General features: G+C 68.9%; 55 protein-coding genes (1 of these 55 only partly in view). 26 read left to right on the forward strand and 29 right to left on the reverse strand.

The annotated features are described in order from the left end of the window. Nucleotides 1-198: 198 nt before the first annotated feature. The 3 genes from DL991_RS01585 to DL991_RS01595 form a co-directional block, all read right to left on the reverse strand. Nucleotides 199-1,236: a sigma-70 family RNA polymerase sigma factor gene (locus DL991_RS01585; protein WP_125780198.1), complete on the reverse strand. Its 1,038-nt coding sequence runs from the start codon at nt 1,234-1,236 to the stop codon at nt 199-201. Between the two features lie 247 nt (nt 1,237-1,483). Further along, nucleotides 1,484-1,918, reverse strand: a complete 435-nt coding sequence (gene dtd / locus DL991_RS01590; RefSeq protein WP_125780200.1) for a D-aminoacyl-tRNA deacylase — start codon at nt 1,916-1,918, stop codon at nt 1,484-1,486. After that, complete coding sequence (locus DL991_RS01595) at nt 1,918-3,411, reverse strand: methyltransferase (protein ID WP_125780202.1); 1,494 nt, start codon at nt 3,409-3,411, stop codon at nt 1,918-1,920. Before DL991_RS01595 ends, dtd begins: the two co-directional genes overlap by 1 nt. Nucleotides 3,412-3,438: 27 nt before the next feature. On the opposite strand from DL991_RS01595, the gene DL991_RS01600 reads away from it, so the two are divergent. Both DL991_RS01600 and DL991_RS01605 read left to right on the forward strand, forming a co-directional pair. Next, entirely contained in the window at nt 3,439-4,704 is a 1,266-nt protein-coding gene (locus DL991_RS01600) for an amidohydrolase (RefSeq protein WP_125780204.1), read from the forward strand. A 17-nt stretch (nt 4,705-4,721) separates the two neighbouring features. Then, nucleotides 4,722-5,075: a DUF3099 domain-containing protein gene (locus DL991_RS01605; RefSeq protein ID WP_125780206.1), complete on the forward strand. Its 354-nt coding sequence runs from the start codon at nt 4,722-4,724 to the stop codon at nt 5,073-5,075. Between the two features lie 80 nt (nt 5,076-5,155). On the opposite strand, the gene DL991_RS01610 is transcribed toward DL991_RS01605, so the two are convergent. Genes DL991_RS01610 through DL991_RS01630 form a run of 5 tightly spaced genes read right to left on the reverse strand, consistent with a single transcriptional unit; the run spans nt 5,156 to nt 8,912 of the window. After that, entirely contained in the window at nt 5,156-6,028 is an 873-nt protein-coding gene (locus DL991_RS01610; RefSeq protein ID WP_125780209.1) for a carbohydrate kinase family protein, read from the reverse strand. Continuing rightward, entirely contained in the window at nt 6,025-6,942 is a 918-nt protein-coding gene (locus DL991_RS01615; RefSeq protein WP_125780211.1) for a pseudouridine-5'-phosphate glycosidase, read from the reverse strand. Before DL991_RS01615 ends, DL991_RS01610 begins: the two co-directional genes overlap by 4 nt. Nucleotides 6,943-6,951: 9 nt before the next feature. Continuing rightward, a complete protein-coding gene (locus DL991_RS01620) occupies nt 6,952-7,596 on the reverse strand; it encodes a hypothetical protein (RefSeq protein ID WP_125780213.1) in 645 nt (214 codons plus the stop codon). After that, entirely contained in the window at nt 7,593-8,093 is a 501-nt protein-coding gene (locus DL991_RS01625) for a pyridoxamine 5'-phosphate oxidase family protein (RefSeq protein ID WP_125780215.1), read from the reverse strand. The genes DL991_RS01620 and DL991_RS01625 overlap by 4 nt, the downstream gene beginning before the upstream one ends. 12 nt (nt 8,094-8,105) lie before the next feature. Beyond that, nucleotides 8,106-8,912, reverse strand: coding sequence for a sporulation protein (locus DL991_RS01630; protein ID WP_125780217.1), 807 nt, complete (start codon nt 8,910-8,912; stop codon nt 8,106-8,108). A 58-nt stretch (nt 8,913-8,970) separates the two neighbouring features. On the opposite strand from DL991_RS01630, the gene DL991_RS01635 reads away from it, so the two are divergent. Then, on the forward strand, nt 8,971-9,213 hold the full coding sequence (locus DL991_RS01635) for a DUF3039 domain-containing protein (protein ID WP_199746296.1): 243 nt from the start codon (nt 8,971-8,973) through the stop codon (nt 9,211-9,213). Nucleotides 9,214-9,363: 150 nt separating this feature from the next. Beyond that, nucleotides 9,364-10,200 carry a hypothetical protein gene (locus DL991_RS01640; protein ID WP_125780220.1) on the forward strand — a complete coding sequence of 279 codons (837 nt, stop codon included), beginning with the start codon at nt 9,364-9,366 and terminating at the stop codon, nt 10,198-10,200. Nucleotides 10,201-10,347: 147 nt separating this feature from the next. Here the strand turns inward: DL991_RS01640 and DL991_RS01645 are convergent, their stop codons facing one another. Then, nucleotides 10,348-13,482: an efflux RND transporter permease subunit gene (locus DL991_RS01645; RefSeq protein ID WP_125780222.1), complete on the reverse strand. Its 3,135-nt coding sequence runs from the start codon at nt 13,480-13,482 to the stop codon at nt 10,348-10,350. Nucleotides 13,483-13,611: 129 nt separating this feature from the next. Then, a complete protein-coding gene (locus tag DL991_RS01650) occupies nt 13,612-14,715 on the reverse strand; it encodes a YihY/virulence factor BrkB family protein (RefSeq protein WP_125780224.1) in 1,104 nt (367 codons plus the stop codon). Nucleotides 14,716-14,979: 264 nt separating this feature from the next. Here DL991_RS01650 and DL991_RS01655 point away from each other — a divergent pair, with 264 nt between their 5' ends. From DL991_RS01655 to DL991_RS01675, 5 genes are all read left to right on the forward strand, one after another. Beyond that, complete coding sequence (locus DL991_RS01655) at nt 14,980-16,734, forward strand: DEAD/DEAH box helicase (RefSeq protein ID WP_125780226.1); 1,755 nt, start codon at nt 14,980-14,982, stop codon at nt 16,732-16,734. Between the two features lie 543 nt (nt 16,735-17,277). After that, nucleotides 17,278-18,411: a sugar ABC transporter substrate-binding protein gene (locus DL991_RS01660; protein ID WP_125780228.1), complete on the forward strand. Its 1,134-nt coding sequence runs from the start codon at nt 17,278-17,280 to the stop codon at nt 18,409-18,411. An 89-nt stretch (nt 18,412-18,500) separates the two neighbouring features. Next, nucleotides 18,501-19,274 carry an ATP-binding cassette domain-containing protein gene (locus DL991_RS01665; RefSeq protein ID WP_125780230.1) on the forward strand — a complete coding sequence of 258 codons (774 nt, stop codon included), beginning with the start codon at nt 18,501-18,503 and terminating at the stop codon, nt 19,272-19,274. A gap of 23 nt (nt 19,275-19,297) precedes the next feature. Next, on the forward strand, nt 19,298-20,758 hold the full coding sequence (locus DL991_RS01670) for a sugar ABC transporter permease (protein WP_125780232.1): 1,461 nt from the start codon (nt 19,298-19,300) through the stop codon (nt 20,756-20,758). Nucleotides 20,759-20,769: 11 nt separating this feature from the next. Continuing rightward, nucleotides 20,770-21,951, forward strand: coding sequence for an ROK family transcriptional regulator (locus DL991_RS01675; RefSeq protein WP_125780234.1), 1,182 nt, complete (start codon nt 20,770-20,772; stop codon nt 21,949-21,951). Between the two features lie 82 nt (nt 21,952-22,033). Here the strand turns inward: DL991_RS01675 and DL991_RS01680 are convergent, their stop codons facing one another. From DL991_RS01680 to DL991_RS43185, 3 genes are all read right to left on the reverse strand, one after another. Next, nucleotides 22,034-22,639 (reverse strand): TetR/AcrR family transcriptional regulator, encoded by a 606-nt coding sequence (locus DL991_RS01680; protein WP_125780236.1) that lies wholly within the window; start codon nt 22,637-22,639, stop codon nt 22,034-22,036. Continuing rightward, nucleotides 22,620-23,483 carry an alpha/beta fold hydrolase gene (locus tag DL991_RS01685; RefSeq protein WP_125780238.1) on the reverse strand — a complete coding sequence of 288 codons (864 nt, stop codon included), beginning with the start codon at nt 23,481-23,483 and terminating at the stop codon, nt 22,620-22,622. Before DL991_RS01685 ends, DL991_RS01680 begins: the two co-directional genes overlap by 20 nt. Nucleotides 23,484-23,635: 152 nt before the next feature. Next, a complete protein-coding gene (locus DL991_RS43185; protein WP_016332937.1) occupies nt 23,636-23,815 on the reverse strand; it encodes a hypothetical protein in 180 nt (59 codons plus the stop codon). Nucleotides 23,816-24,154: 339 nt separating this feature from the next. Between DL991_RS43185 and DL991_RS01695 the strand changes: the two genes are divergently transcribed. Genes DL991_RS01695 through DL991_RS01705 form a run of 3 tightly spaced genes read left to right on the forward strand, consistent with a single transcriptional unit; the run spans nt 24,155 to nt 26,080 of the window. Then, nucleotides 24,155-24,949: a DMT family transporter gene (locus DL991_RS01695; protein ID WP_125780240.1), complete on the forward strand. Its 795-nt coding sequence runs from the start codon at nt 24,155-24,157 to the stop codon at nt 24,947-24,949. Between the two features lie 46 nt (nt 24,950-24,995). After that, nucleotides 24,996-25,412: a GNAT family N-acetyltransferase gene (locus tag DL991_RS01700; RefSeq protein WP_125780242.1), complete on the forward strand. Its 417-nt coding sequence runs from the start codon at nt 24,996-24,998 to the stop codon at nt 25,410-25,412. After that, entirely contained in the window at nt 25,412-26,080 is a 669-nt protein-coding gene (locus tag DL991_RS01705; protein WP_125780417.1) for a hypothetical protein, read from the forward strand. Before DL991_RS01700 ends, DL991_RS01705 begins: the two co-directional genes overlap by 1 nt. Here DL991_RS01705 and DL991_RS01710 read toward each other — a convergent pair. The 3 genes from DL991_RS01710 to DL991_RS01720 all read right to left on the reverse strand — a co-directional run bounded on the left by DL991_RS01710 (nt 26,055) and on the right by DL991_RS01720 (nt 29,390). Then, nucleotides 26,055-27,494 carry an APC family permease gene (locus tag DL991_RS01710; RefSeq protein WP_125780415.1) on the reverse strand — a complete coding sequence of 480 codons (1,440 nt, stop codon included), beginning with the start codon at nt 27,492-27,494 and terminating at the stop codon, nt 26,055-26,057. The two genes, DL991_RS01705 and DL991_RS01710, sit on opposite strands and share 26 nt — an antisense overlap. 67 nt (nt 27,495-27,561) lie before the next feature. Then, nucleotides 27,562-28,215 carry a response regulator transcription factor gene (locus tag DL991_RS01715; RefSeq protein ID WP_125780244.1) on the reverse strand — a complete coding sequence of 218 codons (654 nt, stop codon included), beginning with the start codon at nt 28,213-28,215 and terminating at the stop codon, nt 27,562-27,564. Then, complete coding sequence (locus tag DL991_RS01720) at nt 28,212-29,390, reverse strand: sensor histidine kinase (RefSeq protein ID WP_125780246.1); 1,179 nt, start codon at nt 29,388-29,390, stop codon at nt 28,212-28,214. The genes DL991_RS01715 and DL991_RS01720 overlap by 4 nt, the downstream gene beginning before the upstream one ends. 110 nt (nt 29,391-29,500) lie before the next feature. Here DL991_RS01720 and DL991_RS01725 point away from each other — a divergent pair, with 110 nt between their 5' ends. From DL991_RS01725 to DL991_RS01740, 4 genes are read left to right on the forward strand one after another with little or no spacing between them, the layout of a single operon-like run. Beyond that, the gene (locus tag DL991_RS01725; RefSeq protein ID WP_125780248.1) at nt 29,501-30,091 is read left to right on the forward strand and encodes a hypothetical protein; all 591 of its coding nucleotides are present in this window, start codon (nt 29,501-29,503) and stop codon (nt 30,089-30,091) included. Further along, nucleotides 30,088-30,294, forward strand: a complete 207-nt coding sequence (locus tag DL991_RS01730; RefSeq protein ID WP_125780250.1) for a hypothetical protein — start codon at nt 30,088-30,090, stop codon at nt 30,292-30,294. Before DL991_RS01725 ends, DL991_RS01730 begins: the two co-directional genes overlap by 4 nt. 17 nt (nt 30,295-30,311) lie before the next feature. After that, complete coding sequence (locus DL991_RS01735) at nt 30,312-30,689, forward strand: hypothetical protein (RefSeq protein WP_125780252.1); 378 nt, start codon at nt 30,312-30,314, stop codon at nt 30,687-30,689. A 48-nt stretch (nt 30,690-30,737) separates the two neighbouring features. Further along, nucleotides 30,738-31,937 carry a hypothetical protein gene (locus tag DL991_RS01740; protein WP_233598636.1) on the forward strand — a complete coding sequence of 400 codons (1,200 nt, stop codon included), beginning with the start codon at nt 30,738-30,740 and terminating at the stop codon, nt 31,935-31,937. A gap of 49 nt (nt 31,938-31,986) precedes the next feature. Here the strand turns inward: DL991_RS01740 and DL991_RS01745 are convergent, their stop codons facing one another. The 3 genes from DL991_RS01745 to ppgK form a co-directional block, all read right to left on the reverse strand. Then, complete coding sequence (locus tag DL991_RS01745) at nt 31,987-32,508, reverse strand: pyridoxamine 5'-phosphate oxidase family protein (protein ID WP_125780255.1); 522 nt, start codon at nt 32,506-32,508, stop codon at nt 31,987-31,989. A gap of 91 nt (nt 32,509-32,599) precedes the next feature. Beyond that, nucleotides 32,600-34,000: an RNA polymerase sigma factor gene (locus DL991_RS01750; RefSeq protein WP_125780257.1), complete on the reverse strand. Its 1,401-nt coding sequence runs from the start codon at nt 33,998-34,000 to the stop codon at nt 32,600-32,602. 246 nt (nt 34,001-34,246) lie between these two features. Further along, nucleotides 34,247-35,008 (reverse strand): polyphosphate--glucose phosphotransferase, encoded by a 762-nt coding sequence (gene ppgK, locus DL991_RS01755; protein ID WP_199746348.1) that lies wholly within the window; start codon nt 35,006-35,008, stop codon nt 34,247-34,249. A gap of 67 nt (nt 35,009-35,075) precedes the next feature. Here ppgK and DL991_RS01760 point away from each other — a divergent pair, with 67 nt between their 5' ends. Further along, nucleotides 35,076-35,894, forward strand: coding sequence for an inositol monophosphatase family protein (locus DL991_RS01760; protein WP_125780259.1), 819 nt, complete (start codon nt 35,076-35,078; stop codon nt 35,892-35,894). An 81-nt stretch (nt 35,895-35,975) separates the two neighbouring features. Here DL991_RS01760 and cei read toward each other — a convergent pair whose 3' ends face one another. Further along, complete coding sequence (gene cei / locus DL991_RS01765; protein ID WP_125780261.1) at nt 35,976-36,659, reverse strand: envelope integrity protein Cei; 684 nt, start codon at nt 36,657-36,659, stop codon at nt 35,976-35,978. A 454-nt stretch (nt 36,660-37,113) separates the two neighbouring features. Between cei and DL991_RS01770 the strand changes: the two genes are divergently transcribed. Then, a complete protein-coding gene (locus DL991_RS01770) occupies nt 37,114-37,422 on the forward strand; it encodes a DUF4193 domain-containing protein (protein WP_005164528.1) in 309 nt (102 codons plus the stop codon). 105 nt (nt 37,423-37,527) lie between these two features. Here the strand turns inward: DL991_RS01770 and DL991_RS01775 are convergent, their stop codons facing one another. Next, the gene (locus tag DL991_RS01775) at nt 37,528-38,028 is read right to left on the reverse strand and encodes a DUF3093 domain-containing protein (RefSeq protein WP_199746297.1); all 501 of its coding nucleotides are present in this window, start codon (nt 38,026-38,028) and stop codon (nt 37,528-37,530) included. Between the two features lie 24 nt (nt 38,029-38,052). On the opposite strand from DL991_RS01775, the gene dut reads away from it, so the two are divergent. Both dut and DL991_RS01785 read left to right on the forward strand, forming a co-directional pair. Beyond that, nucleotides 38,053-38,535 carry a dUTP diphosphatase gene (gene dut, locus DL991_RS01780; protein WP_007033571.1) on the forward strand — a complete coding sequence of 161 codons (483 nt, stop codon included), beginning with the start codon at nt 38,053-38,055 and terminating at the stop codon, nt 38,533-38,535. After that, on the forward strand, nt 38,535-39,185 hold the full coding sequence (locus tag DL991_RS01785; RefSeq protein ID WP_125780263.1) for a DUF3710 domain-containing protein: 651 nt from the start codon (nt 38,535-38,537) through the stop codon (nt 39,183-39,185). Before dut ends, DL991_RS01785 begins: the two co-directional genes overlap by 1 nt. Nucleotides 39,186-39,426: 241 nt before the next feature. Here DL991_RS01785 and DL991_RS01790 read toward each other — a convergent pair whose 3' ends face one another. Continuing rightward, a complete protein-coding gene (locus DL991_RS01790) occupies nt 39,427-40,143 on the reverse strand; it encodes an alpha/beta hydrolase (RefSeq protein ID WP_233598637.1) in 717 nt (238 codons plus the stop codon). Nucleotides 40,144-40,246: 103 nt separating this feature from the next. Between DL991_RS01790 and DL991_RS01795 the strand changes: the two genes are divergently transcribed. Both DL991_RS01795 and DL991_RS01800 read left to right on the forward strand, forming a co-directional pair. Then, nucleotides 40,247-40,627, forward strand: coding sequence for an OB-fold nucleic acid binding domain-containing protein (locus DL991_RS01795; protein WP_034316985.1), 381 nt, complete (start codon nt 40,247-40,249; stop codon nt 40,625-40,627). Between the two features lie 9 nt (nt 40,628-40,636). Beyond that, nucleotides 40,637-41,365: a DUF3159 domain-containing protein gene (locus tag DL991_RS01800; RefSeq protein WP_125780265.1), complete on the forward strand. Its 729-nt coding sequence runs from the start codon at nt 40,637-40,639 to the stop codon at nt 41,363-41,365. 101 nt (nt 41,366-41,466) lie between these two features. Here DL991_RS01800 and DL991_RS01805 read toward each other — a convergent pair whose 3' ends face one another. Then, complete coding sequence (locus tag DL991_RS01805) at nt 41,467-42,123, reverse strand: TrkA family potassium uptake protein (protein WP_125780267.1); 657 nt, start codon at nt 42,121-42,123, stop codon at nt 41,467-41,469. Next, nucleotides 42,123-42,788 (reverse strand): TrkA family potassium uptake protein, encoded by a 666-nt coding sequence (locus DL991_RS01810; RefSeq protein ID WP_125780269.1) that lies wholly within the window; start codon nt 42,786-42,788, stop codon nt 42,123-42,125. The genes DL991_RS01805 and DL991_RS01810 overlap by 1 nt, the downstream gene beginning before the upstream one ends. Before the next feature lie 153 nt (nt 42,789-42,941). Between DL991_RS01810 and DL991_RS01815 the strand changes: the two genes are divergently transcribed. The 3 genes from DL991_RS01815 to DL991_RS01825 all read left to right on the forward strand — a co-directional run bounded on the left by DL991_RS01815 (nt 42,942) and on the right by DL991_RS01825 (nt 46,736). Next, entirely contained in the window at nt 42,942-44,975 is a 2,034-nt protein-coding gene (locus DL991_RS01815) for an APC family permease (RefSeq protein WP_199753783.1), read from the forward strand. Next, nucleotides 44,972-46,177 carry a class I SAM-dependent RNA methyltransferase gene (locus DL991_RS01820; RefSeq protein ID WP_125780273.1) on the forward strand — a complete coding sequence of 402 codons (1,206 nt, stop codon included), beginning with the start codon at nt 44,972-44,974 and terminating at the stop codon, nt 46,175-46,177. Before DL991_RS01815 ends, DL991_RS01820 begins: the two co-directional genes overlap by 4 nt. Before the next feature lie 202 nt (nt 46,178-46,379). Then, complete coding sequence (locus tag DL991_RS01825; protein WP_125780275.1) at nt 46,380-46,736, forward strand: hypothetical protein; 357 nt, start codon at nt 46,380-46,382, stop codon at nt 46,734-46,736. Nucleotides 46,737-46,997: 261 nt separating this feature from the next. On the opposite strand, the gene DL991_RS01830 is transcribed toward DL991_RS01825, so the two are convergent. From DL991_RS01830 to DL991_RS01840, 3 genes are read right to left on the reverse strand one after another with little or no spacing between them, the layout of a single operon-like run. Then, nucleotides 46,998-48,551, reverse strand: coding sequence for a GMC family oxidoreductase (locus tag DL991_RS01830; protein WP_125780277.1), 1,554 nt, complete (start codon nt 48,549-48,551; stop codon nt 46,998-47,000). Next, nucleotides 48,548-50,059 carry an APC family permease gene (locus DL991_RS01835; RefSeq protein ID WP_125780279.1) on the reverse strand — a complete coding sequence of 504 codons (1,512 nt, stop codon included), beginning with the start codon at nt 50,057-50,059 and terminating at the stop codon, nt 48,548-48,550. The genes DL991_RS01830 and DL991_RS01835 overlap by 4 nt, the downstream gene beginning before the upstream one ends. A 17-nt stretch (nt 50,060-50,076) precedes the next feature. After that, the gene (locus tag DL991_RS01840; RefSeq protein WP_125780281.1) at nt 50,077-51,561 is read right to left on the reverse strand and encodes an aldehyde dehydrogenase family protein; all 1,485 of its coding nucleotides are present in this window, start codon (nt 51,559-51,561) and stop codon (nt 50,077-50,079) included. A gap of 217 nt (nt 51,562-51,778) precedes the next feature. Here DL991_RS01840 and dxs point away from each other — a divergent pair, with 217 nt between their 5' ends. Continuing rightward, entirely contained in the window at nt 51,779-53,683 is a 1,905-nt protein-coding gene (gene dxs / locus DL991_RS01845) for a 1-deoxy-D-xylulose-5-phosphate synthase (RefSeq protein ID WP_125780283.1), read from the forward strand. A 247-nt stretch (nt 53,684-53,930) separates the two neighbouring features. On the opposite strand, the gene DL991_RS01850 is transcribed toward dxs, so the two are convergent. Both DL991_RS01850 and DL991_RS01855 read right to left on the reverse strand, forming a co-directional pair. Further along, nucleotides 53,931-55,385, reverse strand: a complete 1,455-nt coding sequence (locus tag DL991_RS01850) for a cytosine permease (RefSeq protein ID WP_125780285.1) — start codon at nt 55,383-55,385, stop codon at nt 53,931-53,933. Between the two features lie 81 nt (nt 55,386-55,466). Continuing rightward, nucleotides 55,467-56,248: the 3' portion of an aminobutyraldehyde dehydrogenase gene (locus DL991_RS01855; protein WP_125780287.1), read on the reverse strand. Its footprint extends 625 nt past the window's final position; only the last 782 of its 1,407 coding nucleotides appear in the window; the start codon falls outside the window, past its right edge — the gene reads right to left on this strand; its stop codon occupies nt 55,467-55,469.

The following is a 56,248-nucleotide window of genomic DNA, read 5'->3' on the forward strand; positions in this document are numbered from 1 at the left end:
CAATTTGTCGCCGGGCCCCACAAAGTGGTTCGGGAGGCCGGGTCCACCCCGACGGACCCGACCTCCCGGGGAAAGCGATCCGGGCGCGAACACCCGACCGCGAAGACTTATTACCTGCTCGACGGTCTCGTGACGCAGGTCATAAGTCAACGCTGCCGAATGGGTGTTGCTTTTCCGCGCCGAAAAGGTGTTCTGGCGTTACGAAGCGTAGGCGCGCAGGCGGTCCGCCCGCTCACCCTGACGCAGCTTCGACATGACCTCTCGCTCGATCTGCCGAACGCGCTCACGGGAGAGCCCGAAGTGCTTACCGATCTGGTCGAGCGTGCGCGGCTGGCCGTCGTCGAGGCCGTAGCGCAGGCGGATCACCTGGGACTCGCGGTCGTCCAGCGTCGCGAGCACGCGGCGCAGGTCGTCCTGGAGCAGACCGGAGATCACGGCGCTCTCGGCGTCGGTCGCCTCGGAGTCCTCGATGAAGTCACCGAGCGGGGCGTCCTCCTCGGTGCCGACCGGCATGTCGAGGCTCACCGGGTCACGCGAGTGGTCGAGCAGGTCGGAGATCTTGTGCGCCGGGATGCCCGACTCGGCGGCCAGTTCCTCGTGCGTCGCGTCGCGCCCGAGCTGCTGATGCAGGTCACGCTTGATGCGGGCCAGCTTGTTCACCTGTTCCACCAGGTGGACAGGCAGCCGGATGGTGCGTCCCTGGTCGGCCATCCCCCTGGTGATGGCCTGGCGGATCCACCAGGTGGCGTAGGTCGAGAACTTGAACCCCTTGGAGTAGTCGAACTTCTCCACCGCGCGGATCAGACCCAGGTTCCCCTCCTGGATCAGGTCGAGCAGCGGCATCCCCCGGCCGGTGTACCGCTTCGCGAGCGAGACCACGAGGCGGAGGTTGGCCTCCAGCAGGTGGTTCTTCGCGACGTGGCCGTCACGCACGAGAGCGGACATCTCGGAGCGCCGCTTCGGCGTGAGGCTCTCGGCCGTGTCCAGCATGTGCTGGGCGAACACTCCGGCCTCGATGCGCTTCGCCAGCTCGACCTCGTCGGCGGCGGACAGCAGCGCCGTCTTGCCGATTCCGTTGAGGTACACGCGGACGAGGTCCGCGGCCGGGCTCTGGGCGTCGAGGTCTGCTGCTGCGTCGGTGAACGCCCCCGCGATCACCGGCTCCTCGGTGGATTGCGCCGGGATACGGCGCTCGCGAATCCCGCGCGCTTCGCGTTCGAGAGTCTGGACTGACATTCTGCCTCCCCGGTCACGGGCTGAACGTGCTGCGATATGTCCGCCGGATCCGCCTCGGCGTAGCAGGCCCTGTGGAAAACCCGCTACTCCTCGTCGGCCCAGCTTGGCTGGACACTTTGCTCAACGCCGGGAAGTCCGAAAACGTTCCCGGCCGCTACAGAGGAGACGGGCGGCTGACCTGGGGCGTTGCTCCACCAACCCTGAGCTTTTCCTGAGAATGCCCGTGCCGGGGAGAAACAAACATGGTCTAGACCTCTATGAGGAGCGTGAACGGACCGTCGTTCACGCTCCGGACCGCCATCATGGCCCCGAACCGGCCGGTTTCGACCCGGGCGCCGCGTTCGCGCAGGGCGTCGACGACGGCCGTCACGAGCGGTTCCGCGACCTCGGGCCGGGCGGCCGCCGTCCAGGAAGGACGGCGGCCTTTGCGGGTGTCGCCGTAGAGCGTGAACTGGCTTACGACGAGCAGGGGAGCGCCGGTGGTGGCGCAGGATCCCTCTTCGCGAAGTATGCGAGCTTCGTGCAGTTTGCGGGCCATCGTCGCCACCTTGGTCACGGCCGATATTTCATCGTCGACGTGGATTCCCAGCAGCACCAGCAAACCCGGCTCGTCGATGGCGCCGGTCACCTCGTCGCCGACGGTCACGCTCGCTTCCGTGACCCTCGCCACCACCGCCCGCATCAGGCGGGGAGGAGCATGCCGTGGCGGACCAGTTCACGGACGACGGGAAGCGCGGCTTCGGCCAGTTCCTCCGGTTCGAGTCCCTGTGCGGCCGCCAGCAGCACGATCAGGTCTTCCAACGGCAATGCGCCCTGGCAGCCGGCGAGCAGCCTCGTCGCCAGTTCGTCGACTTCGTGCGACCAGCCGGGGCCGTCGGTGCGGTGCAGCCGCTGGACGGTCGTGGCCCAGCCCTCCTCGCCCGGCTCGGCGACACTCTCCAGAAGGACGCTTTCCGGGACGCGGAATCGGACATCGAGGAGCGAGTCGCCGTTGGTGCGCAGCCATTCCACCCGATCCAGCCAGTTCGCCGCCTCCGCGCCCAGCGGGTCGTCGTAGGCCTGGCGCAGGTCCTCGCACACGATCGTCGGTGTCGCGCCGTCCGCCCGGCGAAGGGTGACGAAGCCGAAACCGATGCCTTGGACGTCGTTCTCGGCGAACCAGTCGAGCCAGGCGCCGGATTTCGCACGGCCTTCGGGGGACCGGGGATCGATTCCCGCGTCGCGCAACCAGGTGCCGACGTACAGGCCCGGATCCGCGATGTCCCGCTGGACGAACCACGCGTCGGTCTCGGCGGGCAGCCAGCGGGTCACCCGATCGCCCCAGTCCTCGCCCTTCACGTGCAGCCACGACGCCAGGAGCTGGCCGGTGCCGCCGTCGTTGAGGAACCCGGGCAGCTGCCGCACCACGAGCGCGCTGGCGTCGTCACCGGCGAGACCGGAATCGCGATAGGTGTAGTCGACCCGCGGCGGGCCGACCACGAACGGCGGATTGCAGACGATCTGGTCGAACCGGCGCCGCGCGACCGGCGCGAACCATTCGCCGCGCACGAGTTCGACGTCCAGTTCGTTGAGCCGGAAGGTGGCCGCGGCGAGGGCCAGCGCGCGCGCCGAGACGTCGGTCGCGGTGACCTTCTTCGCGTGACGGGTGGCGTGCAGCGCCTGGACGCCGTTGCCCGTGCCGACGTCGAGCAGGCTGCCGACCTCGCGTCGGCTGGTGGCCCGGATCAGGCTGAGGGACGCGTGTCCGACGCCGAGCACGTGATCCTCGGGCACGGTCTGGCCGAGGACGTCGGCGTCGAGATCCGAAACGACCCACCAGGAGCCTTCGTCGTCGCCGTGCGGGCGCACGTCGAGGCCGGCCCGGTAGCCGTCCGCGACGGGCATGAGCAGCGTCGCGGCGACCGCGTCATCGAGGGACAGCGGCGCGAAAGCGGCCTCGACGTCCTTCTCCGGCTCGGTCGAACCCAGCAGGAACAGCCGGATCAGCGTGCCGAGCTCACCCGCGTCACGGGTCGCGCGGTAGGCGAGTTCCGGTTCACCGCGGCCGAGGGCGGCGTGCGCGGAGCCGAGGGCGCCGACCACACCGTCGGTGTCGTACCCCGTCCGGCGGAAGGCGTCCCGCAGCCTCGCGCAGACGTCGTCGGACAGGTCGGGGAGGGCGCCTCGTGTGCTCACGGTGGGTAATACTGCCAGGATTGGGTCGTGAGCCTCGAACGTGTCCTGGCACCGCTGCAGGCGGCGCTGCCCGGATTGGAAGACCTGTACATCGACCTCCACCGGCATCCGGAGCTGTCGTTCGCCGAAACCCGCACCGCCGCCGAACTGGCGCGACGCCTGGAGGCCGACGGTTACGAGGTGCACACCGGCATCGGGCGCACCGGCGTCCTGGGGGTGCTGCGCAACGGCCCCGGCCCGAAGGTGATGCTGCGCGCCGACATCGACGCCCTGCCGGTCGAGGAGAAGACCGGCCTGCCGTACGCGAGCACCGCGCGCGGGATCGACGCCGACGGCCGCGAAGTCCCGGTGATGCACGCCTGCGGCCACGACATGCACGCCACCTGGCTCTCCGGGGCCGCCTCGCTGCTGGCGTCCGGCCGCGAACACTGGTCCGGCACGCTGATGGTCGTGTTCCAGCCGGGGGAGGAGGCCGGGGACGGCGCCGTCGGCATGGTCCGCGACGGGGTCTTCGGGCCCGCCGGCGAACCCGACGTCGTACTCGGCCAGCACGTGGTGCCCGGCCCGGCGGGCTGGGTGCTGACCAGGCCGGGCGTGATCATGGCGGCCACGGACGCGCTCCGCATCACGTTGCACGGCCGGGGCGGGCACGGTTCGCGACCGGAGACCACGGTGGATCCCGCCGTGCTCGCCGCGTCCGTGGTGCTGAAGCTGCAAACCATCGTTTCGCGGGAGATCTCGGCGACCGAGTCGGCGGTGGTGACCGTCGGCTCGCTGCACGTCGGCACCGCGCACAACATCATCGCCGACCACGCCGTCCTCGAGGTCAACATCCGGTCGTTCGACCAGGCCGTGCGGGAGAAGGTCGTCGCGGCGGTCGAACGGATCGTCCAGGGCGAGGCGGCCACCGCGGGCGCGCCGAAAGCGCCGGAGATCGAGCGGATCGGCGCGTTCCCGGTCACCGAGAACGACGACGCGGCCACCGAGGGACTCACCGCCGCGTTCCGTGGCCACTTCGGCGAGGGCCGGGTGATGCCCGCGCCGCTGGTCACCGGCAGTGAGGACTTCAGCGAGTTCGGCCGCGCCGCCGGGGTACCGTCGGTGTTCTGGCTGGTCGGCGGCCTGGACGAGGAGAAGGTGATCGCCGCGATGACCGCCGGTCGCTTCGAACAGGACATCCCGTCGAACCACTCGCCGCTCTTCGCGCCGATCCCGCACCCGACGCTTTCGGCCGGCGTCGAGACACTCGTGGTCGCCGCTCTGCATCGGCTCACCCACCCGGGTGTCGGATGAGCCCGGCGAGTGGGAGCATGGAAGCCGGAGGTGGTGCTGTGAACGCGCCCGCCCACGGTCCCGAACCGAGGGAACCCGCTCCGGTGCTGATCACCGAAGCCGCCCCGTCCTACGAAGACCAGCTCGCCAAGCGGAAGCGGAAGTACATCATCATGATGTCGTTCCGCATCCCCTGCCTGATCCTCGCCGGGATCTTCTACGAGACCTGGTGGCTCGCGCTGGCCCTCATCGCGATCTCGATCCCGCTGCCCTGGATCGCCGTCCTCGTGGCCAACGACCGGCCGCCGCGCAAGAGCGAGAAGGTCAACCGGTACGAAGCCGAACCGACGCGCCTCGAGAGCGGCGGTCATCGGGTCATCGACGGCGGCTGACGCGGTTCGCGCGTGCTATGAAAGGTCCTTTTCTTGCAAAATTTGCAAGGAAAGGACCTTTCATAGCGTTTGACGGGCGGCTACGGCTGCGGCCCGACCTTCGCCACCGCCCGGGCACCCAGCCGGGTCCCCGCCCGAAGGACCTCCACGGTGGACTCGCCGCGCAGCCACGCCGCCAGCACGCCGGCGTCGAAGGCGTCCCCGGCGCCGGTCGAGTCGACGCACTCCGCGGGCTGCGCGGGCACCGAGGTGATGACGCCGCTCGCGTCCACCCAGCTGGCGCCGTCGAGACCGGCGGTGACCACGACCTCACCGACGTAGTCCAGCAGTTCCTTCGCCGCCTCGGGATCACTCGACCCGGTCAACGCGACCAGTTCGCTGGTGTTCGGCATCAGCAGGTCTACGCCGCGCACGTCGTCGAGGAAGGCCGCCGGGTCGGTGATCAGCGTCGCCGCCTGCGGGTCGACCGACGTCGTCAGCCCGGCCTTCTTCGCCGCCGCCAGCGAGGCGAGCGCCGCGGGCCGTGAAGACGGGTACAGCAGGACGTAGCCCGAGAGGTGCAGGTGGCTCGCGCCGCTGAGCGCCGCCTCCGTGATGTCGGAAGGGCTGAATCGCGCGTTCGCGCCGCGGTCGGCGAGCATGCTCCGCTCACCGGCGCCGTCGACGAGCACCACGACGCAGAACGTCGGTTCTTCGGGGTCGACGGCGAACTCGCAGCGGACACCGGCGGCTTCCAGTTCGCCCTTCACCATGCGGCCGCCGGAATCGTCGCCGATCCGCGCGACCAGCGTGGTCTCCGCGTCCTCGGCTCGCAGCCATAGCGCGGTGTTCGCGCCCGCGCCGCCGCTGGTGAAGTGGACCTTCGCGCGGATGTCGCCACCGTGCGGGATCGGACCTTCGTGCCGCGCGACGACGTCGAGGCCGACGTCTCCGACGACGACGATGCCGCTCATGCCGCGTTCCCGGCGAGCGCGACGGCCACCTCGGTGGCCAGTTCCGCGTTGGAGAGCACCAGTGCCTCGTTCGCGTCGAGGCTCACCCCGTCGCTCGCGGTGTGGAAGTGCTCCAGCAGGACCGGTGTGACGTCCTTGCCGTGCACGCCTCGCGACTTCAGCAGCTCCAGCCCTTCGGCGAGCAGCCGGTCGTGCAGCTCTTTGTCCATTTCGGACGCTTCGGGGATCGGATTCGCCAGCAGAACACCGGAATTCGCGTGCGCGCGATGCGCGGCGATGACCGAGGCGGCCTGCGCGGCGTCGTCGACCCGCCACGGCACCTCGTGGCCGGAGGAGCGGAGGTAGAACGCGGGGAACTCGCCGGTGCGGTAACCGAGCACGGGTACCGAATTGGTCTCCAGCACTTCGAGTGTCGCGGCGATGTCGAGCACCGACTTCACCCCGGAGCAGACGACCGTGGTCGGCACCTTCGCGAGCACGCCCAGATCTGCCGAGACGTCCCAGCTCTGCGCCGCGCCCTGGTGCACGCCGCCGAGCCCGCCGGTGGCGAACATGCCGATCCCGGCCGCGGCGGCCAGCGCCGCGGTGCTCGCGACCGTCGTCGCCCCGGACCGGCCGAGGCCGACGGCCGGGCCGATGTCGCGCAGCGACAGCTTGTCCAGGTCCGCGCCGGGCGCGCAGACGCGTTCCAGCTGCTCACCCGAGAGACCGATCAGGGGGACGCCGTCGAGGACGGCGATGGTCGCGGGGACGGCGCCGCCGTCGCGCACGACCTTCTCCAGCCGCCGGGCGACGTCGAGGTTGCGGCCGGGCGGGAGGCCGTGGGAGAGGATGGTGCTCTCCAGTGCGACGACGGGATCACCGGCGGCGAGGGCGGAGGCGACCTCTTCGTGAAGGGACAGTTGCGGAGTCACGAACGAACATCATCGGTGATGTGGGTCCGCGTCACGCCATCGGGTCAGTTCGTTCGCGAGGTTCTCCCGCGCCTTGCTCTCCCAGCGTGCCCGCGCGATGTCGCTGCGGTACAGCCTCGGCCGGGCCAGCAGGTTTTCCAGCACGGCCGAGCGGCCCGTCCGCCACTCCTCGTCGGAGTAGATCGAATACTCCGCCCGGACACCGTTCGCGTACTCCTCGTAGCGCTCCGGCGTGGCGCCGAGGATCGCGAGGTCGGCGTCGAGGAGCGCGGTGGCGAGGAGGTCGTCGTCCGGGGCGGAGTGGTGGATCGTGCCGAGGACCAGTTCCCCGGCGCGCTCGACGTCGGCCTGGGGGACGCCGGCGTTGGTGAGTTCGGCACGCGTCCAGGCCGCGCTCGCCCGTTCGTCCTCGCCGGGGCGGGCGTCGTAGACGACGTCGTGCGTCCAGGCGGCGATGGCGACGAGTGCTCGCTCGCGGGAACCCAGGCCGAAGGCGACGGCGAGGTCCCCGCTGTCCCGGGCGACGGCCTTGACGTGCCGGAGATCGTGGTAGCGGCGATGCGGTTCGGCGTAGCGGGTTTCGAGGTCGTTCCACGCGACGGCGGCGATCAGGTGATCGCCGCCGAGCCTGGTGACGGCGGTGGCCCAGATCATGCCGGGAACACCCAGCGAGTCGGGGATCCCGAGAAGTCCTTTTCCAGCATGCCGAACACCTTCCGTGGCCGGACCCGGATCGACGCGTTCGAAGCGGGGTCGAGCATGTCCATTCCGTACGTGGTCTTGTACTTGCCGTTCACGGCGTCGAGAAACGTCCGCAGCGCGCCGAGGTCGGTGACGATCTCGGCGGGGCCTTCGAGCACCACGGGTTCGTAAGGATCGTCGGTCGACACCGAGACCGCGGAACCGGCGGCGACGTTGCGCGCCTTGGCCGAGCGCAGCGAAGACGAGAACCACAGCGCGTCACCCGTCCAGGCCGCCCACACCGGCATGAGGTGCGGACGGCCGCCGGGGGTGACCGTCGCCACCCAGTAGTCGTGCGAGTCCCGCAGCCGGGTCTCCGCCCAGGACCAGGGCAGCAGACCGGTGCCGTCCCCGGCCGGAGCCGTCCCGTAACCCGGCATGTGGGGCCTGGTCGCCGACGGTTCCGTCATCGCGCCTCCACCTCAGTCGAAGATCCCGCGTGCTTTGGCCACCTCGTGGAGCCAGCCCTCGAGCTGCGGCTCCCACTTGACCCGCTCCAACGCGGCGTGGTCGACCTTGAACAGGCCGAGGAACTCCTGGCCGCGTCCGCCGAACCCGCCGCTCTTGGACACCCGGACCCGTTTGGTCACCTCCAGCACGACCTGCGTCTCCGAGGGCGAGGACAGGAAGGTCACGGCCACGGAGGTGAAGACGGGCGCGAACCGCGGTGAAGGGGTGAAGCGGATCTCCTGGAAGAACGGGAGCTGCTGGATCGCGCCGTTGATCCGGCCGCGTTCCAGCACGGCCTCGCGGAAGACGAAGCCGATCCGGCTGAAGGCGTCCAAGATCCGTTTCTGCGCGGGCAGCGGCTCGATCGCGGCGCCGTCGACGTCGACCGGGTCGGTGACGGAGTTCGCGATGTCGAGGCTGGTCTGGAGGCCGACGGCCATCCCGTTCAGCGGTTTGCCGAAGATGCTGGAGATCGGCGTCTCCCAGGGCAGGGCCACCTCGAACGGGAGGCGGATCTGCTGACCGGGCGCGATCCGCTCGTTGCCCGCCAGCTGCTGGACGCCGAACTCGAGGTCCTCGACGCCGGGGCGGCGTTCGTCCGGCAGTGTGACCCTGGCGAGCAGCTTCACCGAGAGACCGTTGATCTCTTGATCGACTTCGCCGCCGAGCAGCAGGACCTCGCCGCGCAACGGGCGGCCGGGGGAGACCGTGCGGTCGAGCAGCCGGGCGTCGATCTTCGCCCCACCGGAACCGAACGTCGCGAGCACCTTCTGGAACATGGGCGAGATCCTGCCAGGTCGCCGGTGTGCGCAGGAGGATTTGGGGCATTATGGAGGGGTGAGTACACAGACCCTTCCGAAGCCGGATACCCGTCCCGAGGGCACCGACAGCACCGACGACGACGCGCCGAAGATGTTCCACTACGTGCGCAAGAACAAGATCGCCGAAAGCGCGGTCATGGGCACGCACGTGGTGGCGCTGTGCGGCGAGGTCTTCCCGGTGACGAAGTCGGCGAAGCCCGGTTCGCCGGTCTGCCCGGACTGCAAGAAGATCTACGACGGTCTCAAGCCGGGCGACTGACCGGCTGCCGGTGACACCGCGTCCGGTGTCTTCCGCGTGCCGTGTCCGAAACCGGACAAAATCTGAAAATCCTTCACATGGTGGCTGCCCGTCCCGGTTTTCGCTGGTAATTCATTACCGCCAGCGAAAACCCGCCGGGACGGAGCCTTCATGCGTAGAACCGGGATCGTGCTCGCCATCGCCGCGTTGGTCGCGGTGTTCTCACCCGCCGCCGCCCAAGCCGTCACAGGCTGGACCACGGTCGGCTCGGACAACGCCCGGCCGCTCGACGAGGGCCAGGGCCTGGCCACCATCGAACGGCCGTCCGGGACCATCTACCGCTACACCGGGATCGCGACGGTTCCGGTGAACCTGTCGTCGCAGGGCTGGAACCACGTCGGTGATCCGGGCTCCGCGCAGGGCTGGTACGTCGAGCCGTACCAGCGCGACGACAGGGGCGCGAAGCTCTTCCGCGTCGAGTCGCCCAACGGGACGTGGGCGAACTACACGCACACGCTGGAGTCGTGGGAAGCGAACAACAACTCGTTCGCCGCCGTGACCCCCGACGCCCGCTGGATGGTGGCCGGTGAGTGGGGCACGATGGACCGGCTCCTCGTGCACCCGATGCCCGGCGTCGCGCACACGAATCCGTCGGCGAACCTGCCGTACGCGTCCGCGATCCGGCTCGACAAGCCGGTGCGGGACATCCAGGGCTGCGACTTCGTCACCGCGACCCGGCTGCTGTGCGCGTCCGACGATCCCGAGGGCTCGCTCTTCGGGACCACGAAGCCGCTGCTGCAGGTGGATCTTTCCGGCGCGCTGTCCGGTTCGGACGTGACCGGGCGGGTGACCTCGCTGGGGCAGCTGCCCCTGAAGAGCACGTGCAGCGGGAATTTCGAAACCGAGGGCATCGACGTCGCCGCCGACGGAACCCTGCGGGTCATCATGCTGTCGCCGTCGTGGTGCGTGGCGTTCGACAGCAAGACTTGGCGGTTCCGGAAGGCGTGATCAGACGCGGAACTCGCGTGATTGCAGGCGTAACTCACGTGATTGAAGGCGTAACTGGTCCAATCACGCGAGTTACGGCTCCAATCACGCGAGTGGAAGGCACGCCGGGCGCCCACCCGGCCCCGGCGTGCCTTCCGTCCCCCAGGTCTACGCGGTCGGCTCGGGTGTCAGCGTCTCGGTGGCCGGGGCCGAAGACCGCCGGGTGTTTTTCTTGGCGCGGCGCTTCTCTTTCCGGGTCTCGACCATCGTGTAGAGCGTCGGCACCAGGATCAGCGTCAGCAGGGTCGAGCTGACCAGGCCGCCGATGACCACGATCGCCAGTGGCTGGCCGATGAACCCGCCCTGGCCGGTCAGCCCGAGCGCCATCGGGACCAGCGCGAAGATGGTCGCCGCCGCGGTCATCAGGATCGGCCGCAGCCGTCGCCTGCCGCCTTCGACGACGGCGTCGGCGACGCTCATCCCCGAAGCCCGGTACTGGTTGATCAGGTCGATCAGCACGATCGCGTTGGTCACCACGATGCCGACGAGCATCAGCATCCCGATCAGCGCGGGCAGGCCCAGCGCGGTTCCGGTGGCCAGCAGCAGCCCGATCGCGCCGGTCGCCGCGAACGGGATCGACACCAGCAGGATCAGCGGCTGGAGCAGGCTGCGGAACGTCGCCACCATGATCAGGTACACGATCGCGATCGCGGCCAGCAGTGCGAGGAACAGGTTCCCGAAGGCCTCCTGCTGGTCCTCGCTGACGCCGCCGAGCTTGTACGCCGCGCCGCCGGTGAAGGTCAGCCCGTCCAACTTGGACTGGATGGCCTTCGTGGTGGCGGCCAGGTCCGCGCCGGTGTTCTTGGCGGTGACCGTGGTGCTCAGCTCGCCGGAGGTGCGGTGCACCGCCGCCGGTCCGTCCACTGTGGACACGTTGGCGACCGAGTCCAGCCGGACGACGCCGGCCGCGCTCGGGATCGGCAGCGCCTTGACCGCGTCGACCGACACCGGGGCCGTGCCCGCGCGCAGCACGATGTCCGTGCGCTGACCGTCCACCGGCAACTGGGTCACCGTGCGGCCGGCGATGGCCTGGTTCGCGATCTGGCCGATCGTGGTCGCCGAAAGCCCGCTCGCGGCGGCCTTGGCGGCGTCGACCTCGACCTGCACCCGGGGCGAACCCTGTGCGAGGTCACTGGTCACCTCGGTCAGGTCCGGCACTCCGGACAGGGCCTGGCGGACCTGCTCGGCGGCGGGCTTCAGCGCCGCCTCGTCCGGTGCGGTGACGGTGATCGAGACCTGGTCCGAGTTGAACCCGCCCGCTTCCGCGCCGATCTTGACCTCGCCGAGCTCCGGCTTGTCGAGCTTGCCCCGCAACCGCTCCGAGAGCGCGTCGAGGTCGGTGTCCTTGGCGACGGTGACCTGGATGTTGGTCGCCGTCCCGCCGCCGCCGAAGAAGCCGCCCCCGCCGATGCTCACCTGGTAGGTCTCGACGGCGGGTTCGGCGGCGAGCGCCTGCTCCACCGCGCCGGCCGCCTTCTCCTTGGCCTCGGAACTGGTGCCGGGCGGCAGCTTCTGCGAAAGGCTCAGCGTCGTCGAGCCGGACTGGTCGAGGAAGTTGGTGTTCAGCTGCGACGCCAGCCCGACCGTGCCACCGAAGATGATCAGCGCCAGCAGCACCACGGTGACGCGGCGCCGGGTGGCGAACCGGATCACCGGAACGTACCCGCGCTGCAGCAGCCCGCGGCGTTCCTTGTCCTCGGCGGCCTGACGCGTGAGCTCGGCTTCGCGCTCGTTCGCGGGGGTCTTCGGCGGCTTGAGGAACCAGTACGCCAGCACCGGCACGATCGTCAGCGAGACCAGCAGCGACGCGAGCAGCGCCACGGTGACCGTGATCGCGAACGGAGAGAACAGTTCGCCGACGAACCCGCCAACGAAGGCGATCGGCAGGAACACCGCGACCGTGGTGAGGGTGGACGAGGTCACCGCGCCCGCCACCTCGCGCACGCCGTCGAGGACCGCGCGTTCCTTCTCCTCGCCGTACGCCAGATGTCGTTTGATGTTCTCCAGCACCACGATCGAGTCGTCGACCACCCGCCCGATGGCGATGGTGAGCGCGCCGAGGGTGAGCAGGTTCAGCGACAGATCGCCGGTCCACAGCGCCAGCAGCGCCACGACCACCGAAAGCGGGATCGACACCGCCGTCACGAGCGTGGACCGCAGCGACAGCAGGAACAGCAGGATCACCACGACCGCGAACGCCAGCCCCAGCAGGCCTTCGGTGGTCAGTCCACTGATCGCGTCCTTGACCGGGGTGCCCTGGTCGAACACGACGCTCATCTCGGCGCCGATCTTCTTCGACAGTTCGGGCAGCTTGTCCCGCACCGATTCCGAGATCGCGACCGCGTTCCCGTTCTCCACCATGGTGATCGAGAGGCCGAGGCTCGGCTTGCCGTTGGTGCGGGTGATCGACGTCGGCGGCGCGAATCCGGCCTGGATGTCGGCGACGTCACCGAGCTTCACCGGCTTGGCGCCCTGCGCGCCGGGGCGCGATGACGGCGTCGCCGCCGGTGTCAGATAAAGGTTCTTGATCGTGTCCACTGTGGTCGGTCCGCCGCCGACCTGGACGGTGAGCGTCTTGTCGCCTTCGGTCAGCGTCCCGGCCGGGACGGCGGCACCGGCGGTCTGCAGCGTGGTGGCGATCGACGACGGGTCGACACCCGCGGCGGCCAGCTTCGCGTAGTCCAGTGCGATGGTGACCCGCGGCTGCCGGGCGCCGGTCACGTCGACCTCGCGGACGCCGTCGATCTTGCGCAGTTCCGGCGCGACCTCCCCGGTCAGCGCGGGCGCGAGCGCCTGCGGGTCGCCGGTGGTCCCGGCGGCGAGCAGCACGACCGGGAGATCGTCGGTGGACCCGGCCGACACCGACGGCTCGCTGTTCTGCGGCAGCCGTGTCTTGAGCCCGTCGACGACACGCTGGATCTGCCCGACGGCCGCGTCGATGTCCGTGCCGAACTCGAACTGCGCGGTGATCCGCGACAGTCCCTCCGACGACGTCGAGCTCAGCTCTTCGAGCCCCTTCAAACCCTGCAGGCCGCCTTCGAGCGGCTCGGTGACCTGACGGTCGACCGCGTCCGGCGACGCGCCCGCGTACGGCGTGATGACCTGCGCCTGCGGGAACTGCAGTGACGGGAACAGCTGCTGCTTCAGCTGCGGCAGGGCGAAGGCGCCGAAGCCGATCACCACCAGGGCGAGCAGCCCGATGAGACTTCGGTTGCGCAGGCTCAGTCTGGCCAGCGTGGACATGGCGGTATCCCCCAGGAATAGCTCGGACGGGCGGGTTACCGCGAGCTTTTCATGGCGGGGGGTGGACTGGATTCACACCACGGGTGGAACCGGAGTACGACTTCGGGAGGAGGTTTACCCCGACCGCGCTCAACTTCGCCGTTCTGTCACCTGATCGGCTTCGCTCTGCGTTTCTGCGTTCACGGATCGTTCCGGTTCGCTCTCGTCGTTCTGGCGGGGACGGCGCAGCGGGACGGTCGTCCGTTCCCACAGTTTGCGGCCCTCTTCGGCGCGGATCCGTTCGCTGGCGCGTTCCATTTCCAGCCGCCGCCATTTCCGGCGCTGGCGTTTCGTCGCCTTGGCGGGCCACAGTTCCTGGATCGCGCTGTTGAAGTACGCGCCGAAGACGACCGCGAGCCCGATGAAGAACATCAGCAACAGGAACGCGATCGGCGCGGCGAGCGCGCCGTAGGTGTAGCCGGTCTTGGTGATCCAGTTCAGGTAGATCCGCAGGCCCACACTGGAGAGCAGGAACACGATCATGGCGAGCATCGCGCCCGGCAGGCCGCGATGCCACGGCAGCCGTCGCGGCAGTGCGAGCTTGTAGAGCGTGGTGAGCGCCAGCACGATCATGCCCCCGAGGACCGGGTAGTACAGCGTGCCGACCCAGTAGGACACCGTGTCGCGCCAGTCGGTGGGGAAGAACTGGGGGAGCAGGTCCGGCCCGATCGCCAGCAGCGGCAGCCCGACCACCAGGATCACCAGCCCGGCCAGGTACAGCAGGAGCGCGAAGATCCGCTGCCACACGTCGTTGCGGACGCCGTACTGGTCGTGCGCCACGGTGATCGCGTCGACGAACGACGACATCGCCGACGAACCAGCCCAGAGCGAGATCAGGAAACCGACCGAGACGATCTCGCCCTTGCCGACGAACAGGATGCTGTTGACCGTCGGCTCGATGATGTCTTGGACGGCGTTGTCGCTGAAGATCGTCTTGCTGAAGGTGATGATCCGGTCGTGGACGGCGGTCACGACCTCCTGGCCGAACCAGTCGCCGACGAAACCGAGGCAACCGAGAAGACCCAGCAGCAACGGCGGCAGTGACAGCGTCTGCCAGAACGCGGCTTCGGCGGCCTCGGAGAAGATGTTGCCGTCCCACGCCTTGCTGAGCGTGCGGCTGAGCAGGCGCAACGGACCCCTGCGGCCCTTCGCGACCTCGGCGGCCGTATCCGGACGGCCGTTCTCCTCGCTCATGCAGCTCCTCCGCCGGCGCCGAGCGCCCTTGACGGTGTCCAGCATGGTCCATGCTGCGGCATTCGGCTCGTCACCCCTGGGTTTTCGGGTGAGTAACCCGACAACGGGGGTGGCGCTTCCGGCGTTCCATGGGCGCGGCAGGTAGTCTCTTCGGAGTGCCCTCACGTCAGGCGCCGGCGTCGCAGCCGGATACCCAAGTGGGGGTTTTCGCTTGTGACAGGGCGGATGACCAGGTGTTTTCGGGTGTGGGAGGAGGGGGCCGGCATGGCGGAAACGGTTGAACGCGATCGGGGCGAGCTGGGCGCGCCTCCCGCGGCGAAGGACAGCACCGCCCGGCCGCTGCGTGCCTGGCAGCGGCGAGCGCTGACGAAGTACCTGACGAAGAAACCGAAGGACTTCCTGGCCGTCGCGACGCCGGGCGCGGGGAAGACGGTGTTCGGTCTCCGGATCGCGGCCGAGCTGCTGAGCGACCGGACCGTCGAGAAGATCACCATCGTCGCCCCGACGGAGCACCTGAAGCACCAGTGGGCGGCCTCGGCCGCGGCCGCGGGGATCGCGATCGACTCGAACTTCCGCAACGGCACCGGCGTCACCTCGCGGGACTACCAAGGTGTCGCGGTGACCTACGCGCAGGTCGCGGCGCATCCGACGCTGCACCGCGTGCGCACCGAGAACCGCAAGACCCTGGTCATCCTCGACGAGATCCACCACGGCGGTGACGCGAAGTCCTGGGGCGACGCGGTCCGAGAGGCGTTCACGCCCGCCGTCCGCCGTCTGGCGCTGACCGGGACGCCGTTCCGCAGCGACGACTCGCAGATCCCGTTCGTCACCTACGAGCCCGACGGCTCGGGTTTCCAGCGCAGCAAGGCCGACCATTCCTACGGCTACGCCGACGCGCTCGCCGACGGCGTCGTCCGGCCGGTCGTCTTCCTTGCCTACTCGGGTGAGGCCTCCTGGCGCACGAGCGCGGGGGAGGAGTTCACCGCGCGGCTCGGCGAGCCGCTGACGGCCGAGCAGAACGCGCGGGCCTGGCGCACGGCGCTCGACCCGGCTGGCGAGTGGATCCCGTCGGTGCTGCAGGCCGCGGACACACGTCTCGCGCAGCTTCGCGCCAACGGCATCCCGGACGCGGGCGGTCTGGTGATCGCCACCGACCAGGATTCGGCGCGCGCCTACGCCAAGATCCTGGAGCGCCTCTCCGGCCAGACCCCGACGGTCGTCCTCTCCGACGACCCCAAGGCGTCCGGGCGGATCAAGGAGTTCTCCGATTCGACCGACCGCTGGCTGGTCGCTGTCCGGATGGTGTCCGAGGGCGTCGACGTCCCGCGTCTCGCCGTCGGCGTCTACGCCACCAGCGCGTCGACCCCGCTGTTCTTCGCGCAGGCGATCGGCCGGTACGTGCGTTCCCGCAAACCCGGCGAGACGGCTTCGGTCTTCCTGCCGAGTGTGCCGGTGCTGCTGGAACTGGCCAGCGAGCTGGAAGCCCAGCGCGACCACGTCCTCGGCAAGCCGCACCGCGAGAAGGAGGGCTGGGAGGACGAACTCCTGGCCCAGGCCAACCGCACCGAGGACGAGCCGGGCGAGGAGGAGAAGGCGTTCACCTCGCTGGGCGCCTCCGCCGAGCTCGACCAGGTCATCTACGACGGCAACTCCTTCGGCACCGCGGTGTTCTCCGGTTCCGACGAGGAGCAGGAGTACCTCGGCCTGCCGGGACTGCTGGAGCCGGACCAGGTCCGCGCCCTGCTGCGGAAGCGGCAGGAGGAGCAGCTCTCCGACGAGAAACGGCGCAAGCCGAAGGCCGAGGAAGCCGCCCCGGTCGCACGGCCGCAGTCGGTCAGCGAGCGGCTCGGCAGCCTCCGCAAGGAGCTGAACGCGCTGGTGGGCGTGCACCACCACCGGACAAAGAAGCCGCACGGCGCGATCCACAACGAACTGCGCCGCGTCTGCGGTGGACCGCCGACCGCGATGGCTTCGGTCGAACAGCTCGAAGAGCGGATCGTCACCCTGCGTTCCTGGTGACCGCTCCCCACCCCGTGCAATGAAGGGGCCTTTCCTAGCAAAATTTGCTATGAAAGGCCCCTTCATTGCATTGGGCACGCGGAAGCGGCGTCGTGAGAGTCCGAGGTACCACTGCCTGCTCGGACGACACACGTGATCCAACGGACGACACACGTGCTTGGACGGCCGACTCGCGTGAGTGGGCGGCCGACTCGCGTGTCGGCCATCCAGTCACGCGAGTCGGCCGTTGGATCACGCGAGTCGGCCGTCCAAGCACGCGAGACCCCCGGCTCGGTCCAGCGAAGGCGCCGGTCAGCGCGCCGCTGCCGCTGCTGCCGTCACGGTGAGTGAGTGGTGGCGGTCACACCGTCAGCGAACCCGGACTTCGTACGGCTTGCTACGGCCACGTTGCCAAACCGTGTCCATTTGATGAGGCTTAATCGATTCAGCCGTCTTCCCCGGGACACATTCGGCGGCATATGTTGTCGCCCACAACATATGCGCGATGGTGCGACCGGTCCTCCAGGATCGCCGCCCGCGAGCAAGATCGGAGAAGGAACGAGGATGCGCAGCAGAACCCTTACCCTCCTCGCCGCGACGGTGGGCGCCGGCCTGGTGCTTTCCGCCTGCGGCGCCAACAGCGCCGACTCGGGCAGCGGCAACTCCTCGCAGTCCGCGCCCGCCCCCGGCGGTGCCGCCGCGGGCGGCAAGGTCGGCGTCATCCTGCCGGAGACCGCCACCTCCGCGCGCTGGGAGTCCTTCGACAAGCCGTTCCTGACCAAGGCGCTCAAGGACGCGGGCTTCGACGCCGACGTCCAGAACGCCCAGGGTGACGTCCAGAAGTTCACCACGCTGGCCGACGGCATGATCGCGCAGAACGTCAAGGTCCTGATCATCGCCGCCATCAACGGCGAGGTCGGCTCGGCGGTCGCCCGCAAGGCGCAGGCCGCGGGTATCCCGACGATCGACTACGACCGCCTGAACCTCGGCGGCAGCTCCGACTACTACGTCTCGTTCGACAACGAGAAGGTCGGCCAGCTGCAGGGCCAGGGACTCGCCGACGCGCTGAAGGACAAGAAGGGCGCCGAGGTCGTCATGATCGAGGGTGCCCCGACCGACAACAACGCGACGCTGTTCGCCAACGGCCAGAAGTCCGTGCTGCAGCCGAAGTTCGCCGCCGGCGACCTGAAGCTCGTGCGGGAACAGGCCATCGACAACTGGGACAACCAGAAGGGCGGCCAGACCTTCGAGCAGATCCTGACCGACAACAAGGGCAGGGTCGACGGCGTCGTCGCCGCGAACGACGGTCTCGCCGGCGCGGTCATCACCGTGCTGAAGAAGAACGGCCTCAACGGCAAGGTCCCGGTCACCGGCCAGGACGCCACCGCGGACGGCCTCATGGCGATCCTGCGCGGCGACCAGTACATGACCGTGTTCAAGCCGATCAAGGAAGAGGCCGAAGCCGCGGCGAAGCTCGCCGTGCTGCTGGCCAAGGGTGACAAGGCGGGCGCCGACGCGCTGGCCACCGGCAAGGCGAAGGACCCGAAGGGCAACCGGGAGGTCAAGTCCGTGCTCCTCGAGCCGAAGATGACCACCAAGGACGGTGTCAAGGAGGTCGTGACGCAGGGCTACGTCAAGGCGGCCGAGATCTGCGGCGGCGACCTGGCCGCGGCGTGCACGCAGCTCGGTATCTCCTGACCCGTTAAATCCAGACAACCGGGCCGGGGCGCTTCTCGCCAGACAAGCGCCCCGGCCCGGTCTCCAGCCGGGAGAATTCGAGAACCCCCATGAGCGAACCCAGCCTCGAACTGAAGCAGCTGAACAAGAGCTTCGGGCCGGTCCACGTCCTCCACGACGTGGACTTCAACGTGCGGGCAGGCGAGGTCACCGCGCTGGTCGGCGACAACGGTGCCGGAAAGTCCACTTTGGTCAAGTCGATCGCCGGGATCCACGGCTACGACTCGGGCACGGTGAAGTTCCAGGGCGAACCGGTGAACATCCACGGCCCGCGTGACGCCGCGGATCTGGGAATCGAGGTCGTCTACCAGGACCTCGCCCTCGCCGAGAACCTCGACATCGTGCAGAACATGTTCCTCGGCCGGGAACGCGGCAGCAAATGGCTGCTCGACGAGGCCAGCATGGAGAAGGCCGCCCGCGAGACGCTCGCCTCGCTTTCGGTCCGCACCGTGAAGTCCGTCCGCACGCCCGTTTCGGCCCTCTCGGGTGGGCAGCGGCAGACCGTCGCGATCGCCAAATCCGTGCTGTGGGACTCGAAGGTGGTGCTGCTCGACGAGCCGACCGCCGCGCTCGGTGTCGCGCAGACCCGTCAGGTGCTCGACCTCGTCCGCCGCCTCGCGGAGCAGGGCCTGGGTGTGGTGCTGATCAGCCACAACATGGCCGACGTCTTCGAGGTCGCCGACCGTATCGCGGTGCTCTACCTCGGCCGTCTCGTCGCCGAGGTGCACACCAAGGACGTCACCCACGGCCAGGTCGTGGAACTGATCACCGCCGGCCGATCCGGCGACCTCGGCCTTGCCCGCCCCGAAGCCGTCGTCCTCTAGAACCAGGCGAGAAAGAACCGGAAATGACTGAGACACCCGCAAAGCCCGCCTCGCCGGAGGGGGGCAAGCCGTCGGCCGCCGCGCTCAACCCGTCGGCGGCCATCACGGATTTCGGCATCGACACGACATCGATGTCAACGCGCGAGGCGGTCGGTGACTACTTCTCCCGGCTCAAGGCGGGGCAGCTGGGTTCCCTCCCGGCGCTGCTCGGCCTGCTCGTGCTGGTGATCGTGTTCGCCTCGCTGTCGGACACCTTCCTGACGATGAACAACATCGCGAACCTGATGGCACAGGGCGCCGGCAAGGCGATCATCGCGATGGGCATCGTGTTCGTCCTGCTGCTCGGTGAGATCGACCTGTCCGCGGGCACCGCGTCCGGCGTCACCGCCGCCGTCCTCGCGATGCATTACGTGCGTAACGGCAACCTGTTGGGCGGCATGGGGAACGGCGTGTTCATCGCGTTCCTCGTGGTGCTCGCGATCGCCGCGCTGCTCGGCGTGATCCTGCGGATCTGGGCGGGTGTCGGATTCGCCGTGCTCGCCATCGCGCTGGTGCTGTCGGGAGCCGCGGCCAACCCGTGGATCGAGATGGTGCTCGCGATCAGCGTCGGTGGCGCGATCGGTGTCCTCACCGGGTTCCTCGTCTCGAAGATCGGGATGCCCTCGTTCGTCGTGACGCTGGCGCTCTTCCTTGCCTGGCAAGGTGTCATCCTCCAGTTCATCGGTGAGGGCGGCACGCTCGGCATCAGCACCTCGGACGTGTTGTTCAAGGTCGCCAACGGCAACCTGTCCACGATGGGCAGCTGGATCCTCTTCCTGGTCGCGGCCGGTGGTTTCGCCGCGGTGTCACTGGGCCAGCACTTCTCCCGGCTCAAACGCGGCCTGGTCACCCAGCCGACGCCGATGGTGCTGTTCAAGGTCGGCGCGATCGGCGTGGTCGCCGCGATCGCGACCTATCTGCTGACGCTGAACCGCGCGCCGAACCCGAACATCGTCATCTCCGGCGTCCCGTACGTCGTGCCGATCGTGCTCGGCCTGCTGGTGCTCGGCACCTACGTGCTCAACCGCACGCAGTACGGCCGCCACATCTACGCCGTCGGCGGCAACCGCGAGGCGGCCCGCCGCGCCGGTATCAACGTCGAGAAGATCCGCGCTTCGGTGTTCGTCATCTGCTCGGCGGTGGCGGCGATCGGCGCGATCGTCTACTCGTCGAAGGTCGGTTCGGTCGACCCGCAGGCTGGTGGCCTCAACACGCTGCTGTTCGCGGTCGGTGCCGCCGTCATCGGTGGTACGTCGCTGTTCGGCGGCAAGGGCCGGGTCGTCGACGCGGTGATCGGTGGTCTCGTGCTGGCGGTCGTGGAGAACGCGCTGGGCCTGCTGAAGCAGTCGGCGGCGGTGGTCAACATCGTCACCGGTTTGGTGCTGCTTCTCGCGGCCACGGTGGACGCGCTGTCCCGGCGCCGCGCGGCTGCGTCGCCGCGCTGAGTCCGCATGGAATGATGAAGCCCGTGACCAGCACACCCGTTGCACGACCAGACGAGGTGCGCAGGCACAACCGCACGACCTTGCTCCGGTTGCTGCACGTCAGCGGCCCGAGCACCAGGGCGACCCTGGCCACCGAGCTGGGGCTCAACCGCAGCACCATCAAGACCCTTGTCGACGGCCTCGCGGAAGCGGGGGTCGTCGAGGAGCGGGTCCCGAGGCCGGGACGAGGGGCGGGCCGCCCCTCGCTCCTGGTCCTGCCGCAGCCGCACGCGGCGGTGGTGCTCGCGGTCGACCTCCAGGTGGAACACGTCGCGATCGCGCTGGTCGGGTTCGGTGGCCAGATCCTCGGGCGCAACAGCTGGAACCTCCACGGCCGGATGCGGGAGGCAGGCGAGGTGATCACGCATGTGATCGAGTCGACCGCCGTGCTGGCAGGCGACCTCGGTGTGCAGCCGATCGCCGCGGGGGTGTCCGTGCCCGGCGTCGTCCGCCGGATGGACGGGTACGTCCACGAGGCGCCCAACCTGCGCTGGACCGACGTGGCGCTCGGGGAACGGCTGGGCGGTGTGCTGCGTATCCCGATCCTGGTCGGCAACGACGCCGAACTGGGTGCCATCGCCGAACACCTGCGCGGCGCCGCGCGGGGCTCGTCCGACGCCGTGTACGTCTCCGCCGACGTCGGTGTCGGGGGAGGGATCATCGCGGACGGTTCGTCGCTGCGCGGCGGCGCCGGGTACGTCGGCGAGATCGGGCATATGGCGATCCGGCCGGGCGGCCGTCCCTGCTACTGCGGGTCCAGCGGCTGCTGGGAGACCGAGGTCGGCGAGGCGGCGCTGTGCCGCGCGCTCGACCTGCCGGAGGACACCCCGCGTGGGGCGATCATGTTCGAACTCCGCGAATTGGGCCGAGACCCGCACGCGGCCGAGGAGCGGCTCTCGGAGTTCGCGGAATGGCTGACGCTCGGCCTGGTGAACGTGGTCAACCTGCTCGGCCCGCAGCTGGTCGTGCTGGGTGACCTGCTCACCGTGCTGCCCGAGTCGGTGGTGCGGTCGGTGGCGGCCGAGGTCCGGCGGCGGAGCCTGGTCAGCCGGGCCGTGGGCGGGACGCAGATCGTGAGCTCGGCGCTCGGTGCCGACGTGAAGCTCCTGGGTGCGGCCGAAGCGGCCTTCGAGATGATCCTGGACACCGTTTAGGCCTTGCGCGAATGCCAGGAAAGGACCGTTCCTTGCGAAATTTGCCAGGAACGGTCCTTTCCTGGCACCTGGTGACCGAGGATCAGCCGGGCTGCTTCACGAGGCCGGACAGCAGGGCCACCAGGGCGGCCAGGGCTTTCTCCTTCGCCGCTTCGGGGTCTTCGGCGTGCGCGATCATCAGTGCCGCCTCCGCGCAGGCGCTCAGCGCGAGTTGCGCCAGCTCCGGGATCGGCGCCTCGATCAGCAGGCCGTCCGCGGCGGCGGCTTCCAGGATCTCCGTGATCAGGCCCAGGCCGTACCGATTCTCCAGCTCGCGCCACTCCTGCCAGCCGAGGACGGAGACGGCGTCCGTGAGCGCGATCCGCACCACCTCGGGCCGCAGGCACAGGTCCAGGAACCGGCTCAGCACTCCGAGCGCCCCCGACCAGGGATCCTCCGTCGCCCGCAGGACGGTCTGGAGTTCCTCGGTGATCTCCGTTTCGATCTGCTCGATCACGGCGCGGAACAGGCCCTGTTTGTCCCCGAAGTGGTGGTACAGCGCGCCGCGGGTGACGCCTGCCGCGCGGACGATCTCGTCGGCGGGCACGGCGGCGTAACCCGGTTCGGCGAACAACGTCCGCGCCGCCGTGATCAGCGCGGTCCGCGTCGATCGCGATCGTTCGGTCTGGCTACGTCGTGGCGTGGGCACGCAGGAATTTCACCATCACGGCGCTCAGCCGCTCCGGCTGGTCCTCCGGCACGAAGGCGTAGGAGTCCTCGATCGTCTTCAATTCGGCGTTCGGCAGGACCCCGGCGAGCTTCTCGCCCAGCCACAGCGGGAAGTGCCGGTCTTCGGGCGCCCAGGCCAGCAGGACGGGTTTCCCGAAGGCGGGCAGCCGCTCGGCGGCGGTCAGCGTGTACCGGTTGTCGACCCCGGCGAGGAATCGCGCGAGGTCTTCGCGGATCGCCCGGTCACGGCGGCTGGGCAGCAGGTAGGCGTCGAGGATATGGCCGGGGACCGGGTGTTTGGCCAGCCAGAGGAAGTCCGTCGTCTTCAGCAGCCATCGCCAGCGCAACGCCTGGATCATCGCCGGGACGCCGCCGGGCAGGCGCGCCAGCGTGCTCAGCCCCTTGAACATCGGCGGCAGGAAGCGCTCGAAGGAATCCGACGGGGTCAGCACGACCCTGCCCACCCGTTCCGGGCTCGTGGTCATGAGCAGCTGGGTGAGCGCGCCGCCCGTGTCGTTCGCGACCACGGTGGCGTCGGTCAGGTCGAGCACTTCGAGGAATCGCGCGATGAGCGCGGCGACCCCGGGCGGGCTCAGGTCCGCTTGGGGGACCGGGATGTCGTGCGAGCCCAGCGGCCAGTCCGGGGTCAGGCAGCGGAAGCCGGCGTCGGCGACCGCGGGGGCCACCTTCCGCCAGAGCAGCCCGTTGGTGAGCAGGCCGTGCACGAAGACCACGGGAGGGCCTTCGCCGCGGTCGCGGTAGCGGATGCGGGCGCTGCCGAGGTCGGCCTCGTGCACCTCGCCGAGGAGGTCGCTGGTCGTCATGGCACTAACATACATGCTGTCTGTATGTTTTTGGAAGCCGCACGATGGCCGCGGCCGCTCCTGAACCGCGCCCAGGACCCCTGAGACAAAACAGGGCGGCCGGCGCGCTCCATGAGGAGCGGCCGGCCGCCGGGTGGTCGTGTACTGGTGGGCTACCGCTGAATGTCCGCGGACATTTCCTTGAGCTTCGTTTCGTGTGCGCGGGCGTGGTGACCACAGAAGAGCAACTCGCCACCGGTGCTGAGAATGGCCCGAACCTGGGCTGCAGCTCCACACCGGTCGCATCGGTCGGCAGCGGTCAGTTCGGGGCGGGTGAGCGTCGGTGAAGTCATTGGAGTCTCCCTCCGTCCCGGCACCGGTGGCCCGGTGCCATCGATCCAGCTACGACCACTTCGGCACTGATGCCGGCAACGTTCGTTCCCGGCCCCGCCGTGTTCGTGCTTCCACTCTTCCAGACGTTTGGCGACCCGCAAGTGTTCCCGTGCGGGTGTCTCATTTGTCACTGGTAATTACCTCGTATGCCGTAGCGTAATCACGCAACGTAGGAGAAGACTCCCCGTGGAACCGTCTTTTCCCACGTCAGGCACCATGCGAGCGTGGGTATCGCAGTCGTCCGGAACCGTCTTCCGAGCGCGCCGGCGCCGGTCTTGTTCGTTCTCAGCGGAATTTCCATGTACGCCGGTGCGGCCGTCGCCGTAGGTCTCTTTTCGGTCGCCTCACCCGCGGGGGTGGCCTGGCTCCGTTGTCTCGGGGCGGCGGTGGTCCTCCTGGCGTGGCGCAGGCCACCCCGCTCGGCGTGGACCGGGCGCACGTTCTTGCTCGCGGGTGCTTTCGGCATCGTCACCGCAGGGATGAACGTGCTCTTCTACGAGGCGATCGCGCGGTTGCCGCTCGGCACCGCGGTCGCCCTCGAGTTCACCGGACCCGTGGTGGTGGCGGCGTTCGGTTCGCGCACCCGCCGGGACGTCTTCGCGCTGCTGCTGGTGGCGGCCGGGGTGATCGCCATCGCGGACGTCCGGCTCGAAGGCAGCCTGCTCGGAGTGCTGTTCGCGCTGGCCGCGGCGGCGGCCTGGGCGGGGTACATCCTGCTCGGGAAGCGGGTCGCCGTCGGCGGGAACGGGATCGACGGGCTGGCCGTCGGGTTCGCCGTCGGCACCGTGGTGCTGTCGCCGCTGGCGTTCGGCACCGGCGAGGTGTGGGCTTCGCCACGTCTGCTGCTGTTGGGTATCGGGGTGGGCGTGCTCTCGACCGTCGTGCCGTACGCGCTCGACCAAGTGGTCCTCCGCAAGGCAGGGCGGGCGCGGTTCGCGCTGCTGCTGGCGTTGCTGCCGGTCACGGCGGGGCTGATCGGCTTCCTGTGGCTCCGGCAGGTCCCGACCCTGCCCGAGGCGATCGGCACGCTGGCCGTCGTCGCCGGGGTCGCGCTGCGTTCGCCGGGGAAACGCGATGGCCCGGCGCCTTCCTGAGCGGGATACTGACCAGTCTGTGGCGCTTCGAGCACCAGGAGGACACGTGGCCGAGATCCGGCGGGCAGGTACCGTCGAAGAGGTGGTCGCCGCCCAGCACCTGTTCGACGGCCCGGCGCAACGGGCGGCGTCCGAGAAGTTCCTCGCGGCCGAGGAGAACCATCTCCTGATCGCCTACGAGGACGGCGTACCCGCGGGGATGATCACCGGCACCGAGGTGACGCATCCGGACAAGGGCACCGAGATGTTCCTCAACGAACTCGACGTCAGCCCGGACTACCAGCGGCGCGGGATCGGCCGTGACCTGGTCGACGCGCTGGCCGGGATCGCGCGGGAACGCGGCTGCCGCGGGATGTGGGTCGGGGTCGAAAGGGACAACGAGGCCGCGCTGGCGACCTACGCCTCGGCCGGGGCGTCGAACGACGGACCGTTCATCATGCGGTCGTGGACGTTCGACGACTGATGTCCTCCGGAATCGACGGCGACCGGACGGGGCTGTCCGGCCGCCGCTGGCTGCCCGGCGGCGAGCATCTCGTCGCCGTCGCGCGGGCCGAACTCCCGCAGAAGGACGGGCTCGCCGGGCCGTTCACCGCGCTGGCCGCCCTGCGCGCGGCGGGTTTCGACGTCGCGGGCCAGGACGAGGTCGCGGCGCTGGCGGGTACCACGCCGGAGGGTCTGTCGCGGGCGATCGGGACGCTGTCGGGCGGACGGCTCGCCGCGGTGTCCGCCACCGGGAACTGGGCGCCGCAATCGGTGTTCATGCTGCTGGCCGCGTTGTGGCGGCTGCCGAGGGTCGCGTTGATCGCGGAGGTCGACCCGGCCGAATTCGGTGCGCACGACACGCCGGTGCGAGCACTGCTCGACTACCTCGACACGGGTATCCCGCCGCTGTGGTCGTCCCGCTGGCGTCCGCCCGCCGGGCATTTCGTGCTGGCGACCGGGATGCGGATCGGCGCCGAAGGAACCTTGGTGTCCATCATGGACGGTTATCCGTCCTTGGGGGACAACGGATTGCACGACCAGCCGGTGGAATGGGTGGCCGCGGCGCTGAAGCGGATGCTGATCGTGGTGGACGACGCCGACGCCGAGGCCGCCGTCTCCGCGATCACGACGGCAGGTCTGTGGAGCTGACTTCGTCCTTCGCGAAGCGCGAATGCCCGCGCCCGTAGAAGACGTAGATCAGCAGGCCGAGCAACAGCCACGCGGCGAACCGCAGCCAGGTCATCACGTCCAGGTTCAGCATCAGATAGAAGCACGCCAGCGCGGCCGCGATGGGCAGGTAGGGCGAGAACGGCACGGTGAACGGGCGCTCCAGATCCGGACGGCGCTTGCGTAGCACCGGGACCGCCACCGCGACGATGATCATCGCCGACAGCGCGCCGATGCTGACCATGTCGGCGAGTTCGGAGATCGGCACGAAGGCGGCCAGCGCCGCGATCAGCACGGCACCGGCGACGGTCATCCGGTGCGGGGTGCCCCAGCGCGGATGCACCGTGCCGAACTTCTTCGGCAGCAGGCCGTCGCGGCCCATCGCGAACCCGATCCGGCCGATCGTCACCAGCTCCACCATCATCACCGATGTCAGCCCGGTGACCGCGCCGAGCGAGATCAGCGCGCCCACCCAGTGCTGCCCGACCCGGTCGAAGGCGTCGGCGAGCGGGGCGCCCGTGTCGATCTCGGCGAACGGCACCATCCCGGTCAGGACCAGTGAGACACCGATGTAGAGCAGCGCGCAGACCCCGAGCGCGCCGAGGATGCCGACCCGCAGATCGCGTTTCGGGTTCACGGTCTCCTCGCCCAGGTTGGCGAGCGCCTCGAAACCGGTGTAGGCGAAGAAGACGACAGCGGCGGCCGTCACCATTCCGGCGATTCCGTAGACGGACTGTTCGAGCCCGAGCGCGGCTTGCACGATCGGCTGATGCAGGGTGCTCGCCGTCTCCGTCGGTGCCTGCGCGGGCGGGATGAACGGCGTCAGGTTCTCGCCGCGGATGTAGAACACGCCGACCGCGAGGATCAGCACGCACACCGCGACCTTGACCAGCACGAGCAGATTCGTCACCCGCGCCGATTCCTTGATCCCGAGGACGGCGATCACGGTCAGCACGGCGATGATCGCGACAGCGCCGATGTTCACCTTCGCGTCTTCGCCGAACCAGTCGGGGGAGAGCCCCATCAGATTCGCGAGATAGCCGGACCACCCGCGTGACACGACGGCCGCGCCGAGGGCGAATTCCAGCAGCAGATCCCAGCCGATGATCCAGGCGAAAGTCTCGCCGAGGGTGGCGAAAGCGTAGGTGTAGGCGCTGCCCGCCGTCGGCACGCTGGAGGCGAGCTCGGCGTAACAGAGGGCGGCCATCCCGGCCACGACGGCGCCGAGCACGAACGAGAGCGTGACCGACGGGCCAGCGTGGGATTTCGCTTCGACCCCGGCGAGGGTGAAGATCCCGGTCCCGATGATGATGCCGACCCCGAAGCCGACCAGATCCCGCCCGTGCAGACGGCGTTTCAGCTCACCGGAATCCTGCCGTTTCAGGACCTCGTCCACGTCCAGAGTTCGCCGCATGAGAGGTCACGCTAGAAGAACACCGGCCACCTCGCAGATCGGTGCGGGTTCACCTCTCCAGCACGACGCCGTTCTCCTGCGCGAGGATCGCCGCCTGCACCCGCGACCGGAGGTCCAGCTTCGTCAGCACCCGCGAAACGTGTGTCTTCACCGTGGTCTCGCCGATGTGCAGCCGCGTGCCGATCTGCGCGTTCGACAGGCCGCCGCCCAGGCACGCCAGCACTTCACGCTCGCGTTCGGTCAGGTCTCCGAGCCCGGCGGGGACGAGGGAAGGCTCGCGCGTCCCCGCGGCGAAGGCGGCGATGAGCTTCCGCGTGACCTGCGGGGCGAGCACCCCTTCGCCCGCCGCGACCAGCTTCACCGCTTCGATCAGCCTCGCCGCCTCCACCGACTTCAGCAGGAACCCGGCCGCGCCCGCCCGCAGCGCGGCGTGGACGTACTCGTCGAGATCGAAGGTGGTCAGCACGAGGACTTCGCACAGGCCCTCCGCGGTCAGTTCCCGCGTGGCCGCGATGCCGTCGACGCCGGGCATGCGGACGTCCATCAGCACGACGTCCGGCTTCAGCGCCTTCGCCTGGCGGACGGCGGTGGCGCCGTCCGCGGCCTCGCCGACCACCTCGATACCCTCGGCGTTCCCGAGGATCATCATCAACCCGGCACGGATCGCGCCGTGGTCGTCGGCGACCAGGACTTTGACGGTCAAGACCCCTCCAGAGGCAGTTCGGCGCGGACCAGCCAGCCGCCGCCGGACGGCCCGGCGGCGAGGGTGCCGCCCACCGCGGCGGCGCGTTCCCGCATGTTCAGCAGACCGAGTCCGGTCCCGCCGTCGTCGAGGCGGCCCGGCTGAAGATCGTTGCGCACCTCGACGGTGAGTATGCCGCCGCGCGAGCGGATGTCGAGGACCGCGCGTCCGCCGGGGGCGTGTTTCACCGCGTTGGTCAGCGCTTCCTGCGCGATCCGGTACGCGGTCAGATCGACCGCGGCGGGCAGCGGGGACGACGGGTCCGGCACGGAACCGAGCTCGACCTCCAGCCCGCTCGCCCGCGCCGATTCGACCAGTTTGGACAGTTCGGCCAGCCGCGCGGGCGCCGTCGGCTCGATCTCGGTGTCCGCGCGCAGCAGCCCGATCATCGCGCGCATCTCGTCCAGCGCGCTCACACTGTTCTCCCGCACCGATTCCAGCACCTTCCTGGACAGCTTCGGGTCGGCGGTGGCCATCGACAACGCGGCCTCGGACTGGATCGCGATCGCCGAAAGATGCCCGGCGATGACGTCGTGCAGATCCCGCGCCATCTTCGAACGTTCCCCGGCGACGGCGGCCCTCCGGTCCAGTTCGCCGATCGTGGCCAGCTGGACCGCGTTCGCCCGTTCGTTCTCGGCGATGTCCCGCTGCTGCCGCACGTTCGCCGCCCACCACACCGGGGTGACGAGGAACGGCAGGAACGCGAACGCCACCAGGATCGCCGTCCGCCACTGCGAGGAGAGGACGAGCGCCAGGCAGATCACCGCGAGCGTCCCGATCGCGGCGATGCCGATCATCACCCTGCTCATCCGCCGCGAGCCGTAGAGCGTCGTCGCGTAGAGGAAGTCGGTGAAGACGACGAGGATCGGCAACGAGGGGCTGATCGCCACGTCGACGGCGACCACGACCAGCGCGCCGAGCAGCGCCCACGGGACCTTGCGGCGCAGCATCTCCAGCGCGCACAACGCGGTCAGCTCGGTCAGCCGGATCCACAGCGGCGTCGAGTCCGGGCCGTTGAGCAGCACCTGCGTGCCGCTGAGGTAGACCAGGACGCCGATGAGCCAGGTGCCGAGCGCGATGACGAGGTCCTGCTTCCACAGCGGAAGGTGATTCAGGCGCGGGACCAACGTGGGCACCACTCCATCCCAGCACACCGGGGCGGGCGGCGGGGTCCTACGAACTGATGACGATGATCTCCTGCCCTTCACCGACGCGCCGGACCGCTGTCGGGGGCGAAGCTCGGAGGGTGAACAAGATCTGGGACTTTTTCGCGGAGAATCCGATGGCGGCGGTGATAGCCGCGGGGGAGATCGGTTTCTGGGTCGCCATCGGAGCCGGCCTGCTGGCCCGTTACCTGCTCCGGCTCAAACGGACGAGCACCGTGCTGCTGGCCCTCACCCCGGTGATCGACATCGTGGTGCTGGTCGCGACGGTGCTCGACCTCCAAGGCGGCGGCAAGGCGAACTTCGTGCACGGCCTCGCCGCGGTGTATCTCGGCTTCAGCGTGGTGTTCGGGCCGTCGATGATCCGGTGGGCCGACGTGCGGTTCGCGCACCGGTTCGCGGGCGGGCCGCCCCCGCCGCCCAAGCCGAGGGGACGGGAGAAGGCCCGCGTCGAATGGCGTGAATGGGGCAAATGCGTACTGGCGTGCGGGATCGCCGCCGCCGTGCTGCTGGGGCTGATCTTCCTGGTGGGCGATGGCGAACAGGTCGCGCCGTTGTGGGGCTGGTTGCCGCGGCTGGGGGTCGCGACAGCCATCTGGTTCGCCACCGGGCCGCTGTGGCAGGAGCTTTCACCCAAGAACGACGACCGCGTTTCGGAAGGGACACGACGATGATCGAACTACTGGGGATCCTCCTGCTGGTGCAGGGCGGGGGAGGGCTGATCAACCGGCTGCTGGGCAGTACGAATCCGAGCTGGTTCGTCCAGCTCCACCTGCTTCCGCCGGGGATGCACGTGGTGGCGAGCGCGCTGATGGTGGCCGCCGGAGTGGGGTTGCTGTTCGCCGAGCGCGCCCGCAAGCAACGCCGACGCTCGTAGCGGGATTACCATGGGGCATGGCCACCGGGCCTGTCGCGCTGTACACCGTTGTCGCCGTGGCGCCGTCGGTTCTCTTCTGGTGCGCGCTGAAAGTGCCGGCCGTGGTGCGCCGGTGGCGGCGGCGCCGGGAACCGGAGGCGCCGGCCGGGCCGCCCATCGAGCAGCTCGCCGCCGATCTCCGCCGGGTGCACCGGCTGCTGGCGGAACTTCCGTCCGGCGCTTCCGCCGTCCGCCGGTACGGCACCAGACAGGCGTACGACGCGCTGCTCGTCCAGGCCTGCCGGGAGGTCGAGGTCGACCACCGGCTGGACGAGCTGCCGGAGGGCTTCGACCGCGCGATCGAACGGTTGCGCGTCGAGGAATCCCTGGCCGAGCGCGGGCTTTCGGTGTACTGACGCGGGTTTTGTATCGAATGTATACGCGTGGCCGGGAGGCTCGCGGACATGAAGAGGCTGGGACTTCTCGCTTCACTGCTGCTGGTGTTCGCGCTCATCCCCGGGGTCGCCTCCGCCGCGGCCGCCTTCCCGAAGATGGACGCGGCCACGGTCGACGGCTTCCGCTGGACGTCCGGTTCGTCCTTCGACACCTACGGCACCCGGATCGCCGCGCTGGAGAAACACCTCCCGCCGCGCGGTCTGCCGGAGATCCTGTCGTCGGCCAACCGGAAGGCGCGCCCGCTGTGCCATGGCACCTATCTCGCGGCGGCGCTGAAACCGGCGGGATTCTGCTGGGAGGACGCCAATGACGACAAGACCAACGACTGGATCCCGCAGGGGCTGACCGGTTCCGGGGACGCCGACGCGGCGACCGGGAAGGTCGGCGGGAAACGGGTCGTGGCGGCCTCCTGGCACACCCCCGGCGACACCATGGTCCGGCTGTCCTTTGTGGACGCCACCGGACTCGGCTACCGGCACGTGCTGCTCGTGGAACCGACGTCCAACGACAACTTCGCCGTCGTGCAGGGGCACGGGCACGGGATGACCTGGATCGGGAACCGGCTGTTCGTCGCGACCACCGGGGGAGTGGTGCGGGTCTTCGACACGACGCGCTTCTGGAAGGTCGACGACAGCTCCGGCGTCGTCGGGAAGGGCCCGGACGGCAAGTACCATGCGGCTTTCTACGACTACGCGATGCCGCAGATCGGCGCCTATTGGTATCCCGGCGGGGGGACCTGCACCAACGCCCCCGGGACGCGGCCGTGTCTCGCGACGATGTCCTTCGACCACAGCGACGGCTCGATCGTGACCTCGGAGCACATTCCGAAGGCCGCGGGCGGCCGGGTGCTGCGGTGGCCGTTCGACCGCGCGACCGGCCTGCCCAAGGTGTCGGCCGACGGGACCGTGCACGCGAAGGAAGGGTTCGTGTCGCCGGTGTGGGGCATGCAGGGAGCGGTGGCGCGCAACGGATATTTCGTGATGACCGGTGTCTGCCCCGAGTACGCCGGGGTGGCGGGCGACCATCCGTCGTGCCTGCACGGCGGGGTCGGCGGGACCTCGACGTCGCGGCTGAGCGGCAGGGCGCCGGTGAACTCCCAGAACCTGTCGTACTGGCCGGCGACGGGGGAGCTGTGGCTGATGAACGAGCAGCTCCGGGAGCGGGTGACGGTGCACGTGCCGTGGACGACCCTGACCGGCAGGCCCTGACACGGCACGCGAAAGTCCCTCAAGGAGGCCTTCACGGACCGGTTCGCGGTCAAGGGGCGAAGTCCCAGCGCGTGGCGCCGTGCGGTTCGGCGCCGGCCACGCCGATGGCGCGGCGCAGGGTGAGGCGGTACAGGTACCAGGGCGGCGGTCCCGCGCTGGGCGCGCTGAAGGGAGCCGTGAGCGCGTCGCCCTCCACCGACGCGGGCCAGCCGCCCGTCCGGTAGACCGCCGCCACCCGCCCCAGCGTCGCCGGGTCGGTGATCCGGTGCGCCTCACCCTCCATCGTGAGGTCGATTCCCCGCAGGCGCACCGAAACCGCGCACGCCGGGTTCGCGGCGAGGTTGCGGGACCGGCGGGTGCCCGGCCCGCCTTTGAAGTACAGGGCGTCGTCCACCCAGACGGCACCGACACCCGCCGAATGCGGGCGTCCGTCGGGGCGCACGGTCGTCACGAAGAAGGTCAGGTCGGCGGTGGGCGTGTCCTCGGCGAGGATTCCGCGCGGACGGCTCCACGGCAGCTCCGCGGAGCCGTAGCGGTCGAGGTTCTGGGTCGAAATCGGATTCGTCGTCATACCCACGCGTCGAACGGGCGAGCCGCGATTCGACACCGGACGCGAAAAACCCCGCCACCGAACGGTGACGGGGTCTTCCGCGAGCCTGGGATCAGTCCAGGTAGTCGCGCAGCACCTGCGAACGCGACGGGTGACGCAGCTTCGACATCGTCTTCGACTCGATCTGCCGGATGCGCTCACGGGTCACCCCGTACACCTGGCCGATTTCGTCGAGCGTGCGCGGCTGGCCGTCGGTGAGGCCGAACCGCAGCCGCACCACGCCCGCCTCACGTTCGGACAGCGTCTGCAGCACCGACTGGAGCTGGTCCTGCAACAGCGTGAACGACACCGCGTCGACCGCGACGACGGCCTCGGAGTCCTCGATGAAGTCACCGAGCTGCGAGTCGCCCTCGTCGCCGATGGTCTGGTCGAGCGAGATCGGCTCGCGGGCGTACTGCTGGATCTCGAGGACCTTCTCCGGGGAGATGTCCATTTCCTTCGCGAGCTCTTCGGGGGTGGGCTCGCGACCGAGGTCCTGCAGGAGTTCACGCTGTATGCGGCCGAGCTTGTTGATGACCTCGACCATGTGCACCGGGATACGGATGGTGCGGGCCTGGTCGGCCATCGCGCGGGTGATCGCCTGACGGATCCACCAGGTGGCGTACGTGGAGAACTTGTAGCCCTTGGTGTAGTCGAACTTCTCGACCGCGCGGATCAGACCGAGGTTGCCCTCCTGGATCAGGTCCAGGAACGCCATGCCACGGCCGGTGTAGCGCTTGGCGAGCGAGACCACGAGCCGGAGGTTCGCCTCCAGGAGGTGGTTCTTCGCCCGCTCACCGTCGCGCACGATCCACTTGAGGTCGCGCCGCATCTGGGTGACGAGTTTCTCGCCCTCCTCCTCGGCGTTGCGGACGCGTTCGGCGGCGTAGAGCCCGGCCTCGATGCGCTTGGCGAGCTCCACCTCCTCCTCCGCGTTCAGCAGGGCGACCTTGCCGATCTGCTTGAGGTACGCGCGGACCGAGTCGGCCGAAGCGGTGAGCTCGGCGTCCTTGCGGGCCTGGCGCAGCGCCTCGGACTCTTCCTCGTCCCAGACGAAGTCCGGGTTGTCGGAGGTCTTTCCGGCGTTCTTGTCGGCCGTCGTGCGGCGCCCGCGCGGGGGCGTCTCTTCGACGTCCTCCTCGGACTCCGCGTCCTCTTCCGTGTCCTCGGTGACCGTCGCGTCGACGACGTCCACCTCGACCTCTTCCAGGTCGGACAGATCCGGGGTTTCGAGGTCGGCTTCGTCGAGCTCTACCGGACCGTCTTCCGGATCGCCGTCTTCGGTCTTGGCACCCTTGGTGGTGGGTTTCTTGGCCGGAGCCTTCTTCGCCGGGGCCTTCTTCGCGCCTGTCGCCTTGGCGGCGGTCTTGCGCGCCGCGGGCTTCGCCGCGTCGGTGGCTGCCTCGTCGGCCGGCTCGCCGGCTGCGGTCGCTGTCTTCGTCCCGCTTCGGGTTGCGGTTCTTGCGGCTGCCACTTACGCCCTTTCGCAGCGGTCGATCATGACGAGCCGAGGCGTGATGGTCTCGGCTGCCTCAAACTTCGGGGAACACCCCTCGGCCTGCGGTTTCCCTCGTTCTCGTGGGTGCCGCCGCCGTGGGCCGTGTTCCATTGTAACGACGATACGTGACAGCGTCGCGGCGCGGACCACCACCCGGCGGGCGCGACACGCCGTGCGACCCGCCGAAGTGACATCCGTGGCGTGGATGTCAGCGCGATCGCGTCAGTGCTCGATGCCCTCCGCGGCGGCGGCCGCCGCGCCGACGATGCCCGCGTTGTTCTGCAAGGACGCGACGATCACCGGCGTGCGGATGTCCAGCAGCGGGACCCATTTGTGCGACTTCTTGCTGACCCCGCCGCCGACGATGAACAGATCCGGCCAGATCAGGTTTTCCAGCACGGAGAGATACCTGTTCACCCGTTCCGCCCATTCGGGATACGAGAGGTCCTCGTTGTCCTTCACCGACGCCGCGGCCTTCTTCTCCGCGTCGAAACCGTCGACCTCGATGTGGCCGAATTCGGTGTTGGGCACGAGCTTGCCGTCCTGGAAGACCGCGCTGCCGATGCCGGTGCCGAAGGTCAGCAGCGCCGTCACACCGCGTTTCGCGATCGGGTCGCCCCAGCGGATCTCGGCCATTCCGGCGGCGTCGGCGTCGTTGAGCATCGCGATGTCGTCCACACCGCGGCCGAGTCGTTTCGCGAACAGGGCGTCGGCGTCGGTGCCGATCCATTTACGGTCGATGTTCGCCGCGGTGCGCGCGACGCCCTTCTTGACCACCGCGGGCAGGGTGACGCCCACCGGGCCGTCCCAGCCCGCCTGGCCGGTGATCTCGGCGACGACGTCCGCCACCGCCTCCGGGGTCGACGGCTTCGGCGTGTCGATGCGGATCCGGTCGCCGATCAACCGTCCCTCCGCCAAATCGACCAGCGCGCCCTTGATCCCGCTGCCGCCGATGTCGATACCGAAACCTCGGGTCGCCTCCACCACGGACGTGGTCCCTTCTCGCACGATTCAGAAGCCTGCCTCGGAGACTTTAACCGGATGTGGTGACATGGCGGACGTGGGAGTTGACGAGACGTTGCTGAAGAGTGTCGCCGAGCGTGTCGCGGGCGAGGCCGCCGAACTGGTCCGCGAGGCCTGGACCGGGATGAACGCGGGGCGCGAGGTGCGAGTGGACACCAAGTCCGCCGACACCGACGTGGTGACCGCGGTGGACCACGAGTCGGAACGGCTGGTGCGCGCCCGGCTCGCCGAACTGCGGCCCGAAGACGCCGTGCTCGGCGAGGAGGGTGGCGGGGCCGCCGGCGACGGGGTGACCTGGGTGGTCGACCCGATCGACGGAACGGTGAACTTCCTCTACGGGCTGCCGTGGTTCGCCGTGTCGGTGGCCGCGCAGGTCGGCGGGGTGTCGGTGGCGGGCGCCGTCGTCGAACCGGTCAGCGGCCGCCGCTGGACCGCCGCGCGCGGGCAGGGTGCGTTCCTCGACGGGCGGCGGCTGTCGGTCAACGCCCCGCGGCGGCTCGAGCTGACCCTCGTCGGCACCGGGTTCGCCTACAAGGTCGAACGGCGGACGAAGCAGGCCCGGTTCGTCGCGGAACTGGCGACCAGGGTGCGGGACGTGCGGCGCAACGGGGCCGCCTCGCTCGATCTGTGCGCGGTCGCGGCGGGCTGGCTGGACGCCTACGTCGAACACGGTCTCGGGCACTGGGACTGGGCCGCGGGGGCGCTCATCGCCGCCGAGGCGGGTGCGCTGGTGTCGCTGCCGGGGGAGGACGCCGAACTGGGGCCGGACGCGACCTTCGCGGTGGCGCCGTCGATCGCGGCTCCGTTGCGTCAGGCGCTGGTCGACTCGGGCGTGGGCGCGATCTGAGAGGGTCCGGCACGCGCTATGAAGGACGCTTTCATTGCAAAATTTGCAATGAAAGCGTCCTTCATAGCGCTTGAGCGAGTCTCAGCAGGGAGCTTCGCGAGCGGCCTTCAGCAGCGTCTGGTCGATCACCGGGGCACCGCCGCCCGCCGACTGCTCACCGCCGCCGCTGCCCTGCTGCGCCTTCGACCACTGCGTGAGCTGGTCGAGCACCTGGCGCGCTTCCGCCTTCGGGCGGACGTCGCCGAGCAGGGTGCCGGTGGTGAACGTGACCGAAGCGTCCTTGCGGTTGTCCTTGACCAGTTCGGCGCACGGGACCACCAGGCTCAGCGTGCGAGCCGCGGCCGCGCCGTTCTCGCCGAAGCGGATCTGGCCACGGCATTTGGCTTCGGCGTTCTTGTAGGCCGGGTCGACGTCCGGCTCGAGCACCTGGGAGAAACCGAGTTCCCGGAGCGTGCTGGTGACGATGCCGCCTTGGCCGCGGACCTGGGATCCGTTGAGCACCTGGACGGCGACCTTGTCCGGCGGGACCGGCGCCCGGTCGTCGAGTCCGTTGTGCGCCAGCGGCGTGTAGGTGACACCTTGCTGCGGGACGGGCGGCGGATCGCAGCGGATCTTGGCATCGATGTCGGCGTTGCTCGCCACGACGTTCATCCAGACGATGACCGCGCCGAGTGCCATCACCCCGATGACGATGAGCGCGGGCAGCGGCTTGCGTTTGCGATACGGCCTCGCCCCGCGGTCCCCGATGCCGTTCCCCGACGCCACCTGCCAGTCCCTTCCCCAAAGCCCGGATCCCCGGACGGTGCTTCATCTCACCATCGTGTCCGATCAGCCTATGCGTTGTGACGAAGGTGATCGGCGCGGGCCTCCGGATAGCACCACGCGATGGCCACTCCGGGCAAGCAACCGAGCCCAAGGGGTGAGGTACCCGACGCGGGCACAACCCATTCGGACGACAGGCGTCTTGACAGCAGGGTTCCCCCTGTTGGGTGACGTAATCCCGGCAATGTCTGACTCGTTGCAGAGCCGGTATCGGCGTGAGCTACCCTTCGCGGGCTCAGGCGGCAGTAAGAGGCGCAAAAGAGAGACCTCGCTCACTGCCCAGCCGGGCACAAACAGGGGCGCTGGGACGTTAACCAGCGGCACGAAGGACTCACGAGCCGCGCGCTCGCGGGTCCGGGCCATCTGACATCGAAAGCATCGCAGGGGTGAGGGACAAATGGCGACCGACTACGACGCTCCGCGCCGCAGCGAAGCCGACGAGCTGGCCGAAGACTCGTTGGAAGAGCTCAAGGCACGGCGCAACGAAAACCAGTCCGGCGTCGTGGACGTCGACGAGGACGCGACCGCCGAGAACTTCGAGCTGCCGGGCGCGGACCTCTCCGGACTTTCCGGGGAGGACCTGACCGTCAAGGTCGTGCCCAAGCAGGCCGACGAGTTCACCTGCTCCGTCTGCTTCCTGGTGCACCACCGCAGCAGGCTTGCGGAAGAGAGTGGCGGACGGCTCATCTGCCGCGACTGCGCCTGAGCCTACGGGCACAGGGGACGGCGCGACAGGGGTTTCGGGGTTCGAACAGGAATAAGGGGGCCGGCCGAGTGGCCGGCCCCCTTTCCTGTGTCCAGGAGTTCGAACCTATGCCTGGGACTTCGAGGCGGTCTGCCGCAGCAGCGCGGCCACCTTCTCCGGGTGCCGGGTGCTGAACAGCCAGTACGGCGTCGGATCTTCGGGGTCGGTGAGCCAGACCCGCACGACCGGGCCGACCCAGCCCCGGTGCAGCACGAAGGCCGCCGGATCGGCGTCGCGGCCGAGCGCCTTGCGCTTCGCTTCCTTGTCGATGACGTCGACGTCGCCGACGAACTTGAGCGGCAGATGCGCGTCGCGCAGCCACAGCTCCGGCTCGGCGCCACCGGTCACCCGGACGCGGGACCGGCCGAGCGAAACCATCAGCGCGATCACCGCGGGGATCAGCACCACGTACGGCAGCCAGCCACGGAGCCCCGGGTAGCCCATGTCGATCTCCGCCGCCAGCAGCCCGCCGCCCAGCAGCGGCAACGGCCAGCCCCACCACGGGACGTAGAGCCGCTCTGAATGCTTGACGGCGCCGCCTTCGGCCGTGTTCACGCTTTCACCCACGCCTTCAGGGTAGTCTCGCCGCCCGTGTCCACCGTTCAGGTACTGCTTTCCCGGATCGATCCTTCGGTCCCACTCCCCGCCTACGCGCGCCCCGGCGACGCGGGCGCCGACCTCGTCACCACCTCGGATCTCGTGCTCGCGCCCGGCGAACGCGGCGTCGTCGGAACCGGCGTCGCGATCGCGCTGCCGCCCGGGTACGCGGGCTTCGTCCACCCGCGCTCGGGTCTCGCCGCCCGCGTCGGCCTCTCGGTCGTCAACACCCCGGGCACCATCGACTCCGGGTACCGCGGTGAGATCCGCGTCTGCCTGATCAACCATGATCTCTCCGAGAAGGTCGTGCTCACCCGCGGCGACCGGATCGCGCAGCTGGTCGTGCAACGGGTCGAACAGGCCGAATTCGTCGAGGTCGCCGAACTCGAGCCGTCCGAGCGCGGCGAGGGAGGGTATGGCTCCACGGGCGGACACGCCACACTGGGAGCCGGAGCCAGGGAAGGAACGGAGAACTAGTGGGGATTTTCGGACGCAAGCGCGAGGCCAAGCCGAGCGGACGGCACGCCGCGCCCGAGGTCGAAGACCGTCCCGGTGACGACAGCGCCGACGAGATCGAGCCGCAGCTGTCGGAGACTTCCGACGGCCCCTTCGACCTCGCCGACGCGCCCGAGGACGGCATCCCGAGGATCGACCTCGGTTCGGTGAAGGTGCCGGTACCCGACGGCTCCCAGGTCCAGGTCGAGATGGACCCGGAGAGCGGCGGCGTCCGCGCGGTGCACGTCGTCACCGAACAGGGCCAGATCACCGTGAGCGGCTACGCGGCGCCTCGGTCCGGCGGCCTGTGGAAGGACGTCAGCACCGAACTCACCGAGCAACTGCGCGCCGACGGCGCCAAGGTCTCGGTCGGCATGGGGGAATGGGGACTGGAGCTGTCCGCGATCGTCGGCGACGTCGCACTGCGGTTCGTCGGGGTCGACGGCCCCCGCTGGATGCTCCGCGGCGTCATCGCCGGCCCGCAGTCGCAGGCGTCCCAGGCGCCCGCGGTACTGCGCGAGATCGTGCGGCACACCATCGTCGACCGCGGCGACGCGCCGATGCCGGTCCGCACCCCGCTCACCATCACGCTGCCCGACGCCGTCGCGCAGCACATCGCCGAGCAGAGCTAGCCTTTTTATCGCGCGCTGACGTAAACGTGCCGAAGGGGCGCCGGGCCGCTTGCAACTCGGGTTGGGAGCGGAGGGCGCCCCTTCATCACGTTTCCGTGGGCCTTCGGCCCGAAAGAGGGCGCGCGACGGGTGAAGTCTCCGTCGGGCGCGGGGCGCCCTTTGGGAGACCGTTCGGTGCTGTCGCCCCGGGCCGGGAATTCTGGGCGGGGTGGGTTCGGTGAGCGTGTGGTGCCGGAGTGGGCTAGTGGGTCTGGGCGGCGGTTAGCCAGGCTTGGACGGTTGTGCGGCCCAGGGATTCCCGGTCGGCGCCGAGGGCGGTGAGGGTCGACTCTCCGACTTCGGCGCGCGGGAGGGCGTCCGCCCAGGCGTGCGCCACCGCCGCCGGGTGGATCGGGTCGTCCACGCACGCGCCGATCCCCGCGGGCACGTCGAGGCCTTTCAGGTCTTCGAGGGTCGGGGCCGCGTGGGACGCCGCCGTCCGCAGGCTCGCCGCGAGGCCGTCGCCATGTCGCCGCCACGCGCGGCCGAGTTCCGCCGAGAGCCAGCCGGGGACGCCGTCCGCCGATTTCGCCAGCGCGCCGTCGACCCCGTTTTCGGCCACCAGATCCGCTGACAGCCGCGCGGCGAGCGACGCGGGTGCTTGTCCGGCGGGGCCGTTCCAAGCCGGGAGCGCGGCCAGCAGGCCGGTGCAGCGGCCCGGATTGCGGGCCGCCCACTCCGCCGACAGATGCGCGCCGAACGAGATGCCGCCGACGAGCAGCGGACCGTGCTCGCCGGACAGCCTGTCCAGCTCCTCGAGATAACCGTCCGCGAGACGGCCGCCCGCGGGCGGGGGCGGGGCGAGCAGCCGGATGCCGAGGGCCCGCAGCGGGCCGGAGAACACGCTGCGCACGAACACTTCGTCGGACCCGGTGCCGGGGAGTACTACTGCCGTCGTAGGCGGAATAGCGGAGGTCACGTTGCAATCTTCTCCTGAACCCGTTGTCCTGGTCCGAGCACAGTTACGCTGGAATACGCACGGGCCGTTCAAGTCGGGGGCCCCGGAGCACAGGAGCACCGTTATGTCCGCCAAAGACGGCGGCTACTTCAGCCGGCTGGTCCGCAAGCTGACCAGCGACGTCGAGGATCTCGACGCCGACGACCTGTCCGAAAAATCCGAGGCCGGCGGAGCGCAGCGCGCCTGCGACTGCCGGTCGGGTCAAGAGGTGACGGTGCTCGGGAGACTCCGCAGCGTGGAGCTCTGCCCGACCAACGAGGCCGCGACGCTGCAGGCCGAGCTGTTCGACGGCACACAGGGTGTGACGCTAATCTGGCTCGGACGCCGCCGGATCCCCGGAATCGAACCCGGGCGAACCATCAAGGTGCGCGGCCGGATGGCCGAACGTGATGGTCAGAAGGTGCTGTACAACCCCTATTACGAACTTCAGAGCCCTGTGAGTTGATCCCGCATCGTGAGTGAACCCGCCGGCGGCGAGCAGAAGACCGACGACAAGAAGCCCCAGCCCACCCTGTTGGAACAGATGGGCGGGCTGTCAGGACTGTTCTATTCCTCGCTGCCGGTCATCGTGTTCGTGATCGCGAACGCCATCTTCGGGCTCACGGTGGGCATCTGGGCCGCGGTGGGCAGCGCGGTGGCGATCACCGTGCTGCGGATCGTGCGCAAGGAGCCGCTCCAGCCCGCCATCTCCGGATTCTTCGGGGTGGCGATCGCGGCGTTCATCGCCTACCGGACCGGATCGGCCAAGGGCTTCTTCCTGTTCGGCATTTGGACGAGCCTGGTCTACTGCGGCGTCTTCGTGCTGTCGATCGTCGTCCGCTGGCCGCTCGCCGGGGTGGTGTGGAACGCGCTCAACGGCACCGGCCACGCCTGGCGCAAGGACAAGAAGTCCCTGGTCGCCTATTCGATCGCGACCGGCGCCATGGCGCTGATCTTCGGCGCCCGGTTCGTCGTGCAGCGCTGGCTGTACGACGAGGACTACACCGGCTGGCTGGCCTTCGCCAAGATCGCGATGGGATACCCGCTGTACGCGCTGGGCCTGCTCACCGTCGTGTGGGCGGTGCGGCGGTCGGACAAACACCTCAAGGCGCAGGCCGAAGAGGCCCCGAAGGAAGAGACCGACGCCGAGGTCGAGGCTCGCCTGCGCGAGAAGTACGCGCAGGCGCCCGGGGTGGAAAGCTAGCCCCGCCCGTCAAGCCCCGGCTGGAATGAAGGGGCCTTTCATCGCAAATTTTGCAATGAAAGGCCCCTTCATTGCACAGGTCGGGGGCGTGAAAGGGCCGTTCAGTAACCCAGCGCGGTCCGTATCTCCGGCTCCACGTCCGAGGTCGCCACGAACAGCAGCTCGTCACCCGGCTCGAGCGGATCCTCCGGCTGCGGCACGATCACCCGGTCTCCGCGCAGGATCGTCACCAGCGCCGCGTCACGCGGCAGGTTGAGCTCGCTGACCGCCTTGCCCGCCAGCGGCGTCTCCTCCGGGAGGGTGAGTTCGACGAGGTTCGCCTGGCTCTGCCGGAACGTCATCAGCCGCACCAGATCGCCGACGCTCACCGCCTCCTCGACCATCGCCGCGAGCATCCGCGGGGTCGACACGGCGACATCGACCCCCCAGGCGTCGTTGAACAGCCATTCGTTGGCCGGGTTGTTCACCCGCGCCACCACCCGGCGCACCGCGAACTCGGTCTTCGCCAGCAGCGACACCACCAGGTTCGCCTTGTCGTCGCCGGTCGCGGCGATCACGACGTCGCACTCCTCGATCCCGGACTCCTCCAGGATCGACACCTCGCACGCGTCGCCCAGCACCCAGTCCGCCTGCTCCACGGTGTGCGGCTCGAACTGGTCGGCCTCACGTTCGATGAGCATCACCTGGTGCCGCCCGTCGATCAGCTCCGCGGCGATCGACCGGCCCACCGCGCCGGCCCCGGCAATCGCGACCCGCATCAGTTCTCCTCTTCCGGTTCGCGAGCGGCGACGGTGGTCACGTCGCTGACAGTGCCCGATTTCGCGGCGACGTACACGACGTCGTCGGCCTGGATCACGGCCTTGGTGTCGGGCAGCACGGCGGTGCCGAACCGCATCATGAACGCGACCCGGGCGCCGGTGGTGTCCTGCAGTTCACGCACGCTGCGCCCGATCCATCCCTCGTGCAACGGGAGCTGCAGGAGCGCGACGCTGCCGGACGGGTCTCGCCATTCGGAGGCGACGCCGTCGGGAAGCAGGGTGCGCAGGAACCGGTCGGTCGTCCACGGCACGGTCGCCACGGTCGGGATGCCGAGCCGCTCGTAGACCGCCGCGCGCTTGTGGTCGTAGATCCTGGCGACGACCTTGTCGATGCCGAAGTTCTCCCTGGCCACGCGTGCCGAGATGATGTTGGAGTTGTCGCCGCTGGACACCGCCGCGAAGGCCCCCGCGCGTTCGATCCCGGCCTCGGTCAGCACCTGCCGGTCGAAGCCGACGCCGACCACCTGCTGACCGTGGAAATCACTGCCGAGCCGCCGGAACGCCTGCCTGCTCTTGTCGATGACAGCGACCTCGTGCCCCAGCCGCTCCAGCGCCGCGGCCAGGGATGCGCCGACCCGGCCGCATCCCATGATCACCACGTGCACGCACTGCCTCCTTAGTCAGCGAACGTTTCACCCGTCCGCAGGTACCCAGACACACCAGCGCCGAACCTACCGTGAGGGCCGCCCGTTACCTCCACCGTCCTCCCCTCCACCACCCTCAACGGAGACGCTGCGCGCCGCCGTTACTCTTCTGTGGTGTCGAAGTTCCCGACCGTATTGAAGCGGCTCGTCCTCGGACGTCCATTCCGGAGTGACCGCCTCTCGCATACGCTCCTGCCGAAGCGCATCGCGCTGCCGATTTTCGCGTCCGACGCGTTGTCGAGCGTCGCCTACGCGCCTGAGGAAATCTTTCTGACCCTCAGCGTCGCGGGCCTGTCCGCGTACGCCTTCGCGCCGTGGATCGGCGTCGCCGTCGCCCTCGTCATGCTGGTCGTGGTCGCCTCCTACCGGCAGAACGTGCACGCCTATCCCAGCGGCGGCGGTGACTACGAAGTCGCCAATACCAACCTCGGCGGCAAATTCGGGCTCACCGTCGCGAGCGCCCTGCTGGTGGACTACGTGCTCACCGTGGCGGTTTCGACGTCGTCCGGGGTGGCGAACATCGGTTCCGCCATTCCGTGGGTGGCGCAGCACAAGGTGATCGCCGCGGTCGTCATCGTGGTCGTGCTGACCGCGCTGAACCTGCGCGGAGTGCGCGAATCGGGCAAAACGTTCGCGATCCCGGTCTACGGTTTCATCATCGGCATCCTCGGCATGGTGATCTGGGGCCTGATCGAGGCGGCCTCCGGCGCCGACATGCGGGCCGAGAGCGCGGATTTCCAATTGCACGAAGAAGCCTCTTTGACCGGTTTCGCCTTCTTCTTCCTGCTGCTGCGGACGTTCTCCTCCGGTGCGGCGGCGCTGACCGGGGTCGAGGCGATCAGCAACGGTGTCCCTGCGTTCCAGAAGCCGAAATCGAAGAACGCGGCGACCACCCTCCTGCTGATGGGAGTGCTCGCGGTGACGATGCTGGTCGGCATCATCACGCTGGCGATCATCACCGACGTCAAATTCGCCGAGCACCCGGAAACGCAGCTCACCGGCACTCCGGCGGGCTACGAGCAGAAGACGATCGTCGCGCAGATCGCGCAGGCGGTGTTCTCCGACTTCACGCCCGCGTTCTACTACATCTCCTTCGCCACCGGCATCATCCTGCTGCTGGCCGCGAACACCGCGTTCAACGGCTTCCCGGTGCTCGGCTCGATCCTCGCCCAGGACCGCTACCTGCCGCGCCAGCTGCACACCAGGGGCGACAGGCTGGCCTTCTCCAACGGCATCCTGTTCCTTTCGGCGTTCGCCCTGGTGCTGATCATCGCCTTCGACGCCGAGGTCACGAAGCTCATCCAGCTCTACATCGTGGGTGTGTTCGTCTCGTTCACGATCAGCCAAGCGGGCATGCTCCGGCACTGGAACCGGTTGCTGGCCAGGGAGACCGATCCGGCGGTGCGGCGGCGGATGCGGCGATCGCAGACGGTCAACGCGATCGGTCTCACCATGACCGGCACCGTGCTGATCATCGTGCTGGTCACGAAGTTCCTGCTCGGCGCCTGGATCGCGATCGCGGCCATGGTGGCGATCTACATCCTGATGACCGCGATCCGGAAGCATTACGACCGGGTCGCGGAGGAATTGCGCGAGATGGACCGCAAGCCGACCGTATTGCCTTCGCGCAACCACGCGATCGTGCTGATTTCGAAACTGCACCTGCCGACCCTGCGCGCGCTGTCCTACGCCAAGGCCGTGCGGCCGGACGTCCTCGAAGCGGTCACGGTGAACGTCGACGACATCGAGACGCGCAAACTCGTCCAGGAATGGGACGACCACAATTTCAAGGTGCCGCTGAAGGTGATCGAATCGCCGTACCGCGAGATCACGAAACCCGTGCTGGACTACGTGAAGCGCGTCCGCGGCGACAATCCGCGCAACGTGGTGACCGTGTTCATCCCCGAATACGTGGTCGGGCACTGGTGGGAGCAGGTGCTGCACAACCAGAGCGCGCTGCGCCTCAAGGGGCGGCTCCTGTTCCAGCCCGGTGTCATGGTGACGAGCGTGCCGTGGCAGCTCGAATCGTCGGAAAAGGCGATCAAACGCGACCGGAAGGCGCGGCCGGCGGCAGGCGACGTGCGGCGTGGATTCTCCCCCGTGGTCAAGCAGACCGAAAAAACGAAGGACGAGGAAAAATCAGAATGAGTGTGGACGCGTCGACCGGCACCTGGCTCGGACGAACGATCGAGCTGGAGGTCGGCGCGGTCGCCCACGGCGGGCACTGCGTCGCGCGGGCGGAAGGGCGGGTCGTGTTCGTGCGGCACGCGCTGCCCGGCGAGCGGGTCCTCGCCTCGGTCACCGACGACAAGGGCGGGTCGTTCTGCCGTGCCGACGCGATCGAGGTCCTGGAGGCATCCCCGGAACGGGTGGAGCCGCCGTGCCCGCTCGCGGCGCCGGGGGAGTGCGGTGGTTGCGACTGGCAGCACGCCGCTCCCGGTTATCAGCGTGAACTCAAGGCCGCGGTCGTCGCGGAACAGCTGAAGCGGCTGGCCGGGATCGAGCGCGACGTCGTCGTCGAAGCGCTCGACGGTGGCCCGCTGGACTGGCGCAGCCGCGTCCGGCTCGTCGCGGGCAAGGACGGCAAGGCGGGTTTCCGGGCGCACCACAGTCACCGCGTGATCGCCATCGACGACTGCCCGATCACCGTCCCCGGCGCGCTCGACGACGTCGTGTCGCGGAACTGGCGCCCCGGCAGTGAAATCGAGGTCACCAAGGACGGCGCGGGGCACGTGCACGTCCGCGACCTGTCAACGGTCCACGGGAAGACCAAGTCACGGCAGCTGGCGGGCGGTCTCGCCGTCCAGCGCGCCGCCGGCCGCGACTGGCGCCTCGACGCCCACGGCTTCTGGCAGGTCCACCCGGCCGCTGCCGACACGCTCGCCGCCGTCGTCGCGGAATGGGCCGAGGCGCCGCGCGACGGCGTGGCCTGGGACTTGTACGCCGGCGTCGGCCTCTTCGCGTCGGTGCTCGCCGAGCAGGTCGGCCCTGGTGGCCGCGTGCTCGCCATCGAATCCGGCCGTCGTGCCGTCGCCGACGGCGAGGAGAACCTGGCCGACCTCCCGCAGGTCCGCTGGCGCTCCGGCCGCGTCGAGCACCTGCTGGCCGATGCCCCGAAACCGGTCGACGTCGTCGTCCTTGACCCGCCGCGCAAGGGTGCGGGCAAGGCCGTCGTCGAGTCCATTGTGGAAGGCTCACCCGACAGGATCGTCTACGTGGCGTGCGACCCGGCCGCCTTGGCCCGCGACATCGCGCTGTTCGCGGGGCACGGATACGGGCTGGTGGACCTGCGTGCTTTCGACGCTTTCCCGATGACGCACCACGTCGAATGCGTTGCGTTGCTGCAATAACGGCTTATCGGTAATCCGTCGGAATGGATTGACCTCGTTCGGCTTGTCCTGGCGTCGAAGTGCTCGCTAACTTGAGTTCCATTCGACGCGAACGGAATTCCGAATCATGGATTATCTTACTTCGGTATGTGGTGATTGTGACGGTAAAGGCTGTGCCGGCTGCGACGGGCACGGCACGATCACCATCGTGGAGGACTGACAAATGGAACCGTCAGTTCTTCCTCCCGGTGTCACCGCACAGGAGATCAGTTACCGCAACGGCCGGAAACAGGTCATCTACACGGCGCCGTATCCATCAGAGGGGCCGGTGCTCGCGCGGGATCTGCTGGGCAGGCAGGCATGGATGTTCATGTACGCGCATTTCGTCTTCACCTGGGTGGAGGGCGCGGTACAGGTGCAGGTCGCTCACGGAACGCTGAGCGGGCCGAATATGCCGTTGTGGAAAGGAGTCAGCATTTCGGCGTACTGGTCGGGTCCGGCGCTGGCGGAATTCGGGCAGGCGTGGGCGCTACAGCAGATGACCGGAAATCGGGGCACCCCGGCCGTCGTCTCTATTTGAGGCTTCGGTTCCCGCTTGTCATAAGTACACCCAGGCTCAGCGTTTCAGTGTGAAAGTGAAGTCCCCGGAAATCTTTCCGCGCAACCGTGCCGCCGAAACCCTCGGCGATCAGCCGGTGCTCACAGGGTGTACAACGGCAGGCCCTCGGGCTCGACGACGTGGTCCGGCAGCACGTTAATGGCCCGAGAGCGGCCGCTCCACCGGTTTTCCGGGCAAAGCGAAGGCCCCCTCCAGCCGGAGGGGGCCTCACTCAAGCGAGCCCTAGGAGCGCGCGTCCTCCTTCAGCATGTCCGCGCACTTCTCACCGATCGCCATCGTCGTGATGCACGGGTTGACCGCGACCAGGAACGGCATCGCCGAACCGTCCGCGACGCGCAGGCCTTCGACACCTCGCACCCGCAGCCGCGCGTCCAGTACGGCCAGCGGATCCCCGTCGCCGCCCATTTTCGCGGTGCACGAGGGGTGGTAGACCGTATTGTGCGTCTTGCGCAGGTAGTCGGCGATCTCGTCGTCGGTCCTGACGTCCTTGCCGGGCGCCAGTTCCGTGCCCGCCCATTCGTCCAGTGCGGGCTGTTCGGCGATCTTGCGCGCCAGTTTGATGCCGTAGGTCATCACGCGTATGTCGTGCTCGTCGGTGAAGTAGCGCGGGTCCACCTTCGGCTTGTCCCGATAGTCCCGGCTGCGCAGCCGCACGGTGCCGGTCGACCGTGACCGGGTGACGTTCGGGGTCAGGCAGAAGCCGTTCTCCGTGGAGGGATAGCCCTGCCGGAGGGTGTTCATGTCGAACGGCACCGAGCCGTAGTGGAACATCAGGTCCGGCCGGTCGAGCCCTTCCTCGGTGGTGGTGAAGATGCCGATCTCCCACCATTGCGTGGACTCGGTCGTCATCGGCTGCAGGGCATCCCACTGGATGACGCCTTCGGGGTGATCCTGCAGGTTCTCGCCGACGCCGGGGGAGTCGACCAAGACGTCGACACCGACCTCGCGCAGATGCTCGGCGGGGCCGATTCCCGACAGCATCAGGAGTTTCGGGGTGTCGATCGCGCCGGAGGACAGGATGACCTCGCGCCTCGCGCGCAGCGGGACACCGTGGATCAGGTCGTCGGCCAGGTATTCCGCGCCGGTGCAGCGTTTGCCGTCGAACAGCAGCCGCCGGACGCGGGCGCCGGTGATGATCTCCAGGTTCGGCCGCTTGCCGATGATCGGGTGCAGATACGACACGGAGGCAGACGAGCGGGTGCCGTCCTCGCGCGCGTTGATCTGGAACCAGTTCGCCCCGTGCGTCACGGTCTTGCCCGAGTTGAACTCGGTCCTCGGGATGCCCGCCTGCTCGCAGGCCTGAAGCAGCGCGACGCCGGTCGGGTCGTTCGGCGGCACCGAGCGGATCGTCACCGGGCCGGAGCGGCCGTGGTGGTCACCGGGGCCGTCGTTGGTCTCGAGACGCTTGTAGAGCGGGAAAACATCCTTCGAAGACCAGCCGGACAGGCCGAGCGACGCCCATTCGTCGAGGTCTTCCGCCGGCGCCCAGAACGCGATGCACGAGTTGTGCGACGAACAGCCGCCGAGCACCCGCGCGCGGGCGTGGCGCAGGAAGGAGTTGCCGGACTCCTGCGGTTCGACCAGGTAGTCCCAGTCGTAGCCGGATTCCAGCAGTGCCATCCACTTCGTCAGTTCCAGCACCGCCGGATCGTCCACATCGGACGGTCCGGCCTCCAGGAGCGCCACGGTGACGTCCGGGTCTTCCGAGAGTCTCGCCGCGACCACCGAACCCGCCGTCCCGCCGCCGACGACGATGTAGTCGAACTCTCCGGTCACTGTGCTGCCTCCTCGGGAAGTGCTTCCGCGGCGTGATCGGCCAGGACGCCGCTCTTGTGCCGCAGGACGAACCAGTAATACGCGAAACCGACGACGGCCACCGCGCCGACGAACAGCACGGCCCCCCATTCGAGGTACCAGTGATACGGCTCGGTCGCGTTGTAGACCTCTCGCCGCGGCCAGGCCAGGTTCACCACGATCGCGCCGCCCCACAGCACGCCGAGGATGTTGACCGGCAGCCCCAGTTTTCCGAGCGAGAAGTACTTGGTGCCCGCCACCTTCGGCGGCGGCCATTGCCCGCGCAGGCGTTTGACCAGCATCGGCACGGTGACCAGCAGGTACGCCAGGTAGATCATGATGATGCCGATACTGGTGATCACCGTGAAGATCTGCGGCTGGCCGACGTTGACCACCAGGATCAGCACCGCGATCACCCCGGAGACGATCGCGGGGATCACGGGCGTCTTCGTCTTCGGCGACACCCGCGCCAGATGCTTCCCGGCGGGCAGGTTGTTGTCGCGGCCCATCGCGAACATCATCCGGATCGCCGCCGACTGCACGGCCAGGTTGCACACGGTGATCGCGATGACGACCGCCAGCAGGAAGATCGTGCCGATCGTGCTGCCGAGGACGTCGAGCACGATGAACTGGAGCCCGCCGGTCGCGATCTGCGGGTTGTTGATGTCACCGACGGCCATCAGCGCCAGGATGAGGATCAGCCCGCCGATGACGAACGACGCGATCAGCGCGCGCAGGATCGCCTTGGGCGCGTTCTTGCGCGGGTCGTGGGATTCCTCGCCGAGCGAGCTGGCGGTGTCGAAGCCGTACATGACGTAGGTCGACGCGAGCGAGGCGACCAGGAACGCCCCGAAGTACCCCCACGGCTGGTCGGCGCCGGTGTTGTTGGTCTGCATGACGACCTCGGGGCCGCGCGTGATGTTCACCGCGAGCGCGACGATCAGCAGGACCGCGGCGATCAGCTCGATGAACACCCCGGCGCTGTTGATCCGCGCCATCAGTTTGACGCCCCAGGCGTTCACCAGCGTGGTGAACAGGATCAGGACGGTGCCGAGGATGACCGCGTTCACCGCGCTGTCGCCGGAGAAGGAGAAGAACGACGAGATCTGCGGGAGCGTGATCTGATACGCCAGCGCGACCGCGGCGATGCTGACGATCGAGGCGGTCAGCATCATCCACCCGGCCAGCCAGGCGACGTGCGGGCTGCCGAGCCGTTTCGACCAGTTGTAGATCGAGCCGGCGACCGGATAGTGGGCGGCCAGTTCGGCGAACGACAACGCCACCATCAGCTGGCCGACGAACACCATCGGCCACGACCACCAGTACGCCGGCCCGCCGAAGCTGAAGCCGAAGTAGAACAGCTGGAAGGTCCCCGTCAGGATCGAGATGTAGCTGATCCCGGCGGCGAAGGTGTGGAAATTGCCGAGCGTTCTTTCGAGTTCCTGTTTGTAGCCGAAACCGGCGAGGCCGTCGTCGGAAGGATTGCTCATCGGCAATTTTCCCCTCTTTAGTTGGACGCGGGCTCCCCGGAGAACCAGCGCTGTGGAGCGGGCCGGAGGTTCTGGTAGATGTGCTTCGCCTCCGTGTATTCGGCGAGTCCGGTCGGGCCGAGTTCGCGCCCGAAACCGGATTGCTTGTAGCCGCCCCATTCCGCCTGCGGCAGATACGGGTGGAAGTCGTTGATCCAGATCGTGCCGTGCCGAAGCCGGTTCGCGACCCGCTGCGCGCGGGAGGCGTCCGAAGTGAACACCGCCCCCGCGAGGCCGTAGTGCGTGTCGTTGGCGATGCGGACGGCGTCGTCCTCGTCGGTGAAGGTCTCGACGGTGAGCACCGGGCCGAACGATTCGTCGACGACGGCGCTGCTGCCCTGCTTCACGTTGTCGAGGATGGTCGGCAGGTAGTAGTGCCCCTTCGCGAGCTCGCGATCGTCGGGTCGTTTGCCGCCGGTGCGCAGGACGGCGCCCTCTTCCAGCGCCGCGGCGACGTAGCGCTCGATCTTTTCCAAATGGGCGGCCGAAATCAGCGGACCGGTTTCAGCCTTCGGGTCGAAAGGTCCACCCAGTCGGATCAGTTCGGCGCGGCGGACGAGTTCGTCGACGAACTCCTCATGCCACTCCTTCTGGACGATCAGCCGCGCGCCCGCCGAGCAGACCTGCCCGGAGTGCAGGAACACCGCGGTCAGCGCGTAGTCGACGGCGGTGTCGAAGTCCGAGTCGGCGAAGACGACGTTCGGGTTCTTCCCGCCCAGTTCCAGCGCGACCTTCTTGATGGTCGCGGCGGCCGAGGCGGCGATGATCTTGCCGGTCGCGAGGCCGCCGGTGAACGAGACGAGATCGACATCCGGATGCTCCGAAAGGGGCGCCCCGGCCTGCGCGCCCGCCCCGAGCACCAGGTTCGCGACGCCGCCGGGCAGCCCGGCCTCGGTCAGCAGCTTCATCAGCATGATCGAGGTGTGCGGGGTCAGTTCGCTGGGTTTGAGGACGAACGTGTTGCCCGCCGCGAGCGCGGGGGCGACCTTCCAGATGGTCTGCAGGAGCGGGTAGTTCCACGGCGTGATCAGCCCGCAGACGCCGACCGGCTCGTGCACGATCCGGCTGAACGCGTCCGGGTTGCCGGTGTCGACCACGCGGCCGGCGTCGTTGGCGGCGAGTTTGCCGAAGTAGCGCAGGCACGCGGCGATGTCGGCCATGTCGTATTCGCTCTCGACCAGCCGTTTCCCGGTGTCGAGCGATTCGGCGCGGGCGAAGGCCGATGCGTCGCGATCGAGCAGGTCCGCGGCCTTCAACAGCAGGTCACCGCGCTGGGGAGCGGGCGTGCCCGGCCACGGGCCGGTGTCGAACGCCTTCCTCGCGGCGGCGATGGCCGCTTCGGTGTCTTCACGGGTGCCTTCGGCGACTTCCGCGACCAGCGACCCGTCCGCGGGGCAGCGGATCTCCCGGCGACCACCGCCGACCGCGTCGACCCACTCGCCACCGATGAAAAAGTCCGCCATCAAGCCCTCCGCAACCGGCTCCTGCTCAACCGTCGATCAGCGATTATCGCGGCCACCCGACGTGACCGCTACTTGGCAAAAGAGACCATGTTCACACCGTCGGGTGTCGAGTGGTGATTTTCTGACATGTGACCCGTGACGCGGCGGACGGAAGACTCTCAGGGACCCTCCGTAGACTGGTCGGAACGGCGGAAGAGGAATCAGGCGAGGTGGGAGAGTGACGTTGCTCGAGTCCGTGCACGGACCGGCCGACTTGAAGCGGATGACCCCGGAGCAGCTCGACGAGCTGGCCGCGGAGATCCGGGACTTCCTCGTAGAAAAGGTGCGGCTCGCCGGTGGTCACCTCGGCCCGAACCTGGGTGTGGTCGAGCTGACGATGGCGCTGCACCGGGTCTTCGACTCGCCGAACGACGCCATCGTGTGGGACGTCGGTCACCAGGCGTATGTGCACAAGATCGTCACCGGCCGTCATGACGGCTTCGGCAAGCTGCGCCAGCTCGGCGGCCTCACCGGCTACCCGGCGCGCTGCGAGAGCGAGCACGACCTCGTCGAGAACAGCCACGCGTCGACCGCGCTGTCCTATGTGGACGGTCTGGCGAAGGCGTTCGAGCTGGGCGGGGGCGGCAGGCACGCGATCGCCGTCGTCGGCGACGGCGCGCTGACCGGTGGCATGTGCTGGGAGGCGCTCAACAACATCGCCGCGAACCCGCGCCGCCCGGTCGTCATCGTCATCAACGACAACGGCCGCTCGTACTCGCCGACCATCGGCGGCGTGGCGGACCACCTCGCGTCGCTGCGGCTCAAGCCGGGCTACGAACGCGTGCTGGACCGCGGCAAGGACCTGCTGCGGCACACGCCCATCGTCGGCAAGCCGATCTACGCGGCGCTGCACGCGGCCAAGGCGGGGCTCAAGGACGCGCTGAGCCCGCAGATGATGTTCTCCGACCTCGGCCTCAAGTACCTCGGCCCGGTGGACGGGCACGACCTGGCCGCGCTGGAGAAGGCGTTCCAGAGCGCGCGCGACTTCGGCGGCGCGGTCATCGTGCACGTGGTCACCGAGAAGGGCCACGGCTACGAGCCCGCGGTGACCAACCAGGCCGACCAGATGCACCAGACCGACCCGATCGACCCGGAAACCGGCCTGCCGCCGGTCAAGGGCCCGAGCTGGACCGGCGTCTTCGCCGACGAGCTGGTGAAGATCGGCGCCGACCGCGAGGACGTCGTCGCGATCACCGCGGCCATGCTGCGCTCGACCGGGCTGCACAAGTTCGCCGAGGCGTACCCGGACCGCTGGTACGACGTCGGCATCGCCGAGCAGCACGCGGTGACTTCGGCCGCCGGGCTCGCGATGGGCGGCAAGCACCCCGTCGTCGCGGTCTACTCGACCTTCCTGAACCGGGCGTTCGACCAGGTCCTGATGGATGTCGCACTGCACCGCCAGCCGGTGACGCTGGTGCTGGACCGGGCCGGTATCACCGGACCGGACGGGCCGAGTCACCACGGCATGTGGGACCTCTCGCTGCTCGGCATGGTGCCGGGTATGCGGGTCGCCGCGCCGCGCGACGCCGGCACGTTGCGCGAGGAACTGCGGGAGGCCGTCGCGGTCGAGGACGGTCCGACGGCGCTGCGGTTCTCCAAGGGCGGTGTGGTCGACTCCGTGCCCGCCGTCGAACGCGTCGGCACCGTGGACGTCCTGCGCAAACCCGACGGCGACGCCGACGTCCTGCTGGTCGCCGTGGGCGCGTTCGCGATGCTCGGGCTCGCCGCCGCGGACCGGCTGGCCGACCAGGGCATCGGCGTGACCGTGGTGGACCCGCGGTGGGTCGTCCCGGCGCCCGCCGAACTGGTGGCGCTGGCGGAGCAGCACAAGCTGGTCGTGAGCGTCGAGGACAGCGGACGGCACGGCGGTTTCGGCTCCGCGCTGGCCGCGCTCTTCCGCGACGCCGAATGCGACGTGCCGCTGCGCGATCTCGCGGTGCCGCAGGTGTTCCACGACCACGGTTCGCGCGAAGAGGTGCTGGCCCGGGTCGGGCTCACCGCGCAGGACGTCGCGCGGCGGGTCACCGAATGGTCGGCGAACCTGGCGAGCCGGACGCCGGCGCCGGAGGACACGCACCGCTGACAAACGCTATGAAAGGCCCCTTCATTGCAAATTTTGCAATGAAGGGGCCTTTCATTGCACGCGCGATGCTCTTCGTCGGCGTCCTGAGCGGCGGAACGCGGTGGGTCTCGTGAGTGTTTCGGGTCGCTAGAGCCAACCACCTAGGCGTGGCCTGCGGCTTTGCTCATGTACTGGGGAAGTGTGAAGGGCGGGTTTCGTCGGCTGAGCCGAGGCAAGGGGTCCTTCACGGAACACGAGCGGTGGTGCCCTAAGCCTCCTGGGCGATCGCGACCGCCGGAGTGGCGACAGGCTCCGAGTACGCGTAGACCTCCCGCGGCTCGGGGAAAAGCTTCACCAGCACGGGATACGCGATCGCCGCCGTGCACAGCGTCACCACCATGCTGACGTCGACGCCGCCCGCGATGTCCTTGAACGGTCCGGCGATCATCGGGGTGTTGGCGGTCAGCAGGCCCAGCGTCGTCGCCGGGATCCACGCGGCCATCGCACGCCAGTTCACGCCTCGGGTGAACCAGTAGCGGCCGCCCTTGCGGCCCTGGTTGAACACCTGGAGGTCGTCCGGGTCGTAGAACCCGCGCCGCAGCACGAACCCGATCATCATGATCACCATCCACGGCGAGGTGCACAGCACGATCAGCGTGGCGAAGGCGTTGATGCTCGAGACCATGTCGAGCACGAAATTGCCGACGAAGATGAACACGACACTGAGCGAGCCGATCAGCAGCGTCGCCTGCACCCGGCTCAGCTTCACGAAGATCGAGCTGAAGTCCAGCCCGGTCCCGTAGAGCGACGTCGTGCCGGTGGACAGCCCGCCGATCAGCGCGACCACGATCAACGGGATCGCGTACCAGAGCGGGGAGATCGCGGTCAGGCCGGTGATGTAGTCGGCCGGATCGGCGACCAGCGTCGCGGTGGCGATGCCGAATCCGAACGGCAGCAGCGTCGCCAGCTGCGCCAGGAACGGTGCGGCCAGCAGGGAACGGCGGCTGTGGCGCGCGGGGATGTAGCGCGTCCAGTCGCCGAGGAAGGCGCCGAACGAGATCGGGTTCGCCATCGTGGTGAGCGCGGCCAGGATCCAGGTCGGCCAGAAGTCACCGAGGGCATAGACGCCGGTGCCGGCGAAACCCGGGTCGAACGTGCCACCGTAGGCCACGATCCCGAGCAGCATGATCGCCGTGCCCAGTACGACGGCGACCCGGTTCACCAGCAGCATGAACCGGTAGCCGTAGATGCACACCACCAGCGTCGCGATCGCGATGACGCCGTACGCGACGCCGCGGAGCACCTCGCCGCCGTCGAAGCCGAAGAGCCGTTGCGCTGCACCGGCGACGGCGTCGCCGCTCACCCAGACCGAGATGGCGAAGAACGTGATCGCCGTCAGCAGGGAGAGGAAGGAACCGACACAGCGGCCGACGACGCCGAAATGCGCGCCCGAGGAGACGGCGTTGTTGGTCCGGGTGAGGGGACCGAACAACGACATCGGCGAGAGCACCAGCGCGCCGACGACCACACCCGCGACGGTGGCGGCCACCGCGGCCCAGAAGCTCAGGCCGAAGGCGATCGGGAGTGTCCCGAGGATGATGGTGGCGAAGGTGTTCGCGCCGCCGAACGCCATCCGGAACAGGTCACGGGGGCGCGACGTCTGTTCCTCCGGGGGGATCGGCGCGATGCCGTGCTGCTCGACTTCGGTGACCTTGTCACCCATGGGGACCTCCAAGTACGCAATTCGGCACCTGCTTGCGATCGTTGGCGTCGCGAACTACCGCGACCAGGTGCCGAATCGCGGTCAGGCGAAGCGGGTCATGACGTGCTTGACGCGGGTGTACTCGGCGAAGGAGTAGGACGAGAGGTCCTTCCCGTGGCCCGAGTGCCCGAAGCCGCCATGGGGCATTTCCGAGACCAGCGGCCCGTGGGTGTTGACCCAGACGCAGCCGAAGTCGAGTTCACCCGAAACGCGGGTCGCGCGTGTCAGGTCGTTGGTCCAGATCGACGACGCCAGCCCGTACGGGACGCCGTTGGCCAGGCGCACCGCTTCGTCTTCGTCCACAAAGGACTGGACGGTGATCACCGGGCCGAAGATCTCCTCCTGAACGATCTCGTCGTCCTGCTTCAAACCCGAGACCACGGTGGGGGAGAAGAAGAAACCGCGGTCACCGGCCGGGACGCCGCCGGTCTCCACGCGGGCGTGCGACGGCAGCCGCTCGACGAGACCGCGCACCCGGCCGAACTGCGCCTGGCTGTTGAGCGGGCCGAAGTCCCGGCCGGGGGCCTGCGCGGCGGCGGCCTTGGTGAGTTCCGCGACGAACTCGTCGTGGATCGCCGCGTCCACCAGCACCCGGCTGCCCGCGGTGCAGTCCTGCCCGGCGTTGTAGAACGCCGCCCCGACGATGCCTTCCGCCGCCTCGGCGAGGTTCACATCGCCGAATACCAGCAGCGGCGCGTTCCCGCCGAGTTCCAGGTGCGTGCGTTTGAGGTCGGCGGCCGCGACGGTGGCGACGTCGATGCCCGCGCGAGTCGACCCGGTGATCGAGACCAACTCGGTGATCGGGTGCTTCACCAGCGCGCGGC

Origin of the sequence: Amycolatopsis sp. WAC 01375 (assembly GCF_003947325.1) — a bacterium.
Classification (GTDB): Bacteria; Actinomycetota; Actinomycetes; order Mycobacteriales; family Pseudonocardiaceae; genus Amycolatopsis.

What these genes read in the sequence shown, in the direction of transcription:
- DL991_RS01805 (WP_125780267.1), bottom strand. Translation starts at nt 42,123, where the DNA reads ATGCGGGTCGCGATTGCCGGGGCCGGCGCGGTGGGCCGGTCGATCGCC.
- DL991_RS01840 (WP_125780281.1), bottom strand. Translation starts at nt 51,561, where the DNA reads ATGGCGGACTTTTTCATCGGTGGCGAGTGGGTCGACGCGGTCGGCGGT.
- DL991_RS01660 (WP_125780228.1), top strand. Translation starts at nt 17,278, where the DNA reads ATGCGCAGCAGAACCCTTACCCTCCTCGCCGCGACGGTGGGCGCCGGC.
- DL991_RS01625 (WP_125780215.1), bottom strand. Translation starts at nt 8,093, where the DNA reads ATGACGGAACCGTCGGCGACCAGGCCCCACATGCCGGGTTACGGGACG.
- DL991_RS01605 (WP_125780206.1), top strand. Translation starts at nt 4,722, where the DNA reads ATGGAAGCCGGAGGTGGTGCTGTGAACGCGCCCGCCCACGGTCCCGAA.
- dtd (WP_125780200.1), bottom strand. Translation starts at nt 1,918, where the DNA reads ATGCGGGCGGTGGTGGCGAGGGTCACGGAAGCGAGCGTGACCGTCGGC.
- DL991_RS01820 (WP_125780273.1), top strand. Translation starts at nt 44,972, where the DNA reads ATGAGTGTGGACGCGTCGACCGGCACCTGGCTCGGACGAACGATCGAG.
- DL991_RS01825 (WP_125780275.1), top strand. Translation starts at nt 46,380, where the DNA reads ATGGAACCGTCAGTTCTTCCTCCCGGTGTCACCGCACAGGAGATCAGT.
- DL991_RS01650 (WP_125780224.1), bottom strand. Translation starts at nt 14,715, where the DNA reads ATGAGCGAGGAGAACGGCCGTCCGGATACGGCCGCCGAGGTCGCGAAG.
- DL991_RS01585 (WP_125780198.1), bottom strand. Translation starts at nt 1,236, where the DNA reads ATGTCAGTCCAGACTCTCGAACGCGAAGCGCGCGGGATTCGCGAGCGC.
- DL991_RS01695 (WP_125780240.1), top strand. Translation starts at nt 24,155, where the DNA reads ATGTACGCCGGTGCGGCCGTCGCCGTAGGTCTCTTTTCGGTCGCCTCA.
- DL991_RS01665 (WP_125780230.1), top strand. Translation starts at nt 18,501, where the DNA reads ATGAGCGAACCCAGCCTCGAACTGAAGCAGCTGAACAAGAGCTTCGGG.
- DL991_RS01795 (WP_034316985.1), top strand. Translation starts at nt 40,247, where the DNA reads ATGTCCGCCAAAGACGGCGGCTACTTCAGCCGGCTGGTCCGCAAGCTG.
- DL991_RS01620 (WP_125780213.1), bottom strand. Translation starts at nt 7,596, where the DNA reads ATGATCTGGGCCACCGCCGTCACCAGGCTCGGCGGCGATCACCTGATC.
- DL991_RS01735 (WP_125780252.1), top strand. Translation starts at nt 30,312, where the DNA reads ATGGCCACCGGGCCTGTCGCGCTGTACACCGTTGTCGCCGTGGCGCCG.
- DL991_RS01685 (WP_125780238.1), bottom strand. Translation starts at nt 23,483, where the DNA reads ATGACGACCAGCGACCTCCTCGGCGAGGTGCACGAGGCCGACCTCGGC.
- DL991_RS01655 (WP_125780226.1), top strand. Translation starts at nt 14,980, where the DNA reads ATGGCGGAAACGGTTGAACGCGATCGGGGCGAGCTGGGCGCGCCTCCC.
- DL991_RS01670 (WP_125780232.1), top strand. Translation starts at nt 19,298, where the DNA reads ATGACTGAGACACCCGCAAAGCCCGCCTCGCCGGAGGGGGGCAAGCCG.
- DL991_RS01740 (WP_233598636.1), top strand. Translation starts at nt 30,738, where the DNA reads ATGAAGAGGCTGGGACTTCTCGCTTCACTGCTGCTGGTGTTCGCGCTC.
- DL991_RS01730 (WP_125780250.1), top strand. Translation starts at nt 30,088, where the DNA reads ATGATCGAACTACTGGGGATCCTCCTGCTGGTGCAGGGCGGGGGAGGG.
- DL991_RS01760 (WP_125780259.1), top strand. Translation starts at nt 35,076, where the DNA reads ATGGCGGACGTGGGAGTTGACGAGACGTTGCTGAAGAGTGTCGCCGAG.
- DL991_RS01745 (WP_125780255.1), bottom strand. Translation starts at nt 32,508, where the DNA reads ATGACGACGAATCCGATTTCGACCCAGAACCTCGACCGCTACGGCTCC.
- DL991_RS01835 (WP_125780279.1), bottom strand. Translation starts at nt 50,059, where the DNA reads ATGAGCAATCCTTCCGACGACGGCCTCGCCGGTTTCGGCTACAAACAG.
- DL991_RS01850 (WP_125780285.1), bottom strand. Translation starts at nt 55,385, where the DNA reads ATGGGTGACAAGGTCACCGAAGTCGAGCAGCACGGCATCGCGCCGATC.
- DL991_RS01705 (WP_125780417.1), top strand. Translation starts at nt 25,412, where the DNA reads ATGTCCTCCGGAATCGACGGCGACCGGACGGGGCTGTCCGGCCGCCGC.
- DL991_RS01630 (WP_125780217.1), bottom strand. Translation starts at nt 8,912, where the DNA reads ATGTTCCAGAAGGTGCTCGCGACGTTCGGTTCCGGTGGGGCGAAGATC.
- DL991_RS43185 (WP_016332937.1), bottom strand. Translation starts at nt 23,815, where the DNA reads ATGACTTCACCGACGCTCACCCGCCCCGAACTGACCGCTGCCGACCGA.
- DL991_RS01640 (WP_125780220.1), top strand. Translation starts at nt 9,364, where the DNA reads ATGCGTAGAACCGGGATCGTGCTCGCCATCGCCGCGTTGGTCGCGGTG.
- DL991_RS01770 (WP_005164528.1), top strand. Translation starts at nt 37,114, where the DNA reads ATGGCGACCGACTACGACGCTCCGCGCCGCAGCGAAGCCGACGAGCTG.
- DL991_RS01645 (WP_125780222.1), bottom strand. Translation starts at nt 13,482, where the DNA reads ATGTCCACGCTGGCCAGACTGAGCCTGCGCAACCGAAGTCTCATCGGG.
- DL991_RS01610 (WP_125780209.1), bottom strand. Translation starts at nt 6,028, where the DNA reads ATGAGCGGCATCGTCGTCGTCGGAGACGTCGGCCTCGACGTCGTCGCG.
- DL991_RS01675 (WP_125780234.1), top strand. Translation starts at nt 20,770, where the DNA reads ATGATGAAGCCCGTGACCAGCACACCCGTTGCACGACCAGACGAGGTG.